The sequence below is a fragment of the Flavobacterium galactosi genome (assembly GCF_048158585.1).
In the GTDB taxonomy this organism is placed as follows: domain Bacteria; phylum Bacteroidota; class Bacteroidia; order Flavobacteriales; family Flavobacteriaceae; genus Flavobacterium; species Flavobacterium galactosi.
Genome location: NZ_JBLNKV010000001.1, coordinates 461373 through 519043, shown reverse-complemented (window position 1 = coordinate 519043; position 57671 = coordinate 461373). Strand labels below are relative to the sequence as shown.

Genomic DNA, 57671 nt, shown 5'->3' with positions numbered 1-57671 from the left:
CGGCCTCAACCAGTCGTTTTTCAAAAATAGAATCAAAATCTGCAAAAGCATCACTCGGGGTTTGATTCGTAAATCGCATCCGATAGACCTTTTTCCCGTTAGCAGGAATTATATCGTCATATTTTACCGAAGCTTTTGTACCAATGTGATTCGGATTTACGGCCTCTGGATCATTATTTATTATATAATCGTTTATACCATCTTTGGTATAATGTGTAGGATTAGGCGAGTTGTATAGCCTCTCAAAATTTGTTTCATTCTCACAGAATAAAATTTCATTTGGGTTTTCAGCGTATAATTTAAAATGCCCTACCAAACGATGATTTACTTCAATTATGGAGTTTCCAATACCCGTTAATATTGGTTTATGACTATATTTTTCATACCCCCAACACCACGTATTCCTAAACCAAAGCGTGGGCAAAACTGTCAGGGGAGCTGCAGTATTTGATCTGTTTTCTACCGTAACTTTAATTAATATATCTTGCTCATCGGCTTTTGCATATTCAAGAGAAATATCAAAATAGGCATCTTTATCGAAAATCCCCGTGTCCAATAATTCATATTCCGGTTCCAGACGCGTTCTTTTTTTACTTTCGTGAACCAGTTTTTCATAGGGAAAAGCAGCCTGAGGATATTTGTAAAGCATCTTTTGGTACGAATGGGTGGGCGTAGAATCTTGGTAGAAATATAATTCTTTAACGTCCTCCCCATGGTTTGATTCATTTCCTGTCAAACCAAAAAACCGTTCTTTTAAAATATGGTCGTTGTGGTTCCAAAAAGCGAAAGCAAAACAAATGTGCTGTTTGTTATCCGAAATTCCGCCAATGCCTTCTTCACCCCATCGGTACGCTTTGGATCGTGCCATGTCGTGGGTAATATTATTCCAGGCGTCACCGTTTTGTGAATAGTCTTCTCTAACGGTTCCCCATTGTCTTTCTGTTAAATAAGGTCCCCACTTTTTCCAGCCTTTGTTATCCTTCCTTAATTTTAACCGTGCTCGTTCTGCATCTATTTCTAACATAATCCTCTAGTTAATTCTAATTCGCAATTTATATAAAACGTTTTAAAAACAGGTAATTATTATGTAAAAATCCTGTGATGTAAATATTAATTAACTATTTTGAATGGTTTTTAAATTTTAATTCAAGATTGCAGGCTCGCATAAAAAAGAATTTTATACCTTTTCAACTGAATATATTTTCTTTACAATCCAATTCTTGTTAAAATTCTGACACGCTCAAATTTGTAATCTGAATCCGTGAATTATGTAAAAAATACATCTTTATGACGGGATGATAAATGATAAGCCACTCACAAAATTCTTTATATTTGCATTGAAAACTAAAACCATTTATATATGAAAAAGCCAGTTATCGCATTACTTATACTTCCCTTTTTATTTTTTGTTTCCAGTTGTAATCGCGGTAAAGCCGCAGATGAAGTAAACGGAAACGAAAAAAAACAAACGAAACAGCTTGATACGATAGTCAAAAAGACAGCTCTTACTATTGATACTGTTGACTACAATAAAAGAATGGTAGCAATGAGTAACAATGACACTACTGGCAGATGGCCCGTAAAAGCACCTTACCCTTTGCCAGGAGCGCTATTACCATACAACCGTATTATTGCTTATTACGGAAATTTATATTCCACAAGAATGGGGATTTTAGGTGAGCTACCAAGAAATCAAATGATTAAAAAATTACAAGGAGAAATAGCCAAATGGCAGGTTGCTGATCCAACAGTAAAAACAATCCCTGCATTGCATTATATCGCAGTCACTGCCCAAGGCGCGCCTGGCAAAGATAACAAACACAGAATGCGAATGCCTTTTAAACAAATAGACACTATCTTGAGTTGGGCAAAACCCATTAACGCCTTAGTGTTTTTAGATATTCAAGTGGGACACAGCACCGTTAAAGCCGAAGTAGCCGAACTGGAGAAATATCTTTCGTTACCAAATGTACATTTAGGAATTGATCCCGAATTTTCGATGAAAAACGGAGAACGTCCAGGTTCTAAAATTGGGCATTTTACTGCCGCTGATATTAATGATGCTATTGACATTTTGGCAAATATCGTGCGTAAAAATAAACTGACTCCAAAAGTATTGGTGGTACACCGTTTCACCCAAGGAATGGTAAAGAAATATAAAGAAATCAAAACCGTACCCGAAGTTCAAATTGTAATGGATATGGATGGTTTTGGCGACAAAGTCTTGAAAAAAGATAGCTACAGGAGTTATATTTATAGAGAACCTGTTCAGTTTACCGGTTTTAAATTGTTTTATAAAAATGATATCAGAAAAAATTGGGTGATGTACACTCCGGCTGAGTTGATGAAATTTACTCCTAAACCAGTCTATATTCAATACCAATAATACGTTTTTGAATTATGAAAAATATCTTATTTTTAGTTTCTACAAGTCTACTTTTATTGGTTGGTTGTAACTCTAAACCCAATAAATTAGAAAAAGAGACCACTGTAGTTAAGACGCAGATTCAAAAAGTTGCGCCCAAAAAAGAGATGGCAGATCTGGCAACTATTCTTTCCAAAAAAGAAGTGCCCATATTATGCTACCATAATATTAAGGAGCTGAGTGCCAATGCAGGTGAAATGACAAAAACCTACACCGTATCGCCAGCTCATTTTGCCCAGCAGATGAAAGCGTTATCAGATGAAGGATATCATAGCATTTTACCCGATCAATTGTATGAATATTTAGTTCATGACGCTCCGTTGCCTGCAAATCCTATCATGATCACATTTGACGATACGCGTGGAGAACAATACAGTTTGGGTGCTGCCGAAATGAAAAAATACGGCTTCAAAGGCGTGTTCTTTGTAATGACCGTTTCCATCGGCCGTCCTAATTATTTGACAAAAGAGCAAATTAAAAATTTATCGGACACCGGAAATACTGTTGCGGCGCATACATGGGATCATCACATGGTGACTAAATATACTGGTGAAGACTGGGATACACAATTGGTAAAACCCAAAAAGAAGCTGGAAGACATCATTGGTAAACCAGTGACTTCTTTTGCTTATCCTTTTGGTTTGTGGAACAAAGAAGCGATTCCCGAAATAAAAAAGAGCGGGTACCAAATGGCCTTCATTTTATCTACCAAACGAGATTCGATTGATCCGCTGTACACTATCAGACGTATAATAGTTGCAGGTCAATGGTCGACTCCAAGTGTAATGAAAGCTATAAAATCTTCTTTTAATAAATAATCCAAAACACGGTTATTCACTAAAATAAATTCCAATCCCAGTTATTAATCCTTTTTAATAGCTGGGATTTTCCTTTTAGTTAGACTAAAAGAAAATTCATCTATTTCCTTTTAAATTTGATTCTGATTTTCTATAAACAGAATTACTCCTTTATTGACTTTATTATTTATACCTCATTGATTCAATAAATAAAACAATCACCTTCAAACCCTAGATTTCAATGGATTTCGAATCCAAAAAATATTTTTTAGGCTGCGGAATCAAAAAAAACAACATTATTTAATCGACTAATTATCAGAAAACAATTGTCAAAAAAAGAATGTTGTAAAAATTATTAAATAGTCATGTTATCCTCGTTTTTATAAAAATTAAATTAATATTTTAGCTTTAAAGATGCATTTTTTATAGTAAAATGTAATAAAATTTAATTTTTTAACAATAGAAAATATGATGAAATCGATACCTACTTTAAACCAAAATGGCTGGGATGAAATGTTTTCTAACGAAGGGGTGCGGGAATCTTACCGCCAAGTATTGCAAACCCTACAAAGTTTAAATTATGAAAAACTAAACGATAAACATAGGCAGGCTTCTGATTTTTTTATGAATCAAGGGATTACTTTTACCGTTTATAGTGACGACAATCAAGGCATTGAACGGATTTTCCCTTTTGATATCATTCCCAGAATCATTACCCAACAAGACTGGAACGAAGTTGAATCCGGAATAAAACAAAGGCTTAAAGCACTCAATTTATTCTTGGAAGACATCTATAATGAACAGCTTATTATAAAAGAAGGCATCATTCCAGCGGCATTAATAGCCTCTTGTCCACATTATATCCAAGAAGTTCATGGAATTAAAGTACCCCACAACATTCATGTGCATATTGCAGGAATAGATTTAATTCGGGGCGCAAAAGGAGAATTTTATGTACTGGAAGATAATTTGCGGTGCCCGAGCGGCGTGAGTTACATGCTCGAAAACAGGGAAATAACCAAACGTATTTTTCCGGAAATGCTCACCTCAAATCATGTGAGTATGGTCAGTAATTATCCGATGATTTTTCACAACATTCTGGTTTCGTTGTCTCCAAGAAATATAGCCAACCCCAATGTGGTATTATTAACTCCGGGAGTTTATAACTCGGCGTATTATGAACATACTTTTTTAGCCAGACAAATGGGAATTCCTTTGGTAGAAGGAAGAGATTTAGTGGTAAACAACAATAAAGTTTATATGAAAACCACCTCAGGACTTCAACAAGTAGATGTTATTTACAGACGCTTAGATGACGAATATCTTGATCCTTTGGTTTTCAAACCAGACAGTACCCTTGGTGTTCCCGGCCTTATCAGCGCATACAAACAAGGAAATGTAGCTTTAGTTAATGCAGTAGGAAACGGTGTCGCCGATGACAAGGCGGTATATGCTTATGTCCCTGACATGATAAAATATTACATGAACGAAGAACCAATCCTAAAAAATGTTCCAACCTACAGAATGGAAAACCTGGACGAAAGAGAAATGGTTTTTGCCAATATGGAAAACATGGTGATCAAGGAAACCAACCAAAGTGGCGGCTATGGAATGATTATGGGAAATAAGGCTACCCAAGAGGAATTAGACCATGCAAAAATTGCCATTGTTGGTAATCCACGTAATTTCATTGCTCAACCCATCATTCAACTCAGCACCGTTCCGTGCCTTATAGACGGCGAACTAAAACTGCGACATGTCGATTTAAGACCGTATGCTTTGTGTGGCCCAAATGGCGTAAAAATAGTTCCTGGTGGACTAACCCGAGTCGCGCTTACAGAAGGCTCATTAGTGGTTAATTCTTCACAAGGCGGAGGAAGTAAAGACACTTGGATAGTAAAATAAATTAAAGGTATAACAGTGCGAAACCTTTTTAAAAATAAACAAAATGAAAGTAAATATGCTCAGCCGAGTTGCAGACGGAATGTTTTGGCTCAACCGATATATGGAAAGAACAGATGGAATGTTACTTACCCTAAACACCTTTTATATCTTGTCTTTTGACAAAGAAACGAATGATTCTCAAGGTTACAAACCGTTATTGGAACACTACACTGATTTGACAATGGAACAAATAAATCAAGTACAATATGACACAAACTTCGTTCTGAAGTATATCATTTGCGACAGTCCAAACCATAATTCAGTAAAGAATCTCGTTATCAAAGCACGAGAAAATGCGAGAGGTTCCCAAGATAAAATTACAAAAGAACTTTGGGAACACATCAATTCTTTGTATCATTTCATGAATTCGCCGGACTTGCCAAAAAAGTTAGAAACTTCTGATGCGAGTACTATTATCTCTAAACTCAATAAAGATTTTTTACTATACAATGGAATTCTTCAGGTTACAATGCCTAGAGGATTAGGTTGGTGTTTTTCAAGTATTGGTAAACATATTGAAAGATGTCTGCAAACCATTTCGCTAACCCAAGCTTACTACGCTCCTATTCAGTATAATCTTGATGGAAATGAAGATTTATTATATTGGAGAAGATTATTACTTTCCCTTTCAGGTTACGAATTATACTTGAAAAGTTACAGTAATATTCCGCACAATCGCAAAGTGGTGCAGCAGGTTATCTTCAATAGAGATTTTGCGCATTCCGTGATTTACACTTTGGAATTAATAGACACCTATTTGAACAACTTGTTTAAAGACAATAATCTGAGCGAAGCACGAACATTGCACAATCAATTTGGGAGACTTAAAAGTTCGGTCGAATTTACGGATTATCATCATCTTACCAACAAAGAATTAGAAGACGTACTCAACAATACCAGAACACAATTAATACAGTTTTCGACAGATTTTTCTAAATTATTTTTCTCTTATACGTAATATAAAATGGCAATTTTCAAAATAGTTCACATCACAAAATACCAATACAACTGGCCCATAAAAGAAAGTATAAATGAGATTCGTTTATTCCCGCACCATTTTGATAACCAAGATGTACTTCAATACCAGCTTTTAATAACGAATAATCCTGAAGTAGAAATTTCTCAGGATTATTTCGGTAATCGAGTGGGCAACTTTAATACATTAGGAGCTCATACTGAAATGACTATCGAATCACGAATGTTAGTTCGTGTCAATCATTCGCTTAAAATACCGGAAATAGATCATACTACCGTAAAGGATTTGGCAAAAGTAAGAGAAAAAAGCATTCTTTTATTGCGTCTCTGCTTTCCCGAAACCATCAAAAAGCAAAACGAAATCAATTCAATTCTGGACGAAATAAACTGTATTGATAAACCTATTATAGAAATTGCGCAGCAATGCAATCAATACATTTTTTCAAATTTTAAGTACACCAAAGGAATCACCAATATCGAAACCACCATCGATGAGATTTTAGAAATTAGAAAAGGCGTTTGCCAAGACTTTGCGCATGTACTATTACAACTTTTACGTACGGCAGGAATTCCGTCGCGCTATGTGAGCGGTTACATTTGCCCTAACGAAAGCGGACTCAGAGGCGAAGGCGCCACACACGCTTGGGTAGAAATTTATACTCCAAAACAGGGCTGGCTTGGTTTAGATCCTACTAACAATATCTGGACCATGGACAATCACGTAAAACTTTCTGTAGGTCGTAATTTCTATGATTGCACACCGGTAAAAGGAACTTTCAAAGGACTCTCCAGACAAACGCTTTCGGTTTGCGTTTCGATAGGCTACGAGGACGGAAGACAATTTGAAGATATAAATGATGTGCAACTCGAAGAAGTTTCCATAGAACTCCAGGAACAATTGGATTACATAGAATTACTTCAGCAGCAACAAAAGCAACAGCAACAACAATAATCAAGTTATTTGGCACAAAAAAAGCGAATCAAATTAGTACTTTTAGATTCGCTTTTTTAGCTAAACATAAGAACTGAATTTACTTCGATTCCAATCCATTATTACATATTATACAACCAACTTTGAGGATTGTTGTACGTAGTATTTTGAAGAATTAAAAATTTAATTATGGTTCTTCCTTCGCTATTGGTTCTTACTTTTCCAAGGCTTTGTTTGGTGCTTACTTTATCGCCTTTGTTTACAAACACAGAACTTAAATTCTGATAAACCGTAAAGAAATCCCCGTGTTGTATCATTACTGCTTTATTTATAGGCGATAAAACAATTACACTGGTTACTTCCCCTCCAAAAACGGCTCTGGCGCTTGATCCTGAATCAGTTGTAATCTCCACTCCACTATTGTGAATAACTAAGGTTTTATAAACAGGATGCGCTTGATCTCCATATCCCAATGACACAAAACCTTTTTCTACTGGCCATGGTAATTTACCTCTGTTAGCTTTAAAATTATCAGCAATTAATTTTGTCTCAGCGGTAAGTTCTATTTTTGAAGAAGATACCGAAGATGAAGAAACAATTTCTTTAGCTCGTGTTTTTATTTCCGATTTGGTTTCTGTTTTTGATCCGGCTAGCGATTCTGCTTTTGCTTTTTCCATAGCTCTTTCCATTGCAGCTTTTCTGTTAGCTTCAGCAATAGCTTGACGAATTAATCGGTCAATTTGTCTATCAATCGATCTGGATTCCTGTTGTTTTTTCTTGATTTCAGCAAGAATCTTGCTTTTATCTTTCTTAATGGATTTGACTAATTTCTCTTGCTCCTTCCTCTCTTTTTCTAATGACAAACGCTCTTTTTCATTTTCGGCAATAAGTTTTTGTTTCGCCGTTTTTTGCACATTCAGTTTTCCATTATACACGACAAGTTCTCCCGTTTTCGTCTTTATTTCTTCACCTTGCATTTTCCTGTAATTCGTGTACTGTTTCATGTACTGTGCCCTTTTATAGGCCTGCAAAAAATTCTCGGAAGACAATAAAAACATCGCTCTACTTTCCTCAGAACGGCTTTTATAGGACTTTACAATCATTTCAGCATAATCAGCCTTAAGGATTTCCAGTTCTTTTTTTAGTTTATTAATTTTCACCTGATTAATATACATATCATTCCCCAAAAGCTTTTTCTGCTTTTCAGTAGTATTGATCAGTTTTTCTTTAAGCTTTATCTTATTGCTTTGAATAACAATTACATTTACAGCCGTTTTTTCTTTTTTCTTTACGGTTTGTAATAGTTTTTCATTTTCGCGAATTTCTTTTTGAATCTGGGCTTTTCGTTCTTCTAATTTTTCTTGCTGTGTTCTTTGACCCCACATTAGTGAAGTCAAGCTTATAAAAATTAGGCTTAGGAGAAATTTTGGCATCTTAAAAAAATATTTTTTGCAAATTTACTTAATTATAATTCTTTTGTACCCATTTGGAACACTATAAGGAAAAGAAAGTTCTTCATTGAACGTTACACTGTTGTAATCTAAATTAATTTCCGTTTTGCCTTTCTTTTGAACTGTATTTATTAGCACATTTGAAGGCAATGTTGCTTCATTGTACACTTTATTATCGGAATAAGCCACTTGAATCATTCTGTCTTCAGCAGTTTGTTTTATTTCCTGTCTTTTGACCAAAAATTTCTCCGTATCAAAAAAGAACGATTTTTTCGTATTGTTATTCGAAACATCATCCAATCTATAGGTCTGTTCTACTAATGACTCGGTATATTTTCCTTTATTCAAATCATCAATTGCATCGCCAAGTAACATATTTTGGATCTTATTAAAATCTAAATCAGTTCCCAACCATTGACTCAATCCTCTGAAATCCCCTTCAAAATAACTGCCGTTTATTTTTTCATAATAGTTTACTGCAGTTGGTGTAATTAATGCTTTTGCCATTGTAATTCCCAAAAACCTAATACTGATCAAGATTTGTTGGTCTTTCTTTATTTTTATTTCGGCGGTAACATTTTGAGTTTGCTTCTCATCAGCATATCTTGCATTGGACTTAATATATAATGTAGAAAAATTGTTTTTATTGTTGTAATGATTTTCTATTATTTTATCAGCAGTCAAATAGTTTGATTTTACACTAGCCTCTGCTACAATAGCTTTCGATTTACACGAAGCCATAAAGACTGTAAGTACTAGCAGTATTGAAATTTTTTTCATTGTTTTTTTTGTTTTAATAATTGGTTGGCTTTGGAGAAATACATTTCTTTTTTCTTGAAATCGCCCAAACCGTTATATGCTTCTCCCAGCTGGATATTGAAATTTGTTTCTAATGTTATGTCGTCTACCAAATAATCCAAACCCATTTCGAGTATTGCTGCCGCTTTTTTATACTGCTGCAATTGATTGTTCGCTAAACCTGAATAATAATAAAACTGCGGTTGCGTAGGAAATGTTTCAATCATTGTCATGGATTTTTTGGCAACCAAATCAAACTGTTTTACTTCGGTGTATGCTTGAAGCAAAAGCAAATTCGTTTCGATATCTTCTGTCGAACCATTCTTTAAAGAACGTTCATAAAACGTAATGGCTTTGTCCCATTGCTTTTTACTATGATAATATTTTCCAATTTCTTTGGCAACATCAACTGTAGCATCAGTATCGAAATAGGCAATGGCTCTCTCTAAATCAGAGGAATATTGAGGATTTTTATCCACAAAAATCAAAAATTCATTCAGCATTCTGTGTTTTATCTTTGAATCTATTTTGGCGCTGGCCAAAGAAATATTCATCGCATTTATAGCTTTTGGAGCTTCATTATTATCCAAATAAACTTTAAATAAACTCACTTGCGCCAATTCAGAATTTGGAATTGCCGCCGCTAACTTTTTGGTTATATCAAATGCTTTCTCAGCTTCATTATTCTTCGAATACAAATTAATCAGCGCGATATAATTGGATTCGTCTTTTGGGTTTTTATCGATTTGCGCTATTAAATTGGACTCTTCAACATTTTGAAATTTCCCTTCCGATAAAATCTGCATTTTGTATAATTCCCTTCTTTCCGATTTTCCAAAAGTGGCATTTAATTCATTAATTAGATCAAGCGCTTTATCAAATTGCTTGGTTCCCATATAAAGCGATGTTAAGTCTTCTTTATACTTTTCGTCAAATGGTATTAATTTATTGATGGCTATCAGCGCTTGATTGTAATTGCTGGTTTCATAACTCACATCATACATTCCCACCCAAAACCATCTGTTTTTTGGATCAATTTGCGTAGCGTGTTCAAATGAACTGTACGCATTTCCATAATCCTTTGCTGCCAGATAATTTTTTCCTAATTCGAAATAGACTGTGGCATTATTTGGTTGGATTTTTACACATTGTTCCAAAGCTTTAATGGCTTTGTCATAATTTTCAATTCCCTTTTGAAGCAACGCTTCATAAAAAAATTCCTGAAACTGATTTGTTTCCTGCTTAATTTCTTCCGGTTCGGTTTGCGCCAATAACAACGTTGAATTGCATTGCAAAACCAAAAACAGAATTATGAAAGCCCCTTTTTTCATTGAATATTTCTTGCCCTTTATTTCATCATTTTGGATGCAATTATTCCAACACCGAATAATCTCCAATACTTATACTTGTAAATTTACCGTCAAAACTGGCGTGGTTTCCTATCATCGCATTATCCAGATTCGCATTTTTAATATGAGAATGAGTTTGTATCAAGCTATTTTTTATGGTACTGTTTGATACATGACATCCTTTTCCTAATGACACATTAGGCCCAACAGTTGCGTTTATCAAAACCACATCTTCACCAATATAACATGGCGGAATGATGGTTGAATTTTCTAACTTAACATCAAAGTCCACTAAATGTATTCCATCGTCGTGCAAGAACCCTAGCATTCTGGAATTCGTTTCCACGGTAACGTCTTTATTTCCGCAATCCATCCACTCGTCCACTTTACCTGGTACAAATTTCATGCCTTTTGCCATCATTTGCTTTATTCCATCGTTAATTTGATATTCACCACCGTGAATAATATTATTATCCAATACTAATTGAAGTTCGTTTTTTAAAACGGCAACATCTTTAAAATAGTAAATTCCGATAACGGCAAGGTCCGAAACAAATGCTGCAGGTTTCTCCACCAGTTCTACTATTTCATTCGCATCGTTTAGGTTTATCACACCAAAAGCTTCCGGATGATCTACTTGTTTTACCCAAATAACACTATCGGCATTTTGATCTAAATCGAAATCGGCACGAATTAAAGTATCCGCATAAGCAATAACAGCTGGTCCGCTCAAAGAATCTTTGGCACACATAATAGCGTGACCGGTTCCTAAAGCTTCGTTTTGATAATAAATCGTTCCTTTAGCACCTAATTTTTGAGCGATTGCGATTAAATCTTCTTCCACTTTTGCTCCAAAACTTTCATGGATGATAAAGGCAATTTCTTCAATATCTTGATTTAAAACAGCTGCAATATCTTCTACTAAACGGTGAACGATTGGTTTCCCGGCTACAGGAATTAATGGTTTAGGAATGGTTAATGTATGTGGTCTTAATCTGGAACCTCGCCCAGCCATTGGTACAATTATTTTCATTTGTTTTTGTCATTGCGAGGAACGAAGCAATATCATCCTCTTATTAATTCAATTTTTATTTTACCGCAAAATTTGCAAGATTTTATGCAAAGTTCACAAAGGTTTTCTTATATTATTTGGCCACAGATTAAACGGATTAAACCTATTTCCACGGATTTTTTATTTGAAAGTTGTTGCAAAATAGCATCTCATAGCACAACTGCTAACTGCAACTGAAAACTAATTTCTATTTCACTCCTGTACTTCCAAAACCGCCTTCGCCTCTTGACGTTTCGGTTAATTCCTGAACTTCTATCCACTCCGCACGTTCGTGTTTTGCGATTATAAGTTGTGCGATGCGTTCTCCGTTTTCAACTACAAAAGCTTCGTTGGATAAATTTACTAAAATTACGCCTATTTCGCCTCTGTAATCGGCATCAACTGTTCCGGGAGAATTGAGAACCGTAATTCCTTTTTTGGCGGCCAGACCACTTCTTGGACGCACTTGTGCTTCGTAACCTATTGGTAATTCTATGAAAAGACCAGTTTTTACTATGGCTCTTTCCAATGGTTTTAGGGTTATTGATTCCGTTAAGTTTGCTCTTAAATCCATTCCTGCCGAAGCTATGGTTTCATAGTTTGGCAAAGCATGTTCTGATTTATTGATAATTTTTATCGTCATTTTTTTATTTTTTTTTAGCCCTGATAGCAGTGAAAATCCTTTCTAGTCCTGAACTTGTTTCAGGATCCTGAAACAAGTTCAGGACTAGAAAGATTGCAACGGATAGCAGGAAATGGCTCCTAAAATTGATTAAGTTAAATTCTAGTTATTTTTTCGGTTCAAAATTCTGGTTAACATTTCTTTTTCGTTGTAATATATAAAATACATGAATGCGAGTAGTAATGGAATTCCAACAAAATAATTTTCTCGGAAACCATAGAATGAAATGGCCGAAAATCCTATTGAAAGACCAAGATATCCTCCTATTTTCATTATATCATACGGTATTGGATAATATTTATTTCCTAAATAATAGGAAATAGACATCATACTACCGTAGGCTGCTATTGTAGCGATTGCTGACCCATAATAACTCATCGTTGGGATGAGCATATAGTTTAACACCAATGTTATTATGGCGCCAACAATGGAGATATAGGCCCCAATATAGGTTTTGTCGATGAGTTTGTACCAAACGGAAAGATTCGTGTAAATTCCGAGGAAAAAATTGGCGAGAATAATCAACGGAACCACTTTCATGGCTTCCCAATACGAGGTATCCCGAATCATAAGCTGTTTTAGAATATCGGCAAAGACGATTACTCCCAATAAAATAAAAGAGCCAAAAATGACGAAATATTTGGTCACTGTGGCATACGTTTGCGGTGCGTTAGCATTAGAAGCATGGCTGAAAAAAAATGGCTCTATTCCTAATGTATAGGCTGTTCGATACAAAACCATGAATAACCCCAGTTTATAACAGGCAGAATACACTCCAACTTCAGCTTCGGCAATATTTACCGGTAATAATTTCCCTAATAGAATTTTATCAAATTGCTCGTTGATGGCAAATGCAATTCCGGCGACCATTATAGGCAATCCGTAATGCATCATTCGTTTCCAAAGGGCGGCATCAAATTTCCATTTAAGCAAGATATAATCCGGAGACAACACTACAAATGTTAATAAACTGGCGATGATATTGGCTAAAAATATATAGCCAATCTGGAAGTTTTCAATATACAAAGAACCTAAAAATCCATTTGGATGGGATTCCGCAATTTTGGGTAAAAAGAGTAAAAAGAAAACACTTAAAGAAAGATTGATTACAACATTTCCAATTTTAATAGCAGCATAAACCATTGGTTTTTGATAGGCTCTCAATTTTGAAAACGGAATAATTACCAAAGCATCCAATGCTAAAATCCAAATGGTATAGGTGATGTATTGCGTATCTATTCCTGACCATTGAGACAAAGTATTTCGATATAAAAGCCCAACAAATAGAAAAGAAATGGAGGTCCAAAAAATCGAAACCATAGTAGTTTCCACAACGGACTTCTTATTGGTTTCATTATTATAAAATCTAAAAAAAGCGGTTTCCATTCCGTAAGCAAGTATAACATTGAAAAAAATCATCCAAGCGAAAATTATGGAGACTTTTCCATACTCAGCTTTTGGCAATAAATCAGTATAAAGTGGAACTAGTAAAAAACTGAACATTCTAGGTATAACCGTAGCTAGTCCATAAATTGCTGTTTGTTTGAAAAGGCTTTTATATAATCCCAAAATGATTTATCTGTTTATATTTATAAAAACAAAAATAACTAATTCTTTGGTTTATTTATCGATGGATAGGCAATAGTTGGGTTTTCTTTGGCATTCATTATTTTGAAAAATAAGGTTTTGTTATTTTTCGTATATTCTAATAAAGCTTCATTTGGTTTTAAATCGAATTTAGATTTTATTATGATTGGTGCTTTATTACCATATTCTTTTTTAGAATCACTGTCCAAGATTAAATCCTGATTTATATTCTTTTGGTAAAAATGTGCTACAAAAGTATTTTTGGACAGTTCTTTAAGATTTGTTTCCAGATTTCTAAAAATGATTTTCTCCAGCTTAATTTCTTTAGAAAGAGACTTTTTGAATTCAATATAAAAATCAATTCCGCTTCCTTTCTCTCCACCAATCCATTTCTGAAAATAAACAGATTTAATTTCCTGTGGAAATTCCGTTTGAAGTTCTTGTTTCATAGCACAAAAAGTTAAGCTGATTGTAAGTAAAAACAGGAGTATTATTCTTTTAGATCGTTTCATCTTTTGGGATTTAACTTAATCCTTCTTCGTTTAAAATTTTAAGAAAATGGAATCCTTTTGGGACATATCCTTGGTTGTAATAAAAGCGGTGTGCCGTAAAATTCCCAGTAAAAGCATCCAAAACAATCATGGTACAACCTGTCTCTTTGGCTTTTGCATCTATATAATCTGTCATCATTTTCCCCAAACCTTTAGAGCGATGTTCGGGATGAACGATAAAATTGTCGATCTCGATATATTTTCCCGACCATAGTTTTGTTCCCAACCAAAATCCTGAAACAGCCACACAAACCTCATTTTCAAAAACAGCTACTTGCTTGTAATTATGCGGTATCATCTCAACCAAATAAGCTCCATATTTTTCTAAAGTAAATGTGGGATATAAAAACCGCATTACTTCGATATTGCTAAGCATTTCGTCTAAAGTGGTCAGTTCTCTAATTTCTAATTGCATTCTTCCTATTGTGTTTTAAACTATAAATTTAAACAAAAAAAGAGCCAACATCTGTTGGCTCTTAATATATTTTGAATCAATAATTTATTATCCATTCAATGCTTCGGCACCACCAACAATCTCTAAGATCTCATTGGTAATAGAAGCTTGACGTGCTTTATTGTAAGTCAATTTCAATTGATTTCTCAACTCCGTTGCGTTATCAGTTGCTTTGTGCATGGCTGTCATACGCGCTCCGTGCTCTGAAGCAAATGAATCACGAATTCCTTTATACAATTGCGTTTTCAATGATTTTGGAATCAAAGTCAACACAATTTCTTCTTTTGAAGGTTCAAAAATATAATCGCCAGTTGAAACCGTAAGATCAGATTTTATTGGTGCTAATGGCAAAAATTGTTCTGTTTGAACGATTTGTGTCGCAGCATTTTTAAATTGATTGTAAATCAACTCAATTTTATCGTATTCACCAGAAACGAATTTCTCAGTCAACATATCTGAAATCTTGGCAACATTATCAAAAGTCAATGTATCAAAAATAGCACTTTGGTTTTCAACTACCGGAAGTGTTTTACTCAAAACATCATTACCTTTTTTACCGATAGCAAAAATATCAACTTGATTTCCTGCATAATATACTGCTCTGCTTTTAGCCTCCTTGATCACATTGGTATTAAAAGCACCACATAAACCTCTATTTGAAGTTATGGCTACCACTAAAACTTTCTTGATTTCACGTTGCGTTGTAAACTCTCCACCGGCATCACCTTCCAGTGTAGCAGAAAGATTTTGCAATAATTCCGTTAATTTTTCGGCATAAGGGCGCATTGCTGTGATTGCATCTTGTGCTTTCTTTAGCTTTGCTGCAGAAACCATTTTCATTGCCGATGTAATTTGCATCGTAGATGAAACGGAAGTAATTCTATTACGGATTTCCTTTAAATTTGCCATTCAGTTTTTTTATTTTAAATTATAAATGTTGAATTATAAATTAGTAGAAAGTGATATTCACGATTTAAAATTTATAATTCAAAATTTAAAATAACTATTTAGTTATATTTTGCTGATAATTCTTTTGCTACAGTTTCGATTACATCTGTAATTTCGTCTGTTAATTTTCCTGCTTTCAAAGCATCAAGAGTTGCTCTGTGTTTGTTGTTTAAGAATTCCAAGAAATCTTTCTCAAATTCTCTTACTTTGTTCACAGGAACATTTCTCAACAAGTTTTTAGAACCAGCATAGATAATTGCAACTTGATCTTCAACAGTATAAGGATCGTTCAAACCTTGTTTCAAGATCTCAACGTTTCTTCTTCCTTTTTCAATTACGTTCAAAGTAACTGCATCTAAATCAGAACCAAATTTTGCAAACGCTTCCAATTCACGGAATTGTGCTTGATCCAGTTTCAGAGTACCTGCTACTTTTTTCATTGATTTAATTTGTGCATTTCCTCCAACACGAGATACCGAAATACCAACGTTAATTGCCGGACGAACCCCAGAGTTAAACAAATCTCCATCAAGGAAAATTTGACCATCTGTAATCGAAATTACGTTTGTTGGGATGTATGCAGAAACGTCACCAGCTTGAGTTTCAATAATTGGTAAAGCAGTCAATGAACCACCACCTTTTACAATTGATTTCAATGAATCTGGTAAATCGTTCATGTTTTTAGCAATTCCATCATCTGCAATTACTTTACAAGCACGTTCTAATAATCTACTGTGAAGGTAGAAAACGTCTCCAGGGTATGCTTCACGTCCCGGTGGTCTTCTTAATAAAAGAGAAACCTCACGATACGCAACAGCTTGTTTAGATAAATCATCATAAACAATTAAAGCCGGACGACCTGAATCTCTAAAATATTCTCCAATTGCAGCACCTGCGAAAGGAGCATACACTTGCATTGGAGCTGGATCAGAAGCATTAGCAGCAACAATAATGGTATACGCCATTGCGCCTTTTTCTTCTAACATTTTAGCAATTCCTGCTACAGTTGACGCTTTTTGTCCAATTGCAACATATATACAAAATACAGGTTTTCCTGCATCGTAAAATTCTTTTTGATTTAAGATAGTATCGATACAAACAGTTGATTTACCTGTTTGACGGTCACCAATAACTAGCTCACGTTGTCCACGTCCAACTGGAATCATAGCATCTACTGCTTTTATTCCTGTTTGTAATGGCTCAGTAACCGGTTGACGGAAGATAACTCCAGGAGCTTTTCTCTCCAAAGGCATCTCGTATAAATCTCCACCAATTGGTCCTTTTCCATCAATTGGAAAACCAAGTGTGTTTACTACACGACCTACCATTTGTTCTCCTACTTTAAGAGAAGCAATACGTTGTGTTCTTTTTGCAATTGAACCTTCTTTGATTCCTGTAGATGGTCCTAAAAGTACCACACCCACATTGTCTTCTTCAAGATTCAAAACAATAGCTTCTAATCCATTGTCAAATTCAACTAACTCTCCATATTGAACATTAGAAAGCCCGTAAACACGAGCAATACCATCTCCAACTTGAAGTACTGTTCCTACTTCTTCTAGTGTAGCACCAGATTCAAAACCTTCTACTTGCTTTCTTAATATTGCTGAAATTTCAGCAGGTTTGATTTCCGCCATCTTAATTTATAATTTAGACACTTAAATGTGTAATAAAACTAATTACTTAACTCTCTTTTTAATACTTGTAATCTGTTGGCTACTGAAGCATTGTATTGCTTGTCACCTATTCTAATGATAAATCCTCCAATAATTGAAGCATCCACTATATTTTCTATTGTAATTTTTTTATCCGAAAATGTTGCAATTTTAGCTAAAACTTTAGCTTTTAAATCAACGTCCATTGGAAAGGCGGTAGTTACTTTTGCAACTTCAATACCGTTCATTTCGTCAAACAATTTATTGAATTCCAAAGCGATTGCTTCAAGAATTTCAAATCTTTTGTTTTCGAACAACAAATGAAAAAGTCCTTTTGTTACCCCATTCACATCAGCAAAAACTTCCAATAGTACATTTTCTTTAACTTCAACTTTTATGGTAGGATTTTCAATAAAAGTATTCAATTCCTGATTTCCATTGATTGTCGAAGCAATTAAAGTCATGTCGTTACTTACTTCATTAGCCACACCAATAGCGTCTGACATATCCAGAATTGCTTTTGCGTAACGAATCGCTGCTCTTGTACTTGCCATAATTGTTAGTTTAGCTTTACGTCACCTAACATTTTCTCAACTAATTTAGTTTGAGCTTCTTTGTTAGATAATTCGTCTTTCAATATTTTTTCTGCGATACTCAATGATAAAGTTGAAACTTGTAATTTCAATTCGGCCATTGCAGCATTTTTTTCGCTTTCAATTGCTGCTTTCGCTTGCTCAATCATTTTTAAACCTTGAGCCTGCGCTTCGTTTTTAGCATCAGCAACCATTTTCTCTTTCATTTCACGAGCATCTTTAAGCATGTTGTCACGCTCTAATCTTGCTTCTTGTAAAATACGTTGGTTATCAGCTTGAAGATTTTGCATTTCTTTTCTAGCGTTTTCAGCCGAAAGCAATGCGTTTTTAATTCCTTCTTCTCTATCATTTACTGCATCAAGAATGGGTTTCCAAGCGAATTTTTTTAATAAGATTATTAATCCAACAAATATTAAAACTTGCCAAATAAACAAACCAAACGAAAAATCATTTATTAACTTATCCATTGTATATTATTATAAATTTTTAATGTTTTAATTTTAAAACAATAGTCACAACCAACCGTTGCAACTATTGTTTTTGTGTTTTAATTAAGATGCGAATAACGCAGCGAAACCAATACCTTCAATAAGTGCAGCTGCAATAAGCATAGCTGTTTGGATTTTTCCTGAAGCTTCTGGTTGACGAGCAATAGCATCCATTGCTGAACCACCAATTCTACCAATACCTAAACCTGCTCCGATTACAATTAACCCTGCTCCTACAATAGTTGGAATTTGCATAATATATATATTAAAAATTAAACATTCTTATTAATAGTCTAAAGTGGTAAAGTCTAATGTCATAAAGTCAAGCTGACTTTTAAACTTTCGACATTTGACTTTCGACTTAATGGTGAGCTTCTTCGTGATGATGCTCTTCGTTTCCTGCTCCAAAATAAAGCGCAGACAACATTGTGAAAATATAAGCTTGTAAAAAAGCAACCAATATTTCAAGGATAGAAAGCGCAAATGCCAATCCAAAAGATAATGTACTTCCAATCCAGCTTTTAAAGATAAACATTAAACCAATAATACTCATCAAAACTACGTGTCCTGCCAAAATATTAGCGTACAAACGTATCATTAATGAAAATGGTTTGATGATTGTTCCCAGTAATTCTATCGGAGCCAAAATAAATTTCATTGGAGTTGGCACACCTGGCATCCAGAAAATGTGTCCCCAGTAATTTTTATTTGCAGTGAAAGTTGTGATTATATACGTTAACAAGGCCAAAGATGCCGTGATTGCAATATTCCCTGTAATGTTAAATCCTAGCGGAGTTAATCCTAATATATTAAGGAAGAAAATAAAGAAAAATATAGTCAACAAGTAACTCATGTATTTCTTATATCCTTTTTCTCCAATGTTCGGAATTGCAATTTCGTCTCTGATGTAAAGCACAAGAGGCTCAAAAAAGCGTCCAGCGCCAGAAGCTATTCCGTTATTTTTACCGTAAGATTTTGCTAAACCTGTAAACAATACAAACATCAAGATTGCTATTCCTAAAATCCCTACAACACTTTTAGTAATGGATAAATCAAGTGGAGTTTCATTAGTAGGATGACCGTGTTCGCCTTCTGTTAAAGCTCCATCCGCCTCCGTTTTGTATATTTTTTCGTGGTGTAATACATAATAATTACCATTGTGTTCTGCAGTTTCTTCACCATGATGAAATTTTGAAGAAGAAAAAACCTGCAAACCATTATCCCAAAGAATAATTGGTAATGAAAAACCATAATGCTCACCCGTTTCTTCATTTACAGATAATGTAAAATCATGAGCATCCAAAAGGTGATGATTGATAAATTCCTTGATTTTAGACTTTACATCTGTTGGCTCTGCATGAGCTTCTTCTGTTGCTTCATGTACCGTTTCCGTTTTTACTTTCACAGTATCCACTTCAGGATTTGCAAAACTAATTAAAGGAAGACATGCTACTAAAGCTACTAATATAAATCTAAGTGGTTTGTTTGAAATCACCATAACAGTTAATTATCTTAATTTATTACGTTTCTGAAATTTGGTGCAAATGTACATTTTTTATTAATATCCAAAAGCATATAAAAATTTATTTTTGGAGCATTTGACACATAACTAACATATTTATTGCTTTTCGTTTAATATACGTATCGTTAAAATCGTCTCAATTGCTAAAAAGAGAATAAACATCACGAAAAAATTCTTTCTTTCTATGGTGTTATTTTGAGCTGAAACCTGTAATAAAGGTCTTAAAATCAAATAGCAAAAAATCATCTTAACACTTGTACTCAATAGAAATGACATCCCTACGTTGTCAAAACTACGCTCTTTGACTTTCAACAAAACAATAAATACGATTGTTGATAAACCTAAAAATAGCAAATAGAGCGTTTCTAACGAATAGTGAAAAGCTTCATCGTTTATATTTAAAACATAAAAAACAATTTTATGAAGAATGTAGGCTAATCCTGCAAGTAACAATAAGTTTAGAAGCGGTTTGTAATTTTGTAAATTCATTGGGTTTGTTTTTGCCGTGAAGGCGCAAAGTTATTCTATATTTAGTTTATCCCAAACACACCATGTTTACTGTTGATTCATGCGCATTTTTTATTATAAAAATCATTGTGATTTATTGATTTCGTTAACCTGTCTGATTACATTATACAACGCTAAGGCTACACCAACCATCACTAAAATTTTAGTGTAGTACACTTTTGGACTCGGATGATTTTCATCTAACCAGTTCCCCAGATAGGAAAACAGAAAGATAATTGCTCCCATTTGAATTGGAATATTAATCAGCGCAAGCCACTTACTCGCTTTTTTGGGGTTCGGTTTGTTTTCCATCATGAGCCATTAGGTTTTTTATATTGGTTTTCATTGTGCAAGATGCACTAAAATCAGCACCGGGCTCCACCGATAATTTCGCTACTGAAACTTCACCATGAATACTTGCTTTTGACTTTACATTCAACACTTCAGTAACCTGAATTTTACCATTGAACTTCCCTTCAATATCCGCATTTTTACAAACTATATCACCGGTAACACTTCCCGCAGGACCAATAACAATTTTTCCGCTAGATTGAAAATTACCGATTAATTCCCCATCCAGTCTAAAATCGGCCTGAGAAATAATATCGCCTTTTATGGTGGTTCCCTCTACTATTCTATTGGTTTTACCCAAAAGATCCGTATATGATTTTGGCTTTTTATCAAACATGATTATGGGTTTTTAGGCGCTAAATACGCTTCCAAGTTTTTCTTGATTTGAATTACTTTATAGTTTTCAGCGGAAACAACTATTGCTGGTTCGTCAATTTTATATTTTTTATTTTCTTTTAAAACCTGAATGATATTTTTTGCGTAAGGTTCCGAATTAATCCCATGAATGGTAATGAAATTTTCTTTTTCAGTATAAACATCGTATGAATAAGAAATCGTCTGAAAATTCTCATCTGCAATAAATAACTTTAATTTATCTTCCATTGCCTTTGTATTTTTATCGGCTCTTGCTGCTACTTTATAAAGAATTTTCCAATTCTTCGCATCAACAGTACTAAAGTCCTTTTCTTCTAAAAACGGAATTTGCGTGGTAAGGATTTCTACCGCTTTTTTACCTTCTTCGCTGTTAGGGTAATTATCCGCTAGTTCCTGCAATGCTTTTTTATAGGCTGATAATCCTCTAAGTTTTCCAAGAGTGGTTGCTTTTAAAAGTTCAAATTTAGGAGCAATTTCATCACCCGAAAACTGATTAATCAAATCATCAATTTTTGCTAACACTACAGCATACTGTTCGTTTTGATACAGTTTATACCATTTATTATAGACTTTATCTGGTGATTCATTATCTGATGCTACATTCGAATTGGCATTGTTTATTATTTGTGCATAACGAGAATCAGGGAATTGACTAGAAATTTTGTTTTTGATTGTCTCCGCTTTAGCGATATCCGTAATTTGGTGAATTTTATATAAATTATAAAGTGCAGGAAGAACCAGTTTTTCTTCTGGATTATTTTTCAATAATTGTTCCAGTTTAGCGCTGGCCAATTCATATTCTTTGAATTTTTCTTTATAAATAACTCCAAGTTGATAATAGGCAAAATTACGTTCTTTGGCAATGCTGTCAATCGTGGTTTGATTTGTTGGAAGTTGTTTTAGATAATAGTCCGTCGTATAGGTCTCAACTGGTTTGTCCGCTGCTAATTTATCTTCCGATATCGCTTTATCTCCGTTTATGGAGTCTTTCACAACAAAATCAGTCTTATTGGCTGACAATCTCCAATTTCCTTTTGAAGATCGGTCTCCCCATATTTTTTTAAATTCCAGTTTTCCAAAAGCAATGGTCGTAGGATTATAAAAATAGAAAACACTGGCAGACTGTGGTCCAGAAATACTGGCCATAGTGGGTGGTGCTAATAATTTCTTCGCTGGTTTTCCTGGCTCTTGATTAGGGGAAGCCGGATCAATGGAAGCTGTATTAGTATTTCTTTCTATATTTTCTTGTTTGGCTTTTAGTTTTTCTTCTAAAATTCTTTTAGTTTCATCCGTCTTTTTTAACTTGTCGATATAATTTTCAAAATACAAAACCCTGTCCGTTTCTGACAAAGCAACCACATTCAAAATACTGTCGTTTGTTTTGGCAATAGCTTCGAGTTGTATTACTTCGTCTAAATCTTTTCTGGTTTTTTGGATGCGAATGAATTCTCTGGTTTTAACGTCCAGCTTCACTAAAGTACTGTCATAATACTTCGCTGCAACCGGATAATCGGCATTTTTGAAATACATATTTCCTAAATCCCTGTAATCTGAAGCAATTAAGTATTGATCTGTAGTTGCTTTTTTTAGCGAAGCATTGTAAAAATTTAAAGCTGTTTTTTGTTTGTTATTTTTATCATAAAACACCCCCTTTTCTCGATAAATCACATCTAGAAATGGTCTGTTTTCTCTGTCGGCAATTAGTTTGTTGTATGTTTTTAAAAACGCAGTGGTATCTCCCGTTTTATAATCGAATAATTGTGCTTTTTTGGCGTAAGCCTGAATAACATATTTTCTTTCGGATTTTCTATTCATAGCTATCACGGATTCATAGCTCAAAATGGCGCTGTCTTTTTTACCTAATTCCTCGTACAATTGCCCAAGAATAAAACGGTATCTCGCTCTTTCGGCATTTACTTTGGTATATTTTTCGGCTATTTTTAATTTTGCCAAAGCACTGTCTTTTTCTTCCAAGTTTAAAAAAGCTTCTGATAGAAGTGCATTTGCATTAGCAAAAACTTGTTTTTTCAATTCTTTCTCCTTCAACAATTTGGTCATGTTTTTCACTACCAAAGCATCGTTCCCAAGTCGCATATTGGTTTTTTCACGCCAAATTTTGGCTTCATAAATTCTACTGCTGTTGGGATATTTGTATAAAATATAATTGAATGCGTCTAGGGCCGGAACGAATCTTTGATCGTAATAACGGGATTTCCCAAGTAGTAAATACGCTTCATCAATTTGGCTGTTTTTTTCTCTTCCGCCAATGTTCATGGAGTGTTTTTGAATTGCCTTTGTGGCTTTGGTCTCGGCCAATTCAAAATCAGCATTTTTAGGTTTTCCATCAGGAGAGATATCTTCCTCCATTTGCATTCTTTCGATTGGCAAACGCTTCCAAAAATCATCTTTACTGTTTGCTTTTATACCATTAACTCCTTTGTCCAACCCTATTTGCCCGTTGTATAAGATATTATATTTCGTGCTCAAAGCATGTGATTTTCTCGCCAAAAAAGTGTCCTTTTTAGTAGAACACGCTACCAAAAACAATAAAAATCCTAGCGAAAATATATGTTTGAATGTGTTGGTTTTCAATGGTAAACGTTTTTTATCAATTAACTTCTAAAAGTACTATTTAGTATAATGACTTGTAAAAATACGTTTCTTTTTGCTATCGTGGAAATTATTGGGTTTCTTTTTGATTGCCGGTTTTGCGTGAGGGATAGCAGCGGAAATCCTTTTTTATTCTTTTTTCAAGAATAAAAAAGATTGAGAGCGAAAAGCCCGACCCGGAATTTTTCTTTCCGGGTCACGCCCAAATTAAATTTTAAACTGCAAAAAACAGTTCCAGCTCTTGCAACGTTTCAGCAGATGTTTGAATGTCTTTTACGATTTCGCCCTTATTCAATGCCACAATTCTGTTACAAACTTCCACTGTATGCAGTAAATCATGACTGGAAACCAGCACTGTTACATCCGGATTTTCGGCTAATTCTTTGATGATTTTTTTCAATCTATTGACCGTTGTTGGGTCTAAATTAGCAAAGGGTTCGTCCAGAATTACTACTTCCGGGTTACCAATGAGTGTCGCGATAATTCCCACTTTCTTCTGATTTCCTTTGGATAAATCCCGCAAATACTTCTTATTTTTAAGGATTTCGCCATTAAAAAATTCCTCGTGTTTGACCAGCAAAGCATCGATATCGGCTTTGTTTTGTCCGCGTAAATCACCTATGAAATAAAAATATTCTTCGGGGGTTAAGTAGCCAATCAAAAAGCTTTCGTCCAAGAAAGAAGCGGTGAACGGTTTCCAGTTTTCGCTTGCATTCACTTGAATTTCATTGTTGATGATATGTCCTGTTGAAGGCTGGATTAAATCCAACAGCAAACTGAAAAATGTGGTTTTTCCGGCGCCATTATTCCCTACCAATCCAAAACTTTGCCCTTTTGGGATTTCCAGATTTTCGATTTTAAGAACTGTTGTGCCGTTATATGTTTTTGAAAGATCGTTTACTTGTATCATTTTTTTAAAGTTTAATCGTTTAACTGGTTATTGGTTAATATGATTTCTAATTAACTTTTTTGTTTGTAAGCCGCTATGGTTTTGTACTTCTCCGTTTTATAAATTTTCTCAATTTGTGTGAAAACTTTATCTCTCAAAGCAAAACCTATTATTCCGGCAATAGCAACCATCGCTAATCCTAAATTGGGATTCATTATTTTAGAACCAATCCAATACAGTCCCACCGGCAATAGCAATTTAGGTAACGAGATCAACATGGTATTTACACTAAAGGCTTTTTTATCTCCAAAAGCACCTTTGCTGGAATCTAAATCTATTGGCGTTTTTGTGTAAGCGCCCGCAAGAAGCACTAAATGTGAATTTACTCCAATATTATAAATGGCGCCCGCAACAATTGTCAGATACACTTGCCATCCAAAATACAAATAGAATGAAGACAAAATCGTCGAAATAACCGTTGCGATAACAATCAGCCACCATTTTGAACTCAAATATCCTCGATACGGAATATTTTGGGTCATCATTAATTGATAATAAGAACTATCCCAACTGGGCACAAATTGTCCGAAAGTGAATAAAAAACCACCAGAGACAAAAATGCCTGCGAAAATGTGCATTATCGGATTGTTGTAGGCTTCGATTCCATTGGTAAAGAATAGGAAACCATAGAATAAAAACACCACGCTCATGATTACAGTAGTTTTAGATCGTTTGTTTCTTTTGATGAGTTTAATGTCATTCTTCAAAAATGTTCCCAATGTTCCAAACTGGTTCAGCCAGGTTAAATCCTCGGTTTTGGCGATCTGTTGTTTATTTGAAAGTCCTGAATCAAGATACATATTGTTCTTGAAATAGTTGAACGTAATATAATACAGTCCAATTAAAGCCAAGATTGGCAGTAAAAACATCCATTTTGTGTGGAATAAACCCTTAAAGAAAATGGTTGTATAATTAGTAATATCAAAAACATGATAATACTGACAGCCTCCCAAAACAATCACAATTCCCACGAAAATGGCAAACAAATTGTCTCTGTTATTCAATATGATATTTAGAAAATTATTAATGTAAATCAACGAAACCATGGCTAAATGCCAAAGCAATACGCTCACCACATCATATCCTTCCATGATTAATACTACTGAAAATGGCAAAAAGAAAAAAGCGTGTCCATAATTAAAAAAAGACAATACGGTTTTGCCCAACGAAAAATGAACAATTATTGATTTCTTAAATGGTAAAACCAATAAGGGACGAATGTTCATTACCGGAATTTTTTGCAACAGCAAACGAAAAATTAAATCAAATAAAAAGTAGTAAATCAGGAATTTATTTACGGTAACCAATGGCTCCAGATTCATTTTCTTAATAATATAAAAGGCTCCAATTCCTAAAGCCAAAAAAACTAAAGCAAAATAAATAGCCAGAAAAAGCATCAAGATTTTTAAACCTAAATTTGTTGCGAAGGAAGCGGATCTAGTAAAAGCTTTCCATTCGAGATAGATAAATTTTTTGAACATGGTTTATGGTTTGGTTTCGTAATAGGTAGTTAAATTCTTGAAATGTTACATCTAATATAAAAAAATCGGCAATTATAATCCTCATTGTATTTGTCGTTTCCTACTTTTGTAAAAAATTAATCACATGTCATCCTTTTTAAAACTTATTATAAAAGAAGTAAAACGTGAAACCAAAGACGCGGTTTCCATACTTTTTAATGTTCCTGAAGAATTAAAACCAAACTATACTTTCATTGCGGGTCAATACATCAATCTTAGACTTACCTTAGACAATCAGGAAATTCGTCGTGCGTATTCTCTTTGTTCCGCTCCAGAAAGCGGAGAATTGCGAATCGCTGTAAAAGCAGTAGCAAATGGTGCTTTTTCTCAGTTTGCCAATACAAAATTGAAAGCAGGTGATGCGCTGGAAGTAGGAAAACCGGAAGGGAAATTTACTTTTGAACCACAAGCTGACCGACAAAAAAATTATGTGGCTTTTGTAGCCGGAAGCGGAATCACGCCCGTACTTTCTATCCTGAAATCAGTATTGAAAAGCGAGCCTAAAAGCTCTTTTGTCCTTGTTTATGGAAACAGATCTCCCGAAGAAACTATCTTTCATCAGGAATTGCACGATTTGCAATTGCAATATGTAGGCCGCCTTTTTGTACATTATATTTACAGTCAAGCCAAAGCAGAACAGGCATTATTTGGTCGAATAGATAAATCGACGGTGAATTTTGTTTTGAATAACAAGCACAAAGAATTGGAATTTGATAAGTTCTATTTATGCGGACCGGAAGAAATGATTAATGCCGTTTCTGGTGTTTTGGCAGCCAAAAACATTAAAGAATCAGCCATAAAATTTGAATTGTTTACAACTTCTTCCAAAGAGCATAAAATCGAAAAATCATTAGAAGGGCATTCGAAAATCACTGTTATGGTGGATGATGATGAAACGACTTTTGAAATGTCCCAAAAACAAACCATCCTTGAAGCAGCTTTAAAACAAGGTCTTGATGCTCCCTATTCTTGCCAAGGCGGAATCTGCAGCAGTTGTCTGGCTCGTGTCACATCCGGAACGGCCGAAATGACTAAAAACTCTATTCTTACGGATGGTGAAATCGCCGAAGGTTTAATCTTAACCTGTCAAGCGCACCCGACATCAGAAAGTATTTATGTAGATTACGATGATGTATAGAAAACGTCTAAACAATACCGAAAACTTCTCTGAAAAGGGAAGTTTTTTTATTTTAGGGCGGTTTTGATTTTTACTATATTAGCAGAATAATAGTACAATCACAATCTACACGGTTTAGGATAGATTTGTGATATAGAGTCACACATATAAACAAGTTGGCGGCAATTTTGAAAACAGCAAGTATGAAGAACAACAATTTTCAGAAACATCCATCGAAACTACTTTTAGATTTTTATAAGACTAAAAATTTTCAAGGTGCAAGTCCATTTGATGCTAAAATTTTGTTTGTGGGACGAGATTCGAATTGGGCAATTGATATAGAAGAATCACCGATTCTTTATCTGGTAGAAGAATACTTGTCAGATGGCGTAAAGTTTTGGAAGAAATACGGAATTCATCATCCATTCTTACATCCAAAATATGATGGTGAAGGAAAAAAATATCACAAAGCAATTTCACGTTTAAATCTTCAAAGCGAAATAGCCAACAAAATATCATTTATTGAAATAGTAGGATTTCCAACAACAGGGATGTCTTCCACAAATTATAAAAAATTCAACGAGTATCTTTTGTCCTCAGAAAATAAAAATCACTTGGTCGAATTAGACCAACTATTGAATTCCAAAAAACTGATTTTTTTGTATTGGGGATTGATTGATTCCTTAAAATTATTAAATAAAGAAACTGGATTATTTAGCAAATTTGCGAACATTGATAAAAAGACAATGATTAGAACCGATTTAAACAAGTTCGGAAATATATATTTTCATAAACACTTTTCAATGGGAATTAGTCCAGAAACATTACAAAAAATCTCGGCGGAAATAAGAGAAAATTTAAATTAAATCCCTCAACTAGATCGTTTGACCAGATCGCTCGGAAACACATTTAATTTTCTCGTTAACAGATAGCGCAGAATTGCATTCAGTACCTACAAACGAGGGCAGTTAAAAACTAGTCAGTAAAGCTATATCCATAAAACGGCATAGCTTTTTTTATGTTTAAAGATTGATTTAGGAGAATTTATTAGATTTGTTTTTATTTGCCAATTGGAGTGGGCACAGAATGCAATTCTGCGCTATCCAGAACGAGGAGTATTTTTATAATGCACGTTAAAAATTCAAAAATAAATTTAGACTATTCGCTATTACTTGTTTACTAAACCATTAACTGCGGCTGAACACTTGAAACAACTTTCTCCACAGCAATCGTTCGCATGGCATCTTGATAACCTTCCACTATTTTATTTCCATACACCGAAGTGGGTAATTTTGGAAACTGCTTTCTATCGGAAACCAAAGCATTTTCTATTGGTTAATTAATTTATTCAATATCAAGGTCAAACTTATCTAATAACCCTGCAAGCTGTACCTGTGAAAATCTTGCTCTCTTCATTTTATTTTCCGCTGGGTCAAAAGAATAGTTTTTCGCAGTACGAAAATCTGCTTTCTCAAGAATTGTTCCTGCAAAAGTAGCGTTCGAGAGGTCGCAGTTTTTAAACAAAGACATCGTTAAATCAGCATTTGAAAAATCTACATCTTGTAAGGAGCAATCGATAAAATTGGTCTTTTTCATTTTCTTTTGTAAAAAAGTAGAGTAGTCAAGAATGCAATCCTGAAAGCTCATAGAAAACAAGAAGTTATTACATATTGTAAAATCCAAACCCATTAATTTACACCCAATAAATTGAATGTTTTTCAATCCTGTGTTATAAAGTATTGCCAAAGAAAAATTACAGTTTTTAAAACTGCATTCCATAAAATCATTATGGCTCAAATCACTTTTTGAAAAGTTGCAGTTTATAAATTCACATTTAAAAAATTCACTGTCCGTTATTTTTTGTTCTACATAATCAATGTTTTCAAATGTTTTGTTTTGGTGAAGTACCATATCCATAAAATGTGGGGTAAAGTTTATTTTGCTAATGCGATTATTCTTCTAATTCTATACAGTCAAAAGTTCCATTATTTAATATCGATTCCATTATTTCGGTTTCGCTATCTATCCTTAAAATATTATCGCAGTCTTCAAGATCAAAATTCCAGCTGGCATTTGGTAACAACCCATTTAATAAGACCGTTGCTAACTCAAATTTCAATTTTGTATCCACTGATGTTTTAAAAATATAAATCATTTTTGCCTTTTTTTATAGCTTGCAAATTTCATTAATTACCCAGGAGGGTAGTAGGATTCCATAATCAATAGTTAGGATTTATCAATCAATTTTCGATATTGAACTGGTGAAACACCTTCGCTTTTTTTGAATATGCGACTAAAATAAGACTGGTCATAATGACCGACCTGCATTGCAATTTCACTGACACTGAAATTGGTTTGATATAATAAATATTTCGCTTCCAGTAAAATGGATTCTTCAATCCATTTGGTAGGCGACTTTCCTGTAGCGAATTTTATAGATTTGTTGAGATGATTTGGAGTGACATTAAGTATTGAAGCATAATAATTAACCTGATGCTGTTGATTGATGTGAGCATAAATAAGTTCTTTAAACTTCGTTGTGAGCACAGTGGCAGCAGTTCCATTTTTATTGATTTTTAATGCGTTTTTATTGATTTCACAAAGTAAAGCAATCAAATAAGGTTGTATAATATCCAAATTTGTGACACCTGATTCCGTATATTCAACCTGTAAACGATTTAACAGCTGTATGATAAACTGAGATTCCTTATTTGGAAAATAAAGGTCAGGGCTGCCCCAAATTTTTAAAAAATCAAAATCATTTATCATTTCTGGGTTCCCGTATTTCCCTATCAGAATATTGGGATGAAACTGACAAATAAACCCCTCTATTTCCGTATTTATGGAGTCTATTGAAAAAATCTGACCCGCAGGAATAACTATAATTTCATTGGATTGGGTCGTGTATTCCTCGAATCCAATCTTTATTTTGTGGGTTCCAGAAGTAATGAATAGTAATGTGTGACAAATGTGTTTGGATGGTGGTACAGGAAATTTGAGTTGATTAATTTCTTCCAATTTCAAGCAAAAGAAATGTTCTGAGTTTGATTTAAAAAGATAGTCTTTGGAGTTATCATTTTCAAGAAATCTATCCCGAAAACCCTGTGGACTGTACGTTTTTACTTTTTCGGTTGTTTTCACCTGCTACTTTCTTGTTTGATACTTGTATTCACGTCTTCGAATTGCAACTAATTGTTGCCTATTAAACCCAATTTAAAAAACGGAGTCTGTTCACTGAACACTGAGGACTATTTTCTCTACAGCAATCGTTCGCATGGCATCTTCATACCCTTCGACTTTTTTATTTCCATACACCGAAGTGGGTAATTTTGGAAACTGATTTCTATCGGAAACCAACGCATTTTCTAACGGTTGATTAAACGGTGAAAATCCGGCATAAGGATGTGTTGCGCCCCAAAGTGTAATCACTTTTACACCAAGCATGGCCGCAATATGCGCATTTCCGGAATCCATCGAAAGCATCACATCAAGATTACTGATGAGTTGTAATTCCTGCTGAAACTTGATTTTCCCGGCAACAACAATGACATTTTCTTTGTTGGAAGTAAGCGAATTTAAGAGTTCTATTTCCTTTTTTCCACCGCCAAAAAGCAGTATTTTATAATCCGCATTTTTGGCTAGTTGATTGATGACTTGCTGCATCAAATCCAACGGATACACTTTGGAATCATATTGTGCAAAAGGAGCAATTCCTATCCATTTCCGGGTTTTTTCTCCAGTTAATTTGATGATTTCAGTATCTAAAGTTTGTTTTTCAGAAAATATTGTCCCGACACTTCGGGATGATAAGTCAACTGTAAAACCAAGTTGTTCAAATACTTTACAGTGTCTTTCAAACATCGTTGGCAGTTGTTTGAAAACTTTATTTTCGGGCTGGGTCAAGGCTTTTTTCTCCGCTCTTCCTTTATCAACCGAAGCTGTTTTTTTTCCGCTTAAAGCAAAAAGTGATCGGACAATTTTAGAACGCAAAACGTTATGCAAATCGGCGAAAGCATCACTGTTTAGTTCTTTTAAATCTTGGAACAAACGCAACAATCCAAGAAATCCTTTATGCCTTTCTTTTTCATCGAAAGCAAAAAAAGAAACGTTGGGAATGGAATCGAAAAACGGTTTGAAGAATGGTCTGGAAACGACTGTAATTTTAACTTCTGGATGCTGATTTACAAAAGCGCGTAAAACAGGAACCGTCATGGCGACATCTCCCATTGCGGAAAGTCTCATGACGGTTATATGTTTGATTTTTTGGGACAATTTAAAACGAGAATTACTTCTTGTTTTGGTACAAAACAGGATTCAAATCATCATCATTGTACATTTTCATCTGCTTGTAAACTTTCATGAATTTAGCTCCATTTTCAATGTCTTTTAATAAGTCATCGATAGCAGTTGACAAATCAGTTCGTTGTTCCAATAGAATATTCAATTTCACCTGACATTTGTCTCTGTGATCTTGGGAAGCCTCTGCACGAGTCGCTTCTTCATTCATGTGATAAATTTTTAGGGCTAAAATCGACAATCTGTCAAAAGCCCAAGCAGGACTTTCTGAATTGATTTTCGCACTTTCTTTTACTACAACATGGCTGTATTTTTGAAGAAAATAACTGTCAATATATTCCACCATATCCGTGCGCTCTTGATTTGAAGCGTCGATTCTTCTTTTCAAAGTCAAAGCGGCTACCGGGTCAATATTTGGATCACGAATAATATCCTCAAAATGCCATTGAACGGTGTCAATCCAATTTTTGTGATATAATAAATGTTCGAATTTATCCTTCGGAAAAGGGTTATTTATGGGCTGATCTACATTATCAAATTGATGATAATCTTTAATACTTTGTTCGAAAACTGAATAAGCTAATTTTGAAAACATATCTTTATATATTAAAAGGCAAAGATACTTTTTTATACTTTTATAGATTAAAAAAACTTTAGAAGTTTAATTCCAAAATTAAAAGCATGCAAATCCATATTTTATCCGAAAACAATAGTGTCCTGAACCATTTTTTAGGACAAATTCGAAATGTGAATGTTCATAACGACAGCATGCGTTTTCGTAAAAATATTGAGCGTATTGGTGAAATAATGGCTTATGAACTGAGCAAGAAATTGCATTACAAAAACATCGAAATTCAAACGCCTCTTGGCATCAAGAAAACTACCGAAATTGAAGACCAATTGGTACTGTGCTCCATTTTACGTGCAGGATTACCATTACATTTGGGTTTTTTGAATTATTTTGACAATGCTGAAAACGGTTTTATTTCAGCCTTCAGACACCATCCTAATAATGATGATGATTTTGAAATTGTTGTTCAATACCAAGCGATTGCTGATATAAACAACAAAAATGTACTATTGATTGACCCCATGCTTGCCACTGGACAATCTATAGTTGCTGTTTTTAATAAATTAATGGAAAGAGGAACTCCTAAAGAAATTCACATTGCAGTTGTAATTGCTGCGCCAGAAGGAATTGAACACCTTAAAAAACATTTACCCGACACTTGTCATCTTTGGATCGCAGCATTAGATGAAAAACTTAATGAACACAGTTACATTGTTCCAGGACTTGGTGATGCGGGAGATTTAGCTTTTGGGGACAAACTATAATTGGGAGAAAAAAGCAAAAAGACTACATAGAATAAAAACAAACAATACAATTTCCTGTTTCAATTTTAGCTGCACAATTTCAATATGACTTGTTGCCATAATGGCTAATGGCGCAAAGGTAAACAGCAATAAATCATTACTTTTATTGGACGAAATTAAGAAAATTACTATTCCAATAAAGAATGAAGCCACTATTTTTTTGAAAGAAACATGTAACAGCTGCGGTCTGTTAGATAACGTTGCAAACATAGAAATAACGAAAAATAATGCAATAGTAGCATAAATCGAAAAAGCCGCATTTTGGTAATTATTGGTAAAATAATCAATACTGAAATCCATCGTTACACTCCTTGTAATATATTCTATTACGTTCACATTGAATACTGCCGCATACAACAAGAAAAGAATTGCAGCAGTGAAAAAAGCAATAAACGGCAGGAACCAGTTTCTATAATCTCTGGAAACATGGAAAATTATGGATATGAAAACCAATACAATAAAAATAATACTCCAAAAATGAAACAATGTTGCTAAAAAAATCCACAATGACGCATCAAATATTTTTTCCTTGGAAGCTTTAAGCGATTGTAACGAAATTAATCGGCGAAGGGCTAATAGTATAAAGAAATTGGAAACAATAAGGTTGGTATTCTCTAATACCGAAGGAAAAAAAAGCAGCAATAAAAAGTAAAAAAAAACGGTGTACGCACTGTCTTTGCTCAATCCATTCTTCTTGACAATGAAATTTGTAATAAAAATGGATGCTAATAAAATGCAGAATAGCATTCCTTTTTTTAAAATTAAAAACAACGAATTAGTCCAAGATAAATCCTGAAATTGGTAGATTGAAAAGAAAACCAGTATTAAAATTACAACCAATGAAAAATTTAATGGTGTAGATTTTTTAAAAACACTTGTTATCATAAGGATATTTTATACTTTTGTGATTGTAAATATAATACTTGTTTAAAAAGGAAACCGTGCAAGTTCAAAAAGATTCTTTATAAAATAAGAACTTGTTACTATCGGGAGTTTCTTAAAAAACAATTAATAAAATTAATTTTATACATTATGAAAGCATTTTTCGAAGGAATACAATACTTATTTGTAAATATTTTATTTGCTCCTCTAGATTTTTTACGCGCATTAGAACTTAAATCTTGGTTTGTTGCTAATACTATCAACTGGATTTTCATGATTATTTGTGCAGCTGCAATGGTATATTGGATCTTGCAATTGAAAATTTTTGAAGACGCAGGAACAGAAAATCAAGATACTACCGCTCACTCTTTCTTAAAGTAATACTTTAAAAAAAAGTGAACCGTAATGGGAAACTATTTTAAATCGTTTCCAATATCTTTTCTAAAATACATCTTATCAAAATTTAGTTTATCTATGTTTTGGTAAGATTTTTTTATGGCCTCTTCGAAATCATTTCCATAAGAAGTTACGGTTAAAACCCTACCTCCATTAGAAATAACATTTCCATTCTCAAGTTTAGTTCCAGCGTGAAAAACAATCGAATCTTCAATGTTTTCTAATCCCGAGATCACTTTTCCTTTTTCAAAATCTTCCGGATATCCGCCAGAAACTACCATGATCGTAGTGGCGCTTCTTTCGTCAACTTCTAGTGTAATTTCATCTAATTTTTCATTGGCCACAGCCAAAAACAATTCCACCAAATCCGTTTTCAATCTGGGAATAACCACTTCCGTTTCCGGATCGCCCATTCTCACATTGTATTCAATTACGATTGGTTCGTTATTCACATTAATCAATCCAATAAAAACAAATCCTTTGTATGGAATTCCGTCTTTCTGGAAACCATCAATGGTTGGTTTTACGATGCGTGTTTCGATTTTTTCCATCAAAACGGCGTCAACGTAAGGAACTGGAGAAACTGCTCCCATTCCGCCTGTATTTAATCCCGTGTCACCTTCGCCAATGCGTTTGTAATCTTTGGCAGTTGGAAGGATTTTATAATTTTTTCCGTCGGTAAGGACAAAACAGCTTAATTCGATTCCGTCAAGGAATTCTTCGATCACGACTTTAGAACTGGCGTCACCAAATTTCTGGTGCACTAACATGTTTCTTAATTCTTCTTTGGCTTCCGCCAAATCCTGAATTATCAAAACGCCTTTTCCAGCTGCCAATCCATCTGCTTTTAGAACATAAGGCGGTTGCAATGTCTCCAAAAATTCACACCCTTTTTCAACTGTTTCGGCAGTAAAACTATCGTAAGCAGCAGTTGGGATATTATGTTTAATCAAAAATTCTTTGGCAAATTCTTTACTTCCTTCTAATTGAGCACCAATTTTTGATGGCCCAATAACTGGAATATGTTTTAACTCCCCATCATTTAAAAAGAAATCGTAAATCCCTTTTACTAACGGATCTTCGGGTCCAACAACAACCATTTCTACTTTTTCCTGAAGAACAAAAGCTTTGATAGCGTCAAAATCCGTTGGACTTAAATCAATATTGTTCGCTATTGTTGCTGTTCCTGCATTTCCTGGTGCTACAAAAAGTGTGTCGCAAAGCGGACTTTGAATCATTTTCCATGCAAAAGCATGCTCTCTTCCGCCTGAACCCAATAGTAAAATAGTCATGATGTTGTTTTATTTAGTTGTGGTGCAAAAATAGTTTGTTTTAAGATGAAATAATAATTTTTTTTACTTACTTTTGACGTTAGTAACGCTAAAGGTATGATAATTTCATTTGGATCTAAAGAAACTGAAAAAATATGGAATGGAATTGTTGCAAAGAAACCTTCAATCGAAATTCAACAAATAGGCAGAAGAAAACTAAGAATGCTTAATAATTCTCAAGATTTAGCAGATTTAAGAATACCGCCTTCCAACCGATTAGAAAAGCTAAATGGTAATTTAAAAGACTATTATAGCATTCGAGTTAACAATCAATGGCGGATTATTTTTATTTGGGAAAATGGAAATGCTTCACAGGTAGAAATTGTAGATTATCATTAAAATAGTTATGAAATGGAAAAGTTAAAAAACATACATCCGGGTGAAATTTTATTAGAAGAATTTCTTATTCCTTTGGAAATAACGGCATACCGATTATCTAAGGATTTGAAAATTCCGCAAACCAGAATTTCTGAAATTACGAAAGGAAACCGAAGAATTACGGCTGATACGGCTTTGCGTTTGAGTCAATATTTTGGTAATTCCGCTAAATTTTGGCTTGGTCTTCAGGATGATTTTGACATTGAGGAAGAACAAGAACATAAAGCAAAAGAATTACAATCCATAAAACGTTTTGACACTCAAAAAGTAGCCTAAATGCTTTCACTTTTCGACTTATCACTGCAACTAAATGGTTTCCCGATGAAGGAAGCCAAAGCCGAATTGCGAAAAATTGTAGCTTTATCCGAAAAAGAACATGAAGCTTTCCTTGAAAATAAAAAAGTAGAAATCGTTAATTTTCATTTACAGAATAATCCATTTTATCAGGAGTTGGTTGGTTCAAATGCTACCAACTGGGACAACTTACCCGTTTTAAATAAAAGAAACTTACAAAAACCATTGCTTAAAAGGCTTTCGAATGGGTATTCTTCAAAAAATAGTTACATTAATAAAACGTCTGGTTCCAGTGGTGATCCATTTATTTTTGCCAAAGACAAATACAGTCACGCGTTGACTTGGGCTTCTAATATCTATCGTTTTGGTTGGTATGGAATTGATTTCAACAGTTCCTATCAAGCACGTTTTTATGGGATTCCAATGGATTTTATTGGGAACAAAAAAGAACGCTTTAAAGACTTTTTGAGCCATCGTTTTCGGTTTCCTATTTTTGATTTATCAGATGGCGTTTTAGAAAAAATTCTGAAAAAATTTCAGAAAAAAAAATTCGATTATATAAACGGGTACACGAGTTCAATTGTTTTGTTTGCCAAATTTTTACAAAAGAAAAATATCCTATTAAAAGACATTTGCCCCACTTTAAAAGTGTGCATGGTAACTTCCGAAATGCTTTTTGAAGAAGATAAAATACTTTTGGAACAACAATTTGGGATTCCAATTGTCAATGAATATGGTGCTTCTGAATTGGATTTAATTGCTTTTCAGAATCCAAATGGAGAGTGGCAAGTAAATTCGGAAACATTATTTGTCGAGATTTTGGACGAAAATAATCAAGCGGTTCCAAACGGTACTTCAGGTCGAATTGTGATTACCTCCTTATTCAATAAAGCGCATCCGTTTATTCGCTATGATATTGGCGACATTGGGATTCTCGACGAAAAAAGTACATTGAAAAAACCTATTCTCAAGAAATTAATTGGAAGGACAAATGATATTGCTCTTTTGCCAAGCGGAAAAAAATCACCTGGATTAACGTTTTACTACGTAACAAAAAGTATCATTGAAGACGATGGTAATGTAAAAGAATTCATAATTAAGCAAACAAAAATTGATACTTTTGAAATTGAATATGTAAGTGAAAATGAATTAACGGCAACACAAATTCAAAAAATCGAAAAAGCAATTACTATCTATCTAGAAAGTGGTTTGAAGTTCTCATTCAGTAGAAAAGAAAAACTGGAGCGAAATGAAAACGGAAAATTAAAACAGTTTATTTCTCTAATTAAAGAAATCAAAGAATGAAAATCACCATAGTTGCAGGCGCTAGACCAAATTTTATTAAAATCGCCCCGATTATCAAAGCGATAGAGAAAAAACAAAATGAAGGTGCTCTCATTTCCTATCGTCTAGTGCATACAGGCCAGCATTATGACAAAAGCCTTAGTGATACGTTTTTTGAAGAACTTAATATTCCGCAACCTAATAGCAATCTCGAAGTAAAAAGCGGTTCTCAATCTGTGCAAACAGCGGCGATTATGGTAGCTTTTGAGCAGGAATTATTACAAAATTCATGTGATTTAGTTTTGGTTGTTGGTGATGTCAATTCAACAATGGCTTGCGCAATTGTGGCAAAAAAAATGAATATCAAAGTGGCGCATGTTGAAGCCGGTATACGCTCTGGTGACATCACAATGCCGGAGGAAATCAACCGCATTGTTACGGATAGTATTTCGGATTATTTCTTCACCACATCACTTTGGGCAAATGAAAATCTTTTGAAATATGGGATTTCCAAAGAAAAAATCCATTTCGTAGGAAACGTAATGATTGATACTTTATATCAAAATTTAAATAGAATTAAAAAACCTGTTTTTTGGGATGAATACAAATTAGAATTCGAAAATTATATCATTCTCACCCTACATCGCCCATCAAATGTAGATGAAGAACAATCGTTGCAACAATTATTACTGGATATTGATGCCTTAGCTACTGATAAAAAAGTAATCTTTCCAGTTCATCCGAGAACAAAAGCAATTTTAGGCGAAAAAAAATTAAATTTTAAAAATATCCTTTGTGTTGAACCACAAGGATATTTAGCATTTATGTACCTTATCAAAAATAGTTTTGCAGTAATTACCGATTCCGGAGGAATTTCTGAAGAAACTACCGTTTTAGGAATTTCCTGTTTTACAATGCGTGAAAATACCGAAAGACCCGAAACACAATTAATTGGCACCAACACTTTGGTAGGAATCGGTATCGAAAAATTGAGGAAAATTTACAGCTCTTTTCTTAAAAATGGAAAGCGAGAAAGTGGTATTCCTGAACTTTGGGATGGCAAAACTTCCGAACGGATTATTGACATTTTACTACACCAAAACTAATGGAAGAAATTGTAATTATTTCTAATTATTATCCACCAGAAAAGGGTGCTGCAGCCAATAGAATTGAGCAGTTGGCTTTGAAACTAGATCAAAATAATTATAAAGTAACCGTAATTTGTCCGTTGGCTAATTATCCTAAAGGAGTATTATTCCCTGAATACAAAGGAAAGTTTTTTGCTAAAGAAATGATGCAAAATATAACCATAAAGCGGCTTTGGATTTATCCAAGTAATAGCAAAAATATCTTTGTCCGTATTGTTTCAATAATGTCTTTTTCTATTGGATTATTTTTTTATTTAGTGTTCAAAAAAATACCTCAAAAAGTAATCGTTCAATCTCCACCATTATTATTATCTTTCATTAGCGTTTTAGTGCTTTCGCTAAAGCGGAAAAAAATCATTTTGAATGTTTCCGATTTATGGCCTTTGGCGGCTATTAAATTGAACGCACTTTCTGCAGATTCATTTTCACATAAAGTTTCATTATTTTTAGAACGATTTATTTATAAAAATTCAACTCTGATTTTAGGCCAGTCCAATGAAATTATTGCTCATATTCACTCTTTAAATCGAGAAAAAAAATGCTATTTGTATCGTAATTTTCCAGACCATAAAATTGAAAGTTTCGAATTAAATTTAATTGATAATCAACCTATTAAATTGTTTTACGCAGGATTACTCGGTGTGGCGCAAGGTGTTTTGGAAGTTTGCGAAAAAATGGATCTGGAAAGTCTAAAGTTAGAATTTCATATTTTTGGTGATGGCGCTGAAAAACTTCAAATTGTAAGCTATATAAAGGATAATCCTAAAAAAAACATTGTTTTTCATGGCATGTTGGAACGCAATGAATTGATTTCGAAATTAACAACCTTTGACATTGCTTTGGTTCCATTGAAAACGAGAATTTACGGCTCAGTCCCATCTAAAATATTCGAATATAGTGCTTTAGGAATACCTATTCTTTATTTTGGAGGTGGTGAAGGTGAAACTATTGTATCTAACAATAATTTAGGATGGGTCGCAGAAGTAACAAATTTCCAGGACCTAAATACTACTATAATCGAAATTTCAAAAATAGATAAAAAACAAATTCAGATAATGAAGCAACAGATTTTTAAAAATGCTAAAAACATCTTTAATCTTGATTTTCAAATAAAAGAATTAATTGAAAAAGAAATTTTTTAATATGCTTTTTCTTCGCCCTTGAAAATATTAACTACAGTTTGGAAAATTATTTTTAAATCTAGGATAAGAGACCAATTTTCGATGTAAAAAACATCAAATTTTATTCTGTTAATCATATCGCCTTCCGTTTCAATTTCTCCACGAAAACCTTTAACCTGAGCTAATCCGGTAATTCCCGGCTTCACATAATGACGTACCATATATTTTTTAACTTTATTCCCATAAACTTTATTTTGCGCCCAAAGATGGGGCCGCGGACCTACAACTGACATATCACCAAGTAAAACATTTAGAAATTGAGGCATTTCGTCCATACTTGTCTTTCTCATAAACTTCCCTATTCTAGTAACCCGAGGGTCATTTTTTGAGGCTTCCGTTTCGGTTTTCTTATTGATTTTCATGGAACGAAGTTTATAACAAAAAAACTCGTTTTCATCAATTCCAGGTCTCCCTTGTTTGAAAAAAACAGGACCTCTGGATTCTAATTTTATTAAAATCGCTAATAATGGAATAAGCCAAGATAAGAGAAAAACAATAATTGTGATGGAGAAAACAATATCAAAAATTCTTTTAAACACCTTTGTACTTGGCTCATGTAACATTGTTTTATTCAATGAAAGCACAGGGAAAAAATCGTAATAATCTATTTTTAAATTCTTAGAGAAAATCTCTTTTGTGTCTGGTATAAATTTTATTGTTTTATTGTTTTCATCTGCAAAATCAATCAAATCTTTCAAATACTCATTAGAAATTTCATTTAATGAGCAGTAAATTTCATCAACACAATTTTCGATTATAAAAGGTTTCAAATCCGCTAATTTTCCTTTAATATTCTGATTTGATTTCTTATCCGAAAAATAACCTAAAAAACGATATCCATAATCATTTCTTGTTTCAAAAAGATCTTTCAATTGAATTGCTTCTGGCGTATAACCAATAATTACAGCACTTCTATAGTTACTCCCTGTTATTATTCTGTATTCTTTTAAATAATAAAATAATGAAAATTTTGAGACCGTAATCAGCACCATAACTGAAGATATAAACATCACAATCACTTCTCCACTAAAAACAACCTGATTTGAAAATGGGAAAAAAGCAATGATTATCAAAAGAAATAAAACTCCTTGCTTGATTATTTTTGAAATAATTTCAATGGGTGTAGTGAAGCGATATATTTCGTAAAATCGTATGAAAAAGGCAGCAGTAATCCATCCAATTGCTTGATAAATAAGATAATATTCAATGTCTAAATCTAGTTCTTTGAAAATGAACAAGCTTAGCACTGAAATAACTATTAGATCAATTGAAACACTAATAGGCCGAATGTATTTTGAATATCTTCCTATTTGTGATGCCGCCATAATTAGTGAATGTACTATTAACTTAAAGATAAATTCAAAAATACTTCCTTCCGTTATTTAATATAACCTGAAAAATCTTTATGCTCTTCTTTCGAAAGTTCTTCTTTAGACAATGATTTAAAATAGTCATAGGTAATTTTCATTCCTTCGGCACGATCCACTTTGGCTTCCCAACCTAATATTTTTTTAGCTTTTGTTATATCTGGTTGTCGTTGCAAAGGATCATTTATTGGTAAAGGAAAATAAACCACTTTCTGATTGGTTCCTGTTAATTTTATAATTTCTTCTGCAAAATCTTTAATGGTGATTTCATCTGGATTGCCAATATTTACCGGTAAAACATAATCTGAGTGCAATAATCTGAAAATACCCTCAACCTGATCATCGACATAACAAAAAGAGCGCGTTTGCATTCCATCTCCAAAAATAGTTAAGTCTTCACCACGAAGCGCCTGACCTATAAATGCGGGAATAACTCTACCATCATTGAGCCTCATTCTTGGACCATAGGTATTGAAAATTCGAACAATTCTAGTTTCTACACCATGAAAAGTATGATACGCCATGGTTATGGATTCCTGAAAACGTTTGGCTTCATCATAAACACCTCTTGGTCCTATAGTATTTACATTCCCGTAGTATTCCTCGGTTTGTGGGTGAACCAATGGATCTCCATACACTTCAGAAGTGGATGCTATAAGAATTCTGGCATTTTTTACTCGTGCCAAACCTAAAAGATTATGCGTCCCAAGAGAACCTACTTTTAATGTTTGTATAGGAATTTTCAAATAATCTATTGGACTTGCGGGCGAAGCAAAATGTAAGATGTAATCTAATTGACCCGGAACATGAACGAATTTGGTAATATCATGATGATAAAACTCGAAATTTTCAAGTTTGAACAAATGTTCAATATTTTTCAAATCTCCTGTTATGAGATTATCCATTCCAATGACAAAATAGCCTTCTTTAATAAAACGGTCACAAAGATGTGATCCTAAAAATCCAGCAGCTCCAGTAATAAGTATTCTTTTCATAAGTCAATTTTACAGTTGCAAGGTAAAAAAAACATTTCACAAATTGTCAAGTAACGTAAGGGATTCCCAAGATATAAATACATTAATATTTAGAATTAAAAATAAAATTAAGCTAATATTGCGACTCTAATTGAAGCCATTACTAATCAATTTTATATATTTTTACATAAATATAAATCATCTAATTTGAAAGTTGTTCATGTTGTTGAAGCAATGGCTGGAGGAGTTCACACGTATTTCAAAGATTTATCCTTTTTTTTTGGAAATCATGAAATAAATGAGAATATAAACACCACCATAATTTATAGTGGAAATCGGAAAGAAATTAATTCGAAAAGAATAAAAAAAGATTTTTCAAAAGGAGTTTCTCTTATAGAACTAAATATGGTTAGGTCTTTTTCTCCTTTACAAGATTTAAAATCTCTTGTAAAATTAATCAGAGAGCTTGAAAAATTAAATCCAGATGTTATCCATCTTCATTCTTCAAAAGCTGGTGTTTTGGGAAGAATTGCTTGTTTTCTATTGTTTAAAAAAATAAAATTATTTTATACTCCACATGGCTATTCTTTCCTTCGAACAGATATTTCATTTTTTAATAAAAAAATATACACATTAATCGAGAACAGTTTTCAGATAATATTTGGCGGTTTAACCATTGCATGCGGGGATACCGAATACGAAATAGCCAAAAAAATAGGGAAATCCTACCTCATAAGAAATGGTATTGATATTAAAGAGATTAATGAAAATGTTTCGGGAAATAAAAATGAAATTTTGACAATCGGTATTGTTGGAAGAATTACTGCTGCCAGAAACCCTAAGTTATTTAATGAAATAGCTTTAAAATATCCCAATCATAATTTTGTTTGGATTGGAGATGGTGAATTAAAACAACAAATAACTGCTCCAAATATAAGAATTACAGGATGGTTCTTGAAAAGAAAGGATGCGTTAAAAGAGCTTAATACGATTGATATATATATTCAAACTTCACTTTGGGAAGGATTACCAATTGCAGTATTAGAAGCAATGGCAATGCAAAAACCCGTTTTGGCCACGAATATTATCGGAAATAAAGATGTGGTAGTGCATAACGAAACAGGGTTTCTTTTTGATGATGTCGATGAATTAGAAAAATATATCGAAATTCTGAAAGACGAAAAAATCAGAGACAATTTTGGAAAAAAAGGATTAGAAAGATGTCAAAATTTATTCGACAATACTAAAAATTTTACAGAATTAGTTTCTCTTTATAAACAATAGTTTTCTCTTGTAACCAGTAACTTCCGAAGATAGAAAACCAAAATCCGCTGAATGCAATTCCGTCAAAACGCAATAGAAAATCATCTGTGAGATTAGAGGTAAAAAAGATAAAAAAGAATGCAATAATAATTGCGTTTTTTATGTCAAACCCCAAATATCCAATAGTAAAAACGTATAAAAAAACTACCATTGGGCCTAAAAATCCGTATTTTAACAAAAAATCCAAAAACTGATTGTGAGTTGGGAATTCATACTTTGCCAGAAAATGTTGATTCGTTTGTTCATAATATTTGAATAATTCTGATTTCCCATCTGAAGCTCCAACACCAAAAGGCAGGTTTTTTAACGAAAGTTCCCATGCTGATTTCCAAATAGAAACACGAGTAACAAATGAATTAAATACTTTTATTTCTGGATTTTTAATGGCATCGAGCTTGCCTACTTTATCCATGTAAGCAAATGTTACTGAGGAATATTTTTCTTTCATATACGGGTTTTTTTGGAGAAACAGCAAAAAGAGACTACCCAATAAAACCAATCCGACAGCTGATATCCCAACTACCTTTTTAAATTTATATTTTCGGATCACTTCATAGTAAAAAACCAAAACAAAACCAATTAGCATGTTAAACAAAGCTATTCGAGTATTCACAAAAAGAACAAAGAAGAATGATAGTGAAAAAATGACGAAATTGGCACTTTTAATTATAGCACTTTTTCTTTGGCGAAAAGCATCAAAAATAAAATAAAGATTAACAATAGCAACAAAGGACAAATGCATGTTTAGCGCCGGCGCATGTATCCCCATGCTATTAGAAAACGCATACCCCATTTCCCACAAATCAATTCCTAAGAAGTATTTATCAATCATATTTGGATAAAAAACAATAAAGCGAATGAAGAAAAATAACACGATACCGCTCGTTGTAATACTATAAAACTGAAGCAATTTATAAAATTGTACCCGTTGATAATTACCTAGAATAAACAATGGAAAAATAAGCAAGGAAATACTTTTTTCGATGGATTTTATGCCCATAAAATAAGAATCATTATTCCAAAAAAATAAAATCTCTATTAATAACGGTATAGCAATGATAAATCCTATCGAGATAGCCTTTTTAGTGAATTTTAATTTTTTTATAAATAATAAATTAAGCGTCGCAAACAGTATAATCAGGCCTGTACATGGTTTTCTAAAAATCATCATACTGGCAATCAAAAATAAAAATAAATTGAAAATTCTATTGATGTTCTTTTCTGAAATGTTCATAATATAAAGCATAATAAATTAGAGGAAAAACTCCTATTTTATGACGAATTGCAGTTCCTAAATCGGGTTCAAACACTCCTTGGACAATAAAATAAGCAAACAAAATAAGCAATATCCAAAGCTCATATTTATACTTTTCTCTATTCTTTAAACATTTTGAGAAACGCACAAGAAGTATATAAAATAAAAAAAGTTGCCAAATTATAAAAGCAATAATTTGAGGGGAAAAAATATATTTTATTCCGTTTAACGGGATATTAACCGTAAAAAAACCATAGACAATGGCTACTGTTTCGCCATACCAAGTATCTGGTTTAACAGGAGAAACAATCATGGAATTGGCATCTGAAGCATTTAACCTTGTCGTATTTACAATTTCTCTACTACTCTCCGAAAAGTAATGTCCTTCCAACATCCCGTAGCTTAATGACAAGAAAATCACAATTAATAGTCCGTAGAAAAGCGTTACAATCGTTTTGTTTTTAAAATTAATGAAACTAACCACATACATTACAAAAGCAATAATGGGCATTAGAAGAAAGTAAGGTCGATAAAAAATCCCAAAAAGAACTAAAAGAAACATCGATAAAGTAATTGATTTACCGTAAGAAACGTTTTCATTCCTATAGAGAAATACAATAATTGCAACGTATAAATAAGTAATAAATTCTTTGGAAGGCATGGACATGAAAATAGCCATCATAAAGAATCCTAAATAAACAAGGATGTTCTTTACATTTAGTTTATAAAAATTATTGGGAACTCCAATTTTGTACAATACATAAGCTAGAATTGGGAATTGTATCAAAGCAATTAGAGGAAAGGGTAAATAACGCAATCCGGTTAATTTATAAAATAATATTGTAAGCGGGTAACTTCCTAAAAAACCTATTTCTTTACCTTTGTCGAATGCAATAATGGCTGAATCGTAAAAAAAGCGTTTAGGCAAAATATAAAATGCTATTACTGCCACAAATAAATTAGCAATAAATAACACCATAAAAGTTGCCGTACTCTTCTTAATTTTAATTTGCATGATAAAAATTTAAAGGAATTGTTTCATGGTTCGCTAGTTTAAAGTTTTATATCTTTTTTGTAAAACATTAAATATCCTATAAATATATAGAAAAGCCGGTAGCATCATAAAAGGTACGAAATTGTAAAACTTCATGACTTTGTCTAATTTAATATTTCGTCCTTCTTTAAGTAGATGTTTCCAGGAAACTAAATCGTTCCAAATGGCTTTTCTGTTACTTGAAGACAAGATATAGAAGTCTTTTAACAGTATTACATAAATCGACGCCCAATAGTTTTTTAAGGCTTTATCTAAGCTGCTTTCATTATATTTAATGTTATTTAAGCCATGTTTCACCATTTCATATACATCCATAACATGGTTCTCACTAACCTGAAGAGTAATTGACCCAAGTCTACCCTGTCTGTATATATAAAACGATTTTGGATAGATAGCAAAGGTGTTTATATGGTTAATTAATCTACTGCACCATTCCATATCTTCCGATTTTCTTCCCAATGGAAAGAACAGTTCATTTTCGATTAATATCGCTCTCCTTACTATTTTGTCCCATGCACAAGCGGCAAATAAATCATAATAAACTAATTGCTCTGCTTCTTTCTTAAAGTCTCCTTTTTTATTATTAATATATTGTTGGTTATACTTACATTTTACATTATTTTTTGAAAAAAAACGACTTTCCTCATGAAGTATTAAATCTGGATAAGATTCTTTTATTAAGTTGTTTAATTCTTCTAATACAATATTCCCTTCCCAATAATCATCACTGTCAGTAAAAATAATATAATCCCCTTCTGCTCTTAATAAGCCCACATTTCTGGCGTCAGATAAACCCCCATTTTCTTTGTTAATAATTATATTTCTGGGGTCTTTCTTTTCATATAAAGAACAGATTTTTAAAGAAGAATCTGTAGATCCGTCATTCACCATAATAATTTCAAAATTAGTATAGGTTTGACATAAAATACTGTCTATACATTGCTCCAGATAATCCTCTACATTGTAAACGGGAACTATGATACTAAAAAAAACATTTCTATTTGGATTATTCACCGTTGTTTTTTTAAATTAATTCAAGTATACTTTTACTTTGTCTTTTTTATAAATAACCACCGTGGAAATAAAGTTCCAAAAAAATGAACTTGCAACAAAGGCAAATGCAGCTCCTCCCATTCCATATACCGGGATTAAAAATCTGTTTAAAATAAAATTAATAATAACTGCCATTACAAGTATAATTTGGAAAACATTTTGTCTTCCAGTCATATTCAAATAAATAGGAGCCGATCCAAAAGCGGAACAAATTCCTTGGCCAATCATTAAAATAAGTAATGCATTCTTCGCAACAATATACTCTTTGCCAAAAAACTGCAAAATAAATTCTGAGAAAATACATATCAATAAAGCGGTCGGTAGTGTCAAAATAAAAATTAAGCGAGAACTATTTCTCAATATTTTATTTAATTCGAAATTGTTTTTAGTCGAAAAGTATTCGGCAATTTTTGTAGAAACAGTGATATTAACCGTAACGATTACCATTGATAAAATTGTCATTAGTTTCATTGCCAAAGCATAAAAAGCAACGGTTGGATCGTCTCTGTATTTTTTTAAAAACATAATATCAAAACTCATCAATAAAAACAAAGCCATTCCGCTTATTGCAATGGGAGAGGATTTAACAATTATTTCTTTATACGTAATAGGCTCGTTTATAGTATTGGTTTTTACTTTGCTAAAATAATTAAAAACCAAAATTGTGGTAATCACGGCTAGAATCACAAAACCAATAAGAAAAACATCAACTAAATAAATTTCTTTTTTGATGTAAAACAATAAAATTGCGCCCAGAATTAAAGGAATATATTTTATGACATTTCTAAATAGTTCCGCAACATACAAACGATCCAATGCTCGAAAAACTTCCGTATTTAAAGTAGTTAAAGCCGAAAAAAATAAGATTCCCGATGATTTTAAAAGAATTAAATGAACTCCTTGATCAGAAAAAAAAGTATTTATAAAATCTTTATTAGTACATAAAACGATTAAAAATAAAATTATCGCCATTGAAAATAATATTCCAACCATTTTTATATAAATTTCTTTTAAGGAATATAAACCATTTACGCCTTTTAATCTTCCTCTAAAATATAAAATGGATTGGTCACAACCCAATAAACATATACTGCCTATTACCAATAGAAAAGATCGGACAAAATCATATTGCCCGACAATCTTTGGGCTAAAATTCTTTGTTAGAAATAAAGTAAATCCAAACAAAATTAGCACTCCCAAAACTCTCAAAATTAATGTGTTTAAACTTTGTAGAATAAATGGGTTATTTTTAATTTTTTGAAGATAGTTCGTGAATATTTTCAACATATTAATTTCTAATAATCTGTTCAATTTTCGTTAAATAAAATAACGATTGATTTGCTATCTTGCTAAAATCAGTGGTAATTGCAACTATTCCACACCTAAATTGTACTGTTTTGTTGTGCTTTTAAAGATTGTTTTCTATAAAAAGAAATGAAAAAATTTATAAAAATAAACCCAAGAATTAAAGCCGCCGGCAATACAAACTTAAGTTTACCATTTATGGATTTAGTGTTTTTGATATTCATTATAACCGTGGAATCTTTTATTATTTTATCAGAATTAAATAATTGTATTTTTAATGTTCCAATATCCTTAGTTAGGGAATCCTTGGTTTTTATAATGTCATTTAATTGTAAATTTTCATTGTAATAAATGAGTTTATCACTTTTTTGACGATTGTCATTAGCACTTGAATACTCATTCAATATTCCATCAATTTGACCTATAATCCCTTCCTTAGCTTTTATTTTTTGTTGAATATTACTAATAGAAATTTTTTGAACTTCCCGAAAATAAGGGCTCGTATTCAAATAATTTAATATGGGCTGAATCGTGTTTTTTGGATCTGTTATCGCTTTTGTCGAAACAATAATAGTATGAAAAGTATAGTTTTTACTTGTAGTGGTTTCTTTAACTACTGATTTCAAATCTCCATTTTCTGCCATTAATTGCAATAATTCTAAATTTAACCCATTATTGTTGATAAACTTATATACATCTACAATAGGTTCAATTGTAATTTTATTGATTTCTTTAGAATTTTGAATACCTATTGATTTAAAAAAAATGGTATCTTTTTCTGCAATTTTAGCCGCTAATAAATTAATCTTTGAATATAAATAATCTGTTGATTTAAAATTTGGCGCAACAATAATATGATTATCATAGTTTTTTTGTGTTTGGTCTAAAAAAATTCCTAAACCTACTCCAACCAACAACAAAATGGAAACTGCAATAACATTTTTTACAAAAAACTGAATACATCTGAATAAAAAAGTATTAAATCTTTGAAAAAGACTGCTGATTTTCTTAGAAATTTGTGTTAAATCAATCTCCTGATCCTCTTGGTCCTTGGGTCCGTTTTTATTCATGCTATTGTTTTATTTTACGTTGAAAATTTGTTCCAATATCTTAATGGTAATCAAATACGTTGGTTTTACACCCGTTGTTCCCAGTCCGCCAGAAGCTAATGTACTTCCCGTTTCCAATGGATTATCCGAAGCGTAATAAGCATATCTCACTTTTATATCCAAAGGAACGCTTTTTCTGATTTTGGATGCCGATTGAATGGCTTTTTGATAATAAGAACCTTCCATTTCCAATCCAATAATACCCCAAGTCGATTCATGAAAGAATTTTAATAAATCCCTGTTTTGCAATGATGTTCCCAATACCGTAACCATTGGTCCGGCAAAGACTGCAATATCATTTCCTTCAAACATCTCCGCCGACAATTCATTATGGAAAAAATAATTGTCTGCTGTTCCCTCATTAATATGCGCATTCGGAATCATGATGTCTCCTTTTCCACCTTCCAAAATTCCTGCTTTTCCCATGATGGAAACCGATTCGACATTCAATAAGGTCTCTTTTTTATAAGGTTTCAATAATTCATCAATCGTTTCATACGCTTGTTCGCCAAAAGCATAATCCATCACGATTATAACCGGTTTTTTGTCACCAATAGTTGCTTTTGGAAATGAGGTTTTAGTCCAGTCTATTTTGGCTGTATCAAAAATTTGCACGTCAATGTTGGTTCCTGAAGTATCCGGTAACGAAATCATTCCGTATTTCAATGCAATGTCTTCCACCTGATTACGAACGTCATAAGAGCCTGATTTACTCAATTCTTCATAAATAAAGAAATCTGTTTTGTCTTTAAACTTCGTTTTCAAAGCCGGTGTTGCAAAAATAGAGTTCATTACACTGTGCATATTGGCACTAATCACATGAATTGGACGGTCTAAAAGCTGATTCTCTTTTAAAACTTCCTTAATGTTCGTTGCCCAAATTTCACCATGAATATGATGCCCCAAACGTTCCCTCAAAATTGGACTGAATGTTATGGTTCTTTTATTATTATCAACCACTTCCTCAATCGCTAATTTCCCCAACCAAAAGATTACATGCAAAAAACGATCTGGCGATGTTACGGACCCAAATGCATCATAAATCTCTAAAACGTCCTCAAATGTCCTTCCCAAAATGTTTGAAGCATGCGAAATTGCTTTCTCTTTTTCTACCAGAGTCAGTTTTTTATTTTGGGAAACTGCTTGTTCCAATTTGAACCAATCCCGCGAAACTTCGCCTGCATCATCCAGTAAAACTCTATTTCTTATTTTATGGGATTCGATGAAAATGAACGTTAAATGCGTCAAAATATCATAAATATCCGAACGCCCGCGCGTAATCTCCACATTCATTTGTTCCTCATCAATTCGATAACAATTACGGCGTCTTTTTGGTGGAACAATCGCTTGGAAATGCGATTTAGAGTACCCTTCATCCGAAGTTAAATTGATGAATCTACATTCTTCAATTCCTACCGGCAAACGCTCAATAACGTATAAAAGACCGTTTAATTCCACTTTTTCTTCACCAATATTACCGTAAATTTCTGGTCGCAAAGCCAATAAAGCTTCCCTCAAAGTATCTCCTGAAACTCCCATTGGTTTATAAAATCCTCTATTGAACAAATGACGCATCGTGATGTACATTTTTTCAATGGCTGCTGATGATTCTTGTGCTCTTGAGCGTGATATATGTTTACTATCTTTCATTTATTCTATTTTCTAAAACTCAAATGTAACCCTTTTATTTTTTGTTTAATAAATCTACAATGGCTCTGTCATTAGAAAGTCTGGGGATTTTATTTTGTCCGCCCAGCTTGCCTATCGATTTCATATACTCCTGAAAACCGTTTTTGGCCACTTTCGTAATCACAACTTTTCGCAATACATGTCCCACAATCAAATCATCATAATATACGTTTTGCTTTCTCATGGCATTGTCTATCGCTTCCGCAAAAGTAACAGGGTCTTCTGGTTCGTTCTCAAATTCAATGAACCATTCGTGATAAGGCAATCCTTCTGTTGGAGTGATTTGTGGTGCTACGGTAAATTCATTGATTCGAATATTAGTTCCAACTATTGCTTCCTGCAATGCGCTTTCTACTTCTTTTCCAATGACATGTTCTCCAAAAGCCGAAATATAATGCTTGATTCTTCCCGAAACGATCACACGATACGGTTTTAATGAAGTAAACTGAACGGTATCACCAATATTATATCCCCAAAGTCCTGCATTAGTAGAAATAATCAGCACATAATTCACGTTTAATTCTACCTCGCCAATGGTATAACGTCTTGGTTTTTCCGTATAAAATTCGTCTGACTTTATAAATTCATAGAAAATTCCAGAATTCAAAAGCAGCAACATTCCTTTCTCCTTTTGAGAATCCTGATACGCAAAAAACCCTTCCGAAGCAGGAAATAACTCAATGCTATCTACTTTTCGACCAATTAAATTTTCGAATTTAGCCCGATACGGCTCATAATTTACCCCTCCGTAAATAAATAAATTGAAGTTTTTAAAGATTTCACCTACTGGCTTCCCTCCTTTTTGCTGCAATTTTTCAAAATACATTTGCACCCAAGATGGAATTCCTGAAATCACCGTCATGTTTTCGTTAAACGTTTCTTCGACAATCGCATTTACTTTGGTTTCCCAATCTTCAATACAATTCGTTTCCCAAGATGGCATGCGGTTTTTTTGCAGGTATTTTGGAACAAAGTGAGCTACAATTCCAGATAATCTCCCCAACTTAATCCCGTACTTTTCTTCCAGAATTGGGCTTCCTTGCAGAAAAATCATTTTTCCGTCAATAAAATCTGTATTTCCTGTTTCATGGATATAATGCAAAATCGCATTTCGAGCCGCTTCAATATGAAAAGACATGGATTCCTTGGTCAACGGAATATATTTAGCTCCGGATGTTGTTCCCGATGTTTTTGCAAAATACAATGGTTTTCCTTTCCAAAGAACATTTTCGGTGCCTTTTACCACCTTATCAACATATGGTTTTAACGCTTCATAATCCCGAACCGGAACCTGATTAGCAAAATCAGCACTTGATTTTATAATATCAAAATGATGATCACGTCCAAATTGAGTTTCCTTAGCTTCTTTGATTAAGTATTGTAAAACTTTGTTTTGGGTTTCCACAGGATTATTGGCCCAAGCCTGAGTTTTTTTATAAATTTTAAGTGCAAATAGTTTTGCTGCAACTGATTTTATTGACATTTTTTGGATTTATTCTTTATTAAAGATAAAAAGATAGGTGAATTTTTACTTTGATTTTTTGGAAATCGTTTCTTTTTCTTCTTTTTCCACTTGTGCTCTTAATTCCATTTCCTTTTTTGAAGCAGATAAATTTACTGGGGATTGGACTTCTTCAGTTGCTGCAAGGATAGAGTCTTTGTTGAATTTTGCGTATTCCAATTCTCCAGTTAATACTTTTTGAATGGATTTGATGTAGGCTTCATTTTTCTTTAAAGCAAAAGACAAAGAATCTGCTTTTAAAGCCAATTGCGTGGCATCTTTTTTAAGTTTAGTTGAAGAATATCCTGGAATAAATTCACGTAAAGGTGTAAAAGCAATGATAAAAGTGGTAATTGTTATTATAAATATTGCTCCCAAAGTGGCAACAACAAAAACATTCATTAGATTAAGTTTTAAAGAAAAAGTTTCCTCAAAAGTATCTTCGTTTAAAATTATTAAACGTCTTTTATTGAATAAATTTTCCTTGAGTTTTTTTCGTTTCTGTCTTTTCCCGGACATACAATTTGATTATTGAACAAATATAATCAATTTATAGTATGGATTCTATTTGTGCCCTTTGATCCTGTTTTATGAAAGTGTAAATTTGATTTAATAAATTTTTAACGTTATTGAAACCAAATAATTGCCTTAAAATGAATTCATATCAAGTTATTCTAATTACCTTTGTAGACAGTTTTATTACAAATTTGCTTCGGCAATAAATTATTCAATCATGGGAAGAATAGGTGTTACAGAAATCCTTGTTATATTGGCGATCGTTTTATTACTTTTTGGAGGTAAAAAAATTCCAGAACTAATGAAAGGTCTAGGAAGCGGAATTAAAGAATTCAAAAACGCAGCCAAAGACAATCAGCCAGCTGATAAAAAAGAAGAAGAAGAAATAAAATAAAAAAAAGGCTTTTCATAATTTGAAAAGCCTTTTTTTATAGTTTAAATAATCATTGTTAACTGAATACGTTTTCTTTCTTCATCCACTTCCGTTACTTTTACCTGTACATGTTGGTGTAATTTCACTACTTCATTTACATCGCTTACAAAACCAACTTTTAACTGCGAGATGTGAACCAAACCACTTTCTTTTACTCCAATATCAACAAAACAACCAAAATTGGTAATGTTATTCACAATTCCCGGTAAAATCATTCCTGATTTTACATCTTTTATGGTTTTTACATTCGGATCAAATTCGAAAACAGTTACCGTTTTTCTTGGATCTAATCCTGGTTTTTCGAGTTCTTTAATAATGTCTTTTAAACCTAACAAACCTATTTCCGCAGTAATGTAATTTTCTGGTTTTATTAACGCCGTTTTTTCTTTGTTGGCAATCAAATCATTTACCGTCAATTTCAAATCTTTTGCCATTTTTTCCACAATTCCATATGCTTCCGGATGAACCGCTGAATTGTCCAAAGGATTTTTAGCATTCGAAATTCGGATAAAAGCAACTCCTTGCTGATACGCCTTTTCACCCAATCTCGGCACTTTTTTCAATTGTTTTCGGTCTTGAAAAGGACCGTTTTCCGAGCGATATTGTACAATATTTTCGGCCAGCTTCTCTCCTATTCCACTCACATAACTCAGCAAATGTTTACTCGCCGTGTTGATATTTATCCCAACGGAATTCACACAGCGAATCACTGTATTATCTAATTCTTCTTTTAACTTATTTTGATCCACATCATGTTGGTACTGGCCTACGCCAATTGCTTTCGGGTCAATTTTCACCAATTCGGCCAATGGATCACTCAATCGTCGCCCGATAGAAACCGAACCACGAACCGTAACATCATAATCTGGGAACTCCTCTCTCGCAATTTTGGATGCGGAATAAACCGATGCTCCGGCCTCAGAAACGATGAAAACTTGAACGGGTTTATCAAAAGCTATTTTCTTTATGAAGAATTCCGTTTCACGTGAAGCCGTTCCGTTTCCTATGGAAATCGCATCAATTTTATAAGAATTGACCATCGAACGGATTTTTTTCATGGCCATCGCTTCCTCTTTTTGAGGCGCATGCGGATAAATGGTTTCATTATATAACAAATCCCCTTTTTCATCCAGACAAACAATTTTACAGCCACTTCTAAATCCTGGATCAATCGCCAAAATTCTTTTTTCGCCCAAAGGCGGTGCCAATAATAACTGTCCCAGATTATTCGCAAAAACCTGAATAGAATTGGCATCAGCCTTCCCTTTTGCCTCTTGCAAAGCTTCATTTGAAATTGCCGGATGCAACAATCGTTTGTAACTGTCTTCGATGGCTAATTGTACGTGAGGTGTTGTGCTATTTTGGCTTTTTAGGATTAAGGTATCAATAATATCATACGCTTCATCAATATCAACTTCTACTTTAAACTTGATAAAACCTTCATTTTCGGCACGAAGCATAGCTAATAATCGATGGGATGGTGCTTTAGTCAACGGTTCTGACCATTCAAAATATTGATTGAATTTCTGTGCTGCTTCTTCGTCTTTTTTTGTTTTTACTACTTTGGTGGTAATGATTGCTTTGCGTTCGTACAATTTTCGGAGTTGTTTTCGAACATAAATATTTTCATTAATCCATTCCGCAATAATATCTCTGGCGCCCTGTAAAGCGGCATCTTCATTGATGACGTTTTCATTCAAATATTTGGAAGAAATAAAATCGATAGCATCATTATTTTGTGCCATGATAATTTTTGCCAAAGGCTCTAATCCATTTTCACGAGCGACATCAGCTTTGGTTTTTTTCTTCTTTTTGAAAGGCAAATAAAAATCTTCCAGTTCCTGTAAATCAAAACTTTGCTGGATTTTTTTCTCTAATTCCGGCAAAAGTGCATTTTGTTCGGTAATGGATTTTAAAATCGCTTCTTTGCGTTTTACAATCACTTCATATTCTTTTTGAAGCTTTGCAATTTGTTCTATTTGTACTTCATCAAGATTTCCCGTTGTATCTTTTCGATATCGGGAAATAAATGGAATGGTACAATCTTCTTGTAATAATTGAACGGTTTTTTGAATATTAATTGCTGCTGTGGCAGCAGTTTTAGCAATAAATTGTATATTGGTCATTGTGTATTAATTCTTTTATTAGGATACTTTATCCTAAATAGGTGTTTAAAATTCTGTTTCTTCTTGGTCGATCTCTTCTAAATATATTGCATTTACTATTTTTAGTTGAAGTTCTTCATCATAGTCATTTTCATATAGAATCGATGTAATGATTTCTTGTAATAAATTTTTATCAATTCTATTATCAGCTACATGAACTGCAATATTTTCCATTTCCCTGATAAAGTAACTTACTTTGAAATCAAATCCATTTATCTCTAAAAAATAGGCAGTCAAAACAATAGATGTCCTTTTATTTCCATCTTCAAAGGCATGATTTTTATTTATTGAATAAAATAAATGACAAACTTTATTTTCAAATTCCGGATAATACCAATCATTTTTAATGTGTTCTAAAACACTGTCAACTAAACCAATATTTATGATTCCTTTTTTACCTCCACTATTTTCAATAATAAAATCTTGTTCTTTAATGGCATGCGTCATATCCAAATAAAAGTACTCCATAACTAGCGGTCTTTTAATCTTTTGAACACATCAATATTTTCTTTTAATCTTTCCTCCAATGCTTGACTTTTCTCTCCTAAAAATTTATTAAAATCTTCTGTACTTACTGTACTTACATAATCTTTTAATTTTTCATGTAAAGCGTCTCTAAAAGCCATATCTCTGCTTGCCATCAAGCTTCTTGCTTTTTCTCTTAATGGTTCATAAATTTTATTGGTTAGTTTTTCGAAATTAGAGAATACTTCATGGGCTTCTGATAAAGAGAATTGTTTTTTATTAAGATCAAATTGATCTTTTAAAAATTCTGCAAAACCATTTTCATAACTTGATATTAAATCTAATACCTCAGAATACATAGTGGCTCTTACACTTTCTTTAGTTTTTAAATCAAGAACTTTACGGTACTCTTTAGCGTTTTCTTTGAAAATACTTTTATATATTTTGTCCGTTAATTGCCCATATTTAAACTTATTGCTCGTAATACATAAATCAACCGCATTAGTAAATTCTTTTCTATAATTTATTTCTCTTATAGCGGCAGGAACAAATTCTTCTTCTCTTTGATTAATGAATTTGGTAGGACCTCCCAATTTTTTATTTAATACATCTATTACAACATTTAACATAAATGTTCTGACTTCTTTGGCCTTTTCTGAAGTTTGTAAGAGCATCCCAATATTAAGTAAAGTTTTAAAAGTAAATACTGATAAACTTGTAGCTCTTTTTCCAACCAATTCATTATCATTATCTTGCATTAACTGGCCGACATCAATGTCGGTCAGTTGATTTATAAAGTCTTTAAACGTTTTGAGTTTAACTCCTCTAAAAATTTCATAACCGGCATGTTGCAACTCTTGATTGTTATCTTGTAAAATACGTTCAATTGTTCTGGTATCAACTTCATAAAATTTAGCAACCTGATTGAGTGTAAATCGGTATTTATTCTCGAAATATATTCCCGTAAAACCTAATTGGTTATATATTTCTTTGATAGCCATATTGTTATTCAGTACATTTTTTCGGTCTATCTGTGAATTTGTTAAATCTTTCATTTTTAATACTTTAAATAATATCTCTTTTAATAAGCCATATGACAATAGCAATTTCCTTCAACCATCCTCTTTTATAAAAAATTAGATTCTATTTCTTCTGAATTAGAATCATTATTTTGTTAATTTTTATACCTGCTAAAGTACTACCTTTGAGTCAAAACTCCTTATTTATGTCTTTTATATTTTGGTATATTCCATTTATTAACTTGGTGT

The 57671-nt window shown here is 33.2% G+C and carries 59 protein-coding genes (2 of these 59 cut by a window edge); 17 read left to right on the top strand and 42 right to left on the bottom strand.

The genetic code is table 11. The features are described 5' to 3' along the window. Window positions 1-1024: the start of an MGH1-like glycoside hydrolase domain-containing protein gene (locus ACM55M_RS02215; RefSeq protein ID WP_416855846.1), read on the bottom strand. Its footprint begins 1619 nt before the window's first position; 1024 of the gene's 2643 nt are visible here — the first part of the coding sequence; it begins with the start codon at window positions 1022-1024; its stop codon lies beyond the left edge, outside the window. 336 nt (window positions 1025-1360) lie between these two features. Between ACM55M_RS02215 and ACM55M_RS02210 the strand changes: the two genes are divergently transcribed. From ACM55M_RS02210 to ACM55M_RS02190, 5 genes are all read left to right on the top strand, one after another. After that, window positions 1361-2386, top strand: a complete 1026-nt coding sequence (locus ACM55M_RS02210; RefSeq protein ID WP_416855844.1) for a hypothetical protein — start codon at window positions 1361-1363, stop codon at window positions 2384-2386. A gap of 14 nt (window positions 2387-2400) precedes the next feature. Further along, complete coding sequence (locus tag ACM55M_RS02205; RefSeq protein ID WP_416855843.1) at window positions 2401-3243, top strand: polysaccharide deacetylase family protein; 843 nt, start codon at window positions 2401-2403, stop codon at window positions 3241-3243. Between the two features lie 447 nt (window positions 3244-3690). After that, window positions 3691-5127 carry a circularly permuted type 2 ATP-grasp protein gene (locus tag ACM55M_RS02200; RefSeq protein ID WP_416855842.1) on the top strand — a complete coding sequence of 479 codons (1437 nt, stop codon included), beginning with the start codon at window positions 3691-3693 and terminating at the stop codon, window positions 5125-5127. 43 nt (window positions 5128-5170) lie between these two features. Then, window positions 5171-6124, top strand: coding sequence for an alpha-E domain-containing protein (locus ACM55M_RS02195; protein WP_416855840.1), 954 nt, complete (start codon window positions 5171-5173; stop codon window positions 6122-6124). 6 nt (window positions 6125-6130) lie between these two features. Beyond that, a complete protein-coding gene (locus ACM55M_RS02190) occupies window positions 6131-7093 on the top strand; it encodes a transglutaminase family protein (RefSeq protein ID WP_416855839.1) in 963 nt (320 codons plus the stop codon). 101 nt (window positions 7094-7194) lie between these two features. On the opposite strand, the gene ACM55M_RS02185 is transcribed toward ACM55M_RS02190, so the two are convergent. The 20 genes from ACM55M_RS02185 to ACM55M_RS02090 form a co-directional block, all read right to left on the bottom strand. After that, window positions 7195-8505 carry a murein hydrolase activator EnvC family protein gene (locus ACM55M_RS02185; protein WP_416855837.1) on the bottom strand — a complete coding sequence of 437 codons (1311 nt, stop codon included), beginning with the start codon at window positions 8503-8505 and terminating at the stop codon, window positions 7195-7197. Window positions 8506-8529: 24 nt separating this feature from the next. Further along, window positions 8530-9303: a lipoprotein insertase outer membrane protein LolB1 gene (gene lolB1, locus ACM55M_RS02180; protein ID WP_416855836.1), complete on the bottom strand. Its 774-nt coding sequence runs from the start codon at window positions 9301-9303 to the stop codon at window positions 8530-8532. Continuing rightward, entirely contained in the window at window positions 9300-10652 is a 1353-nt protein-coding gene (locus ACM55M_RS02175) for a tetratricopeptide repeat protein (protein WP_416855834.1), read from the bottom strand. Before ACM55M_RS02175 ends, lolB1 begins: the two co-directional genes overlap by 4 nt. A gap of 40 nt (window positions 10653-10692) precedes the next feature. Further along, a complete protein-coding gene (locus ACM55M_RS02170; protein WP_416855833.1) occupies window positions 10693-11703 on the bottom strand; it encodes a sugar phosphate nucleotidyltransferase in 1011 nt (336 codons plus the stop codon). A gap of 226 nt (window positions 11704-11929) precedes the next feature. Continuing rightward, window positions 11930-12364, bottom strand: coding sequence for a dUTP diphosphatase (gene dut, locus ACM55M_RS02165; protein WP_416855832.1), 435 nt, complete (start codon window positions 12362-12364; stop codon window positions 11930-11932). 141 nt (window positions 12365-12505) lie between these two features. Then, entirely contained in the window at window positions 12506-13972 is a 1467-nt protein-coding gene (locus ACM55M_RS02160) for a lipopolysaccharide biosynthesis protein (RefSeq protein ID WP_416855831.1), read from the bottom strand. Window positions 13973-14010: 38 nt separating this feature from the next. After that, entirely contained in the window at window positions 14011-14439 is a 429-nt protein-coding gene (locus tag ACM55M_RS02155; RefSeq protein ID WP_416855830.1) for a hypothetical protein, read from the bottom strand. A gap of 73 nt (window positions 14440-14512) precedes the next feature. Continuing rightward, window positions 14513-14956: a GNAT family N-acetyltransferase gene (locus ACM55M_RS02150; protein ID WP_416855829.1), complete on the bottom strand. Its 444-nt coding sequence runs from the start codon at window positions 14954-14956 to the stop codon at window positions 14513-14515. An 87-nt stretch (window positions 14957-15043) separates the two neighbouring features. Further along, the gene (gene atpG, locus ACM55M_RS02145; protein ID WP_416855828.1) at window positions 15044-15904 is read right to left on the bottom strand and encodes an ATP synthase F1 subunit gamma; all 861 of its coding nucleotides are present in this window, start codon (window positions 15902-15904) and stop codon (window positions 15044-15046) included. Window positions 15905-16002: 98 nt separating this feature from the next. After that, entirely contained in the window at window positions 16003-17580 is a 1578-nt protein-coding gene (gene atpA / locus ACM55M_RS02140) for a F0F1 ATP synthase subunit alpha (RefSeq protein WP_416855827.1), read from the bottom strand. 38 nt (window positions 17581-17618) lie between these two features. Beyond that, window positions 17619-18152 carry an ATP synthase F1 subunit delta gene (atpH, locus tag ACM55M_RS02135; RefSeq protein WP_416855826.1) on the bottom strand — a complete coding sequence of 178 codons (534 nt, stop codon included), beginning with the start codon at window positions 18150-18152 and terminating at the stop codon, window positions 17619-17621. 5 nt (window positions 18153-18157) lie between these two features. Then, window positions 18158-18658 (bottom strand): F0F1 ATP synthase subunit B, encoded by a 501-nt coding sequence (locus ACM55M_RS02130; RefSeq protein WP_416842239.1) that lies wholly within the window; start codon window positions 18656-18658, stop codon window positions 18158-18160. Between the two features lie 84 nt (window positions 18659-18742). Next, on the bottom strand, window positions 18743-18934 hold the full coding sequence (atpE, locus tag ACM55M_RS02125; protein WP_007136870.1) for an ATP synthase F0 subunit C: 192 nt from the start codon (window positions 18932-18934) through the stop codon (window positions 18743-18745). Window positions 18935-19040: 106 nt separating this feature from the next. Beyond that, window positions 19041-20177 (bottom strand): F0F1 ATP synthase subunit A, encoded by a 1137-nt coding sequence (gene atpB, locus ACM55M_RS02120; protein ID WP_416855824.1) that lies wholly within the window; start codon window positions 20175-20177, stop codon window positions 19041-19043. Between the two features lie 120 nt (window positions 20178-20297). After that, window positions 20298-20690 (bottom strand): hypothetical protein, encoded by a 393-nt coding sequence (locus ACM55M_RS02115; RefSeq protein WP_416855823.1) that lies wholly within the window; start codon window positions 20688-20690, stop codon window positions 20298-20300. A gap of 102 nt (window positions 20691-20792) precedes the next feature. Then, window positions 20793-21020, bottom strand: coding sequence for an AtpZ/AtpI family protein (locus ACM55M_RS02110; protein WP_416856279.1), 228 nt, complete (start codon window positions 21018-21020; stop codon window positions 20793-20795). After that, window positions 20986-21396: a bactofilin family protein gene (locus tag ACM55M_RS02105; RefSeq protein ID WP_416855822.1), complete on the bottom strand. Its 411-nt coding sequence runs from the start codon at window positions 21394-21396 to the stop codon at window positions 20986-20988. The genes ACM55M_RS02110 and ACM55M_RS02105 overlap by 35 nt, the downstream gene beginning before the upstream one ends. Before the next feature lie 2 nt (window positions 21397-21398). Further along, window positions 21399-24026, bottom strand: coding sequence for a type IX secretion system periplasmic lipoprotein PorW/SprE (porW, locus tag ACM55M_RS02100; protein ID WP_416855821.1), 2628 nt, complete (start codon window positions 24024-24026; stop codon window positions 21399-21401). A gap of 232 nt (window positions 24027-24258) precedes the next feature. Then, window positions 24259-24954, bottom strand: a complete 696-nt coding sequence (locus ACM55M_RS02095; protein ID WP_416855820.1) for an ABC transporter ATP-binding protein — start codon at window positions 24952-24954, stop codon at window positions 24259-24261. Window positions 24955-25004: 50 nt separating this feature from the next. Then, complete coding sequence (locus ACM55M_RS02090) at window positions 25005-26474, bottom strand: DUF5687 family protein (RefSeq protein ID WP_416855819.1); 1470 nt, start codon at window positions 26472-26474, stop codon at window positions 25005-25007. 124 nt (window positions 26475-26598) lie between these two features. On the opposite strand from ACM55M_RS02090, the gene ACM55M_RS02085 reads away from it, so the two are divergent. Beyond that, window positions 26599-27651 (top strand): 2Fe-2S iron-sulfur cluster-binding protein, encoded by a 1053-nt coding sequence (locus ACM55M_RS02085; RefSeq protein WP_416855818.1) that lies wholly within the window; start codon window positions 26599-26601, stop codon window positions 27649-27651. Window positions 27652-27833: 182 nt separating this feature from the next. Further along, complete coding sequence (locus ACM55M_RS02080) at window positions 27834-28496, top strand: hypothetical protein (RefSeq protein WP_416855817.1); 663 nt, start codon at window positions 27834-27836, stop codon at window positions 28494-28496. A 313-nt stretch (window positions 28497-28809) separates the two neighbouring features. Here ACM55M_RS02080 and ACM55M_RS02075 read toward each other — a convergent pair whose 3' ends face one another. The 6 genes from ACM55M_RS02075 to ACM55M_RS02050 form a co-directional block, all read right to left on the bottom strand. Then, on the bottom strand, window positions 28810-28950 hold the full coding sequence (locus ACM55M_RS02075; protein ID WP_416855816.1) for a hypothetical protein: 141 nt from the start codon (window positions 28948-28950) through the stop codon (window positions 28810-28812). Between the two features lie 24 nt (window positions 28951-28974). Next, a complete protein-coding gene (locus ACM55M_RS02070; protein ID WP_416855815.1) occupies window positions 28975-29547 on the bottom strand; it encodes a pentapeptide repeat-containing protein in 573 nt (190 codons plus the stop codon). Window positions 29548-29581: 34 nt separating this feature from the next. Beyond that, on the bottom strand, window positions 29582-29785 hold the full coding sequence (locus ACM55M_RS02065; RefSeq protein WP_416855814.1) for a hypothetical protein: 204 nt from the start codon (window positions 29783-29785) through the stop codon (window positions 29582-29584). Between the two features lie 71 nt (window positions 29786-29856). Next, window positions 29857-30771, bottom strand: a complete 915-nt coding sequence (locus tag ACM55M_RS02060) for a helix-turn-helix domain-containing protein (RefSeq protein WP_416855813.1) — start codon at window positions 30769-30771, stop codon at window positions 29857-29859. Window positions 30772-30861: 90 nt separating this feature from the next. Beyond that, window positions 30862-31872, bottom strand: a complete 1011-nt coding sequence (locus ACM55M_RS02055) for a glycosyltransferase family 9 protein (RefSeq protein ID WP_416855812.1) — start codon at window positions 31870-31872, stop codon at window positions 30862-30864. Window positions 31873-31915: 43 nt separating this feature from the next. Then, complete coding sequence (locus ACM55M_RS02050) at window positions 31916-32521, bottom strand: DUF4254 domain-containing protein (RefSeq protein ID WP_416855811.1); 606 nt, start codon at window positions 32519-32521, stop codon at window positions 31916-31918. A gap of 86 nt (window positions 32522-32607) precedes the next feature. Between ACM55M_RS02050 and upp the strand changes: the two genes are divergently transcribed. Then, the gene (gene upp / locus ACM55M_RS02045) at window positions 32608-33261 is read left to right on the top strand and encodes a uracil phosphoribosyltransferase (RefSeq protein WP_416855810.1); all 654 of its coding nucleotides are present in this window, start codon (window positions 32608-32610) and stop codon (window positions 33259-33261) included. On the opposite strand, the gene ACM55M_RS02040 is transcribed toward upp, so the two are convergent. Further along, a complete protein-coding gene (locus ACM55M_RS02040) occupies window positions 33256-34185 on the bottom strand; it encodes a DUF6427 family protein (protein WP_416855809.1) in 930 nt (309 codons plus the stop codon). The two genes, upp and ACM55M_RS02040, sit on opposite strands and share 6 nt — an antisense overlap. Before the next feature lie 147 nt (window positions 34186-34332). Between ACM55M_RS02040 and ACM55M_RS02035 the strand changes: the two genes are divergently transcribed. After that, a complete protein-coding gene (locus ACM55M_RS02035; RefSeq protein ID WP_416855808.1) occupies window positions 34333-34563 on the top strand; it encodes a DUF6341 family protein in 231 nt (76 codons plus the stop codon). A gap of 32 nt (window positions 34564-34595) precedes the next feature. On the opposite strand, the gene purD is transcribed toward ACM55M_RS02035, so the two are convergent. Beyond that, entirely contained in the window at window positions 34596-35870 is a 1275-nt protein-coding gene (gene purD, locus ACM55M_RS02030) for a phosphoribosylamine--glycine ligase (protein ID WP_416855807.1), read from the bottom strand. A gap of 96 nt (window positions 35871-35966) precedes the next feature. On the opposite strand from purD, the gene ACM55M_RS02025 reads away from it, so the two are divergent. The 5 genes from ACM55M_RS02025 to ACM55M_RS02005 are packed head-to-tail and all read left to right on the top strand — an operon-like array spanning window position 35967 to window position 40155. Beyond that, entirely contained in the window at window positions 35967-36248 is a 282-nt protein-coding gene (locus tag ACM55M_RS02025; RefSeq protein WP_416855806.1) for a type II toxin-antitoxin system RelE/ParE family toxin, read from the top strand. A 12-nt stretch (window positions 36249-36260) separates the two neighbouring features. Beyond that, entirely contained in the window at window positions 36261-36563 is a 303-nt protein-coding gene (locus ACM55M_RS02020) for a HigA family addiction module antitoxin (RefSeq protein WP_416834777.1), read from the top strand. Continuing rightward, on the top strand, window positions 36564-37886 hold the full coding sequence (locus tag ACM55M_RS02015; RefSeq protein ID WP_416855805.1) for a phenylacetate--CoA ligase family protein: 1323 nt from the start codon (window positions 36564-36566) through the stop codon (window positions 37884-37886). Beyond that, complete coding sequence (gene wecB, locus ACM55M_RS02010; protein ID WP_416855804.1) at window positions 37883-38971, top strand: non-hydrolyzing UDP-N-acetylglucosamine 2-epimerase; 1089 nt, start codon at window positions 37883-37885, stop codon at window positions 38969-38971. The genes ACM55M_RS02015 and wecB overlap by 4 nt, the downstream gene beginning before the upstream one ends. After that, a complete protein-coding gene (locus ACM55M_RS02005) occupies window positions 38971-40155 on the top strand; it encodes a glycosyltransferase family 4 protein (protein ID WP_416855803.1) in 1185 nt (394 codons plus the stop codon). Before wecB ends, ACM55M_RS02005 begins: the two co-directional genes overlap by 1 nt. On the opposite strand, the gene ACM55M_RS02000 is transcribed toward ACM55M_RS02005, so the two are convergent. After that, window positions 40152-41519, bottom strand: coding sequence for an undecaprenyl-phosphate glucose phosphotransferase (locus ACM55M_RS02000; protein ID WP_416855802.1), 1368 nt, complete (start codon window positions 41517-41519; stop codon window positions 40152-40154). The two genes, ACM55M_RS02005 and ACM55M_RS02000, sit on opposite strands and share 4 nt — an antisense overlap. Before the next feature lie 53 nt (window positions 41520-41572). Continuing rightward, the gene (locus ACM55M_RS01995) at window positions 41573-42556 is read right to left on the bottom strand and encodes a UDP-glucuronic acid decarboxylase family protein (RefSeq protein WP_416855800.1); all 984 of its coding nucleotides are present in this window, start codon (window positions 42554-42556) and stop codon (window positions 41573-41575) included. A 186-nt stretch (window positions 42557-42742) separates the two neighbouring features. Here ACM55M_RS01995 and ACM55M_RS01990 point away from each other — a divergent pair, with 186 nt between their 5' ends. Beyond that, window positions 42743-43819 carry a glycosyltransferase gene (locus ACM55M_RS01990; protein ID WP_416855798.1) on the top strand — a complete coding sequence of 359 codons (1077 nt, stop codon included), beginning with the start codon at window positions 42743-42745 and terminating at the stop codon, window positions 43817-43819. Here the strand turns inward: ACM55M_RS01990 and ACM55M_RS01985 are convergent. The 8 genes from ACM55M_RS01985 to ACM55M_RS01950 all read right to left on the bottom strand — a co-directional run bounded on the left by ACM55M_RS01985 (window position 43788) and on the right by ACM55M_RS01950 (window position 53226). Continuing rightward, window positions 43788-45092, bottom strand: coding sequence for an O-antigen ligase family protein (locus tag ACM55M_RS01985; RefSeq protein WP_416855797.1), 1305 nt, complete (start codon window positions 45090-45092; stop codon window positions 43788-43790). The genes ACM55M_RS01990 and ACM55M_RS01985 overlap by 32 nt on opposite strands. Then, window positions 45064-46128 carry a hypothetical protein gene (locus ACM55M_RS01980; RefSeq protein WP_416855796.1) on the bottom strand — a complete coding sequence of 355 codons (1065 nt, stop codon included), beginning with the start codon at window positions 46126-46128 and terminating at the stop codon, window positions 45064-45066. The genes ACM55M_RS01985 and ACM55M_RS01980 overlap by 29 nt, the downstream gene beginning before the upstream one ends. Before the next feature lie 33 nt (window positions 46129-46161). Then, window positions 46162-47181: a glycosyltransferase family 2 protein gene (locus ACM55M_RS01975; RefSeq protein WP_416855795.1), complete on the bottom strand. Its 1020-nt coding sequence runs from the start codon at window positions 47179-47181 to the stop codon at window positions 46162-46164. A 15-nt stretch (window positions 47182-47196) separates the two neighbouring features. Next, complete coding sequence (locus ACM55M_RS01970; RefSeq protein ID WP_416855794.1) at window positions 47197-48429, bottom strand: MATE family efflux transporter; 1233 nt, start codon at window positions 48427-48429, stop codon at window positions 47197-47199. 173 nt (window positions 48430-48602) lie between these two features. After that, window positions 48603-49595, bottom strand: coding sequence for a hypothetical protein (locus ACM55M_RS01965; protein WP_416855793.1), 993 nt, complete (start codon window positions 49593-49595; stop codon window positions 48603-48605). 9 nt (window positions 49596-49604) lie between these two features. Continuing rightward, window positions 49605-51284, bottom strand: a complete 1680-nt coding sequence (locus ACM55M_RS01960; protein ID WP_416855792.1) for a DUF6909 family protein — start codon at window positions 51282-51284, stop codon at window positions 49605-49607. 34 nt (window positions 51285-51318) lie between these two features. Next, window positions 51319-52806, bottom strand: coding sequence for a GH3 family acyl-acid amido synthetase (locus tag ACM55M_RS01955; RefSeq protein WP_416855790.1), 1488 nt, complete (start codon window positions 52804-52806; stop codon window positions 51319-51321). A gap of 45 nt (window positions 52807-52851) precedes the next feature. Next, a complete protein-coding gene (locus ACM55M_RS01950; RefSeq protein WP_416855789.1) occupies window positions 52852-53226 on the bottom strand; it encodes a peptidase in 375 nt (124 codons plus the stop codon). A gap of 331 nt (window positions 53227-53557) precedes the next feature. Here ACM55M_RS01950 and tatA point away from each other — a divergent pair, with 331 nt between their 5' ends. Further along, window positions 53558-53734: a twin-arginine translocase TatA/TatE family subunit gene (tatA, locus tag ACM55M_RS01945; protein WP_416842210.1), complete on the top strand. Its 177-nt coding sequence runs from the start codon at window positions 53558-53560 to the stop codon at window positions 53732-53734. A gap of 41 nt (window positions 53735-53775) precedes the next feature. Here the strand turns inward: tatA and ACM55M_RS01940 are convergent, their stop codons facing one another. The 3 genes from ACM55M_RS01940 to ACM55M_RS01930 are packed head-to-tail and all read right to left on the bottom strand — an operon-like array spanning window position 53776 to window position 57458. Beyond that, window positions 53776-55899 (bottom strand): Tex family protein, encoded by a 2124-nt coding sequence (locus ACM55M_RS01940; RefSeq protein WP_416855788.1) that lies wholly within the window; start codon window positions 55897-55899, stop codon window positions 53776-53778. Window positions 55900-55944: 45 nt separating this feature from the next. Then, the gene (locus ACM55M_RS01935; protein ID WP_416855787.1) at window positions 55945-56406 is read right to left on the bottom strand and encodes a type II toxin-antitoxin system death-on-curing family toxin; all 462 of its coding nucleotides are present in this window, start codon (window positions 56404-56406) and stop codon (window positions 55945-55947) included. A 2-nt stretch (window positions 56407-56408) separates the two neighbouring features. Further along, window positions 56409-57458: a DNA-binding protein gene (locus tag ACM55M_RS01930; RefSeq protein WP_416855786.1), complete on the bottom strand. Its 1050-nt coding sequence runs from the start codon at window positions 57456-57458 to the stop codon at window positions 56409-56411. Between the two features lie 170 nt (window positions 57459-57628). On the opposite strand from ACM55M_RS01930, the gene ACM55M_RS01925 reads away from it, so the two are divergent. Continuing rightward, a protein-coding gene (locus ACM55M_RS01925; RefSeq protein ID WP_416855785.1) for a DUF1294 domain-containing protein crosses the window boundary here: on the top strand, window positions 57629-57671 show its beginning. The gene runs 227 nt beyond the window's last position; 43 of the gene's 270 nt are visible here — the first part of the coding sequence; it begins with the start codon at window positions 57629-57631; its stop codon lies off the right edge, out of view.

Excerpts from the sequence above, each read along its gene's own strand:
- ACM55M_RS02210 (WP_416855844.1), top strand. The coding sequence starts at position 1,361 with ATGAAAAAGCCAGTTATCGCATTACTTATACTTCCCTTTTTATTTTTT.
- ACM55M_RS02205 (WP_416855843.1), top strand. The coding sequence starts at position 2,401 with ATGAAAAATATCTTATTTTTAGTTTCTACAAGTCTACTTTTATTGGTT.
- ACM55M_RS02200 (WP_416855842.1), top strand. The coding sequence starts at position 3,691 with ATGATGAAATCGATACCTACTTTAAACCAAAATGGCTGGGATGAAATG.
- ACM55M_RS02195 (WP_416855840.1), top strand. The coding sequence starts at position 5,171 with ATGAAAGTAAATATGCTCAGCCGAGTTGCAGACGGAATGTTTTGGCTC.
- ACM55M_RS02190 (WP_416855839.1), top strand. The coding sequence starts at position 6,131 with ATGGCAATTTTCAAAATAGTTCACATCACAAAATACCAATACAACTGG.
- ACM55M_RS02185 (WP_416855837.1), bottom strand. The coding sequence starts at position 8,505 with ATGCCAAAATTTCTCCTAAGCCTAATTTTTATAAGCTTGACTTCACTA.
- lolB1 (WP_416855836.1), bottom strand. The coding sequence starts at position 9,303 with ATGAAAAAAATTTCAATACTGCTAGTACTTACAGTCTTTATGGCTTCG.
- ACM55M_RS02175 (WP_416855834.1), bottom strand. The coding sequence starts at position 10,652 with ATGAAAAAAGGGGCTTTCATAATTCTGTTTTTGGTTTTGCAATGCAAT.
- ACM55M_RS02170 (WP_416855833.1), bottom strand. The coding sequence starts at position 11,703 with ATGAAAATAATTGTACCAATGGCTGGGCGAGGTTCCAGATTAAGACCA.
- dut (WP_416855832.1), bottom strand. The coding sequence starts at position 12,364 with ATGACGATAAAAATTATCAATAAATCAGAACATGCTTTGCCAAACTAT.
- ACM55M_RS02155 (WP_416855830.1), bottom strand. The coding sequence starts at position 14,439 with ATGAAACAAGAACTTCAAACGGAATTTCCACAGGAAATTAAATCTGTT.
- ACM55M_RS02150 (WP_416855829.1), bottom strand. The coding sequence starts at position 14,956 with ATGCAATTAGAAATTAGAGAACTGACCACTTTAGACGAAATGCTTAGC.
- atpG (WP_416855828.1), bottom strand. The coding sequence starts at position 15,904 with ATGGCAAATTTAAAGGAAATCCGTAATAGAATTACTTCCGTTTCATCT.
- atpA (WP_416855827.1), bottom strand. The coding sequence starts at position 17,580 with ATGGCGGAAATCAAACCTGCTGAAATTTCAGCAATATTAAGAAAGCAA.
- atpH (WP_416855826.1), bottom strand. The coding sequence starts at position 18,152 with ATGGCAAGTACAAGAGCAGCGATTCGTTACGCAAAAGCAATTCTGGAT.
- ACM55M_RS02130 (WP_416842239.1), bottom strand. The coding sequence starts at position 18,658 with ATGGATAAGTTAATAAATGATTTTTCGTTTGGTTTGTTTATTTGGCAA.
- atpE (WP_007136870.1), bottom strand. The coding sequence starts at position 18,934 with ATGCAAATTCCAACTATTGTAGGAGCAGGGTTAATTGTAATCGGAGCA.
- atpB (WP_416855824.1), bottom strand. The coding sequence starts at position 20,177 with ATGGTGATTTCAAACAAACCACTTAGATTTATATTAGTAGCTTTAGTA.
- ACM55M_RS02115 (WP_416855823.1), bottom strand. The coding sequence starts at position 20,690 with ATGAATTTACAAAATTACAAACCGCTTCTAAACTTATTGTTACTTGCA.
- ACM55M_RS02110 (WP_416856279.1), bottom strand. The coding sequence starts at position 21,020 with ATGGAAAACAAACCGAACCCCAAAAAAGCGAGTAAGTGGCTTGCGCTG.
- ACM55M_RS02105 (WP_416855822.1), bottom strand. The coding sequence starts at position 21,396 with ATGTTTGATAAAAAGCCAAAATCATATACGGATCTTTTGGGTAAAACC.
- ACM55M_RS02095 (WP_416855820.1), bottom strand. The coding sequence starts at position 24,954 with ATGATACAAGTAAACGATCTTTCAAAAACATATAACGGCACAACAGTT.
- ACM55M_RS02090 (WP_416855819.1), bottom strand. The coding sequence starts at position 26,474 with ATGTTCAAAAAATTTATCTATCTCGAATGGAAAGCTTTTACTAGATCC.
- ACM55M_RS02085 (WP_416855818.1), top strand. The coding sequence starts at position 26,599 with ATGTCATCCTTTTTAAAACTTATTATAAAAGAAGTAAAACGTGAAACC.
- ACM55M_RS02080 (WP_416855817.1), top strand. The coding sequence starts at position 27,834 with ATGAAGAACAACAATTTTCAGAAACATCCATCGAAACTACTTTTAGAT.
- ACM55M_RS02070 (WP_416855815.1), bottom strand. The coding sequence starts at position 29,547 with ATGGATATGGTACTTCACCAAAACAAAACATTTGAAAACATTGATTAT.
- ACM55M_RS02065 (WP_416855814.1), bottom strand. The coding sequence starts at position 29,785 with ATGATTTATATTTTTAAAACATCAGTGGATACAAAATTGAAATTTGAG.
- ACM55M_RS02055 (WP_416855812.1), bottom strand. The coding sequence starts at position 31,872 with ATGAGACTTTCCGCAATGGGAGATGTCGCCATGACGGTTCCTGTTTTA.
- ACM55M_RS02050 (WP_416855811.1), bottom strand. The coding sequence starts at position 32,521 with ATGTTTTCAAAATTAGCTTATTCAGTTTTCGAACAAAGTATTAAAGAT.
- upp (WP_416855810.1), top strand. The coding sequence starts at position 32,608 with ATGCAAATCCATATTTTATCCGAAAACAATAGTGTCCTGAACCATTTT.
- ACM55M_RS02040 (WP_416855809.1), bottom strand. The coding sequence starts at position 34,185 with ATGATAACAAGTGTTTTTAAAAAATCTACACCATTAAATTTTTCATTG.
- ACM55M_RS02035 (WP_416855808.1), top strand. The coding sequence starts at position 34,333 with ATGAAAGCATTTTTCGAAGGAATACAATACTTATTTGTAAATATTTTA.
- purD (WP_416855807.1), bottom strand. The coding sequence starts at position 35,870 with ATGACTATTTTACTATTGGGTTCAGGCGGAAGAGAGCATGCTTTTGCA.
- ACM55M_RS02025 (WP_416855806.1), top strand. The coding sequence starts at position 35,967 with ATGATAATTTCATTTGGATCTAAAGAAACTGAAAAAATATGGAATGGA.
- ACM55M_RS02020 (WP_416834777.1), top strand. The coding sequence starts at position 36,261 with ATGGAAAAGTTAAAAAACATACATCCGGGTGAAATTTTATTAGAAGAA.
- ACM55M_RS02015 (WP_416855805.1), top strand. The coding sequence starts at position 36,564 with ATGCTTTCACTTTTCGACTTATCACTGCAACTAAATGGTTTCCCGATG.
- wecB (WP_416855804.1), top strand. The coding sequence starts at position 37,883 with ATGAAAATCACCATAGTTGCAGGCGCTAGACCAAATTTTATTAAAATC.
- ACM55M_RS02005 (WP_416855803.1), top strand. The coding sequence starts at position 38,971 with ATGGAAGAAATTGTAATTATTTCTAATTATTATCCACCAGAAAAGGGT.
- ACM55M_RS02000 (WP_416855802.1), bottom strand. The coding sequence starts at position 41,519 with ATGGCGGCATCACAAATAGGAAGATATTCAAAATACATTCGGCCTATT.
- ACM55M_RS01995 (WP_416855800.1), bottom strand. The coding sequence starts at position 42,556 with ATGAAAAGAATACTTATTACTGGAGCTGCTGGATTTTTAGGATCACAT.
- ACM55M_RS01985 (WP_416855797.1), bottom strand. The coding sequence starts at position 45,092 with ATGAACATTTCAGAAAAGAACATCAATAGAATTTTCAATTTATTTTTA.
- ACM55M_RS01980 (WP_416855796.1), bottom strand. The coding sequence starts at position 46,128 with ATGCAAATTAAAATTAAGAAGAGTACGGCAACTTTTATGGTGTTATTT.
- ACM55M_RS01965 (WP_416855793.1), bottom strand. The coding sequence starts at position 49,595 with ATGAATAAAAACGGACCCAAGGACCAAGAGGATCAGGAGATTGATTTA.
- ACM55M_RS01960 (WP_416855792.1), bottom strand. The coding sequence starts at position 51,284 with ATGAAAGATAGTAAACATATATCACGCTCAAGAGCACAAGAATCATCA.
- ACM55M_RS01955 (WP_416855790.1), bottom strand. The coding sequence starts at position 52,806 with ATGTCAATAAAATCAGTTGCAGCAAAACTATTTGCACTTAAAATTTAT.
- ACM55M_RS01950 (WP_416855789.1), bottom strand. The coding sequence starts at position 53,226 with ATGAATGTTTTTGTTGTTGCCACTTTGGGAGCAATATTTATAATAACA.
- tatA (WP_416842210.1), top strand. The coding sequence starts at position 53,558 with ATGGGAAGAATAGGTGTTACAGAAATCCTTGTTATATTGGCGATCGTT.
- ACM55M_RS01940 (WP_416855788.1), bottom strand. The coding sequence starts at position 55,899 with ATGACCAATATACAATTTATTGCTAAAACTGCTGCCACAGCAGCAATT.
- ACM55M_RS01935 (WP_416855787.1), bottom strand. The coding sequence starts at position 56,406 with ATGGAGTACTTTTATTTGGATATGACGCATGCCATTAAAGAACAAGAT.
- ACM55M_RS01930 (WP_416855786.1), bottom strand. The coding sequence starts at position 57,458 with ATGAAAGATTTAACAAATTCACAGATAGACCGAAAAAATGTACTGAAT.